We start from the raw sequence: 56,481 nt of genomic DNA, 5'->3' as shown, positions 1-56,481 counted from the left end.
TAGTTAAACTTCTCAAGAAAGGAATTGTAATGTCGCGTATCGCAAAAAGCCTCACCATCGTTGCTCTGGCTGCCAGCTTGGCTGCTTGTAGCTCTGTTGACCTGAACAAGGACGCAAACGGTGCAAACACCACTGATGCCAACGGCATCATGGATCCGTTCAACCCGAATAGCCCACTTGCTCAACGCAAGTCTGTCTACTTTGAGTTCAACGACTACAGCGTGAGCGAGCAGTATCGCGGCGTCGTTGAAATGCATGGCAAATATCTCGTGTCCAAGCCCACACAGCGCGTTGTGGTTGAAGGCAACACCGACGCCCGTGGCGGCGCCGAGTACAACCTGGCTCTCGGCCAGCGTCGTGCTGACGCGGTTCGTCGTATGCTGACCCTGATCGGTGTGCCAGACGCACAAGTCGAGACCATCAGCTTCGGTAAAGAGAAGCCTAAGGCAATGGGTAACACCGACGCTGACTTCGCTGAAAACCGTCGCGCTGACTTCGCATACAAGCGTTAATCAGTTCAGTTATTTGTGTGACAAAACCCCGGGCCGAAAGCCTGGGGTTTTTTGTTGGGTATAAGTAATTATGCCAAAATAGGGTCGCTCTAAGTTGCTCTATGTTTTCAATAAAGGATGTTTCATGCGATCCATTGCACAAGTTGCTCGATCTTTAGGTGCGACTGCAGTCGTGCTCACCGGTGTCTGTCTACCCGTCGTGGCAAATGCGTTTGCCGATGATGACGCACGCAAAGCCATTCTCGAACTGCGTCAGCAAGTATCGGCGATGTCTGACGCAAATCAACGCGCTCGCCTTCAGCTGTCGGACGAGGTCGAAACCCTGCAACAAGAAGTCACTAAATTGCGCGCGCAGATTGAGCAGATGGGACGTCCCACCGGGTCTACCGGGCCCGCCACAGAGACCACGCCCAATGTGCCAGGTGCAGCGGTCCAGGATCCTGCGGAACAGTCCGCCTACGACGGGGCAATTGAACAATTTCGTAAAGCCCAATACAAAGATTCAGCGGCATCTCTGTCGGCATTTTTGGCGCTATTCCCTGACAGCACGCTGGCACCATCCGCCAACTTTTACTTGGGCAGTAGCCGCTACGGTATGAAGGACTACAAAGGCGCTATTGAGCAACTGACGACGACCGTGCAGAAGTACCCCAACCTGCCGCGTGCACCTGATGCGCTATTGGTGATTGCAGGTTGTCAGATTGAACTCAACAATCGTGCGTCAGCTAAAACCACTTTGCAAAAAATTGTAAAAGACTATAAAGGCACACCTGCAGCTGAAACTGCCACGAAACGCTTACAGTTATTGCAGTAGCAGCACGACACCGATCACCATCAGCAGCATGCCGATGGTTTCGTGGCGGCTGCTTTTCGTCAAAAACACTCGCCACGTAAAGAGCTGTGCAAACAGCACCTCAACGAGGCCGAGTGTTCTAACGTTAGCCGCGGCCGTCAAGGCAAAACCGAGAAACCACCCTTGCGATGCCGAGGCACCAAGCAGACCACCCCAGATCGACACGCGCCACGCCGCGAGGCAACGTCGCCAGCCGTTTGGGTCAAACAGGCTCATCCACCCGGCGAGCAAGAGCGACTGAACGCCGAGGCCACAGGCCAGTGACCACGAGGCATGCGCTAAGAAGTGCCCGTCGCCCAGCGCTAAAATCGCCCCACGAAACGACACAGCCGCGACCGCAAACGCCCCACCTGCCAATAGCCCCATCGCCACGGGTTGCCAACCTCTTGGGGAGTCCTCATCCGTTTTCTTTGGTTGACGCGCCATCAGAATGACCCCAGCGGTTGCCACCCCAATTGCAACGAGCGCCTTCCACGTCAACTGATCACTCAACACCAGCAGGCCAAATAAGGCCACCTGAACGGGTTCAGTTTTCGTCCAGACGGTCACCACCACAAAGGCCCGTTTGCGCATTGCTGCCAGCATCAACGCCGTTGCCGCAATCTGAGATACAGCACCCGCGATGGTGAAGCCAACGAACGACCAACTTATAGTCGGGATGTGCGAGCTAGTCGCCCATAAAGCCATTGCCGCAAACAGCACCGCAAACGGGAATCCATATAAAAATCTAACTTGGGTGGCACCGATGGTGCCTAGTTGCTCGGTCAAGCTTCGCTGGATGGCATTGCGACCCACTTGAAAAGCCGCTGCAACGATCGTGGCGGGTATCCAAACCCACGCCCATTCTGTGCTCATTGTTGTCCTTACCTGATATTATTTAAACGCGATCAGACCGCCCAAGATCATAACGGCTAAGAACAGGATCAGGGAGACGAACTTCCAGAACGTCAAAGGATCGCGCTCTATCAAGGGTTGCGTGCGCTGTCTTTGAAAGGCAGGATTTGGTCGATGCAAATCTTGAACAAATTCTGAGATCTCTGCGTAACGCTGTAACGGATCCGGCTGCAAGGCTTTGCGGACCGCCTCATCGACCCATACCGGTATTTTGGCTGAATGCACTAATAGCGACTGGTATTGAAGTTTCTTCTGTGCTTTTTTTGTCACCGCCTTTGCGGCAGCTATGCCGTAGGGCAAGTTTCCCGAGAGCATTTGATAAACAATAACTGCCAAGGAAAACAAATCTGACTGAGACGACCCTGTCGCACCTAAAAAATACTCCGGTGCGGCATATTGTGCAGATCCCAGTAGCGTGAGTTGTTCAATGGGTGTGTCGACGTCCATCGCACCAGCGACTCGAGTTGCACCAAAATCGATGATTTTTACCGTGCCCGTGTTATCGATCATGATGTTGTCGGGCTTGAGATCTTGATGCACCATCTCAAGTCGGTGAAAGGCACGTAACCCTCGGGCGATCTGCTCAACAATCGTGCGAACACGGTTCAGATCAGGGTTAGGGTGGTCGATCATCCATTGTGTGAGGCTTTGTCCCTCAATATATTCGGTCGCCACATAGATGTAACTACGTTTACGCGTCAAGGTGCAGGGTTTGAGTACATGAGCGTTATTAATTCGGCGAGCGATCCACTCTTCCATCAGAAATCTTTCGAGATAGGCGGGATCGTCACGCATCCCCACTGAGGGCAGTTTAAGCACCACTTGCTCGCCTGACTGTTCATCTACCGCCAAGTAGATATGGCTGCGGCTGCTGATCTTGAGTTCACGTTTGATGGTGTAACCGTCAAAACTCGTTCGAGCATCAGGCGTTGGGGCGAAGGGCAAACTACCAATTTGCCGAAACATTTCGTTTGCTTCTGGCACTGGCAGCTCATCGATACGAACAATTTGCAAGGTCAGATTATCGTTGCTGCCGCGGTCATAGGCGAGCTCTACCAACGTTTGCGCGATAGCATCCCAATCAGGAACAGGATCGCTGGCGTTCGTGGCGATATGGGCGGCGATTGTTTTGGCGTCTACGTATTCATAGACCCCATCAGTAGCCAGAATGAAGATATCGCCACAACTGAGGGGCACTGAGCAGTAATCGATGCTCAAACGATGATCGATGCCGAGCGCGCGGGCGAGATAGCTTTGCTCAGACGAGAGCCAGACACGATGATCGTCAGTGAGTTGCTCGAGTTGATGACCGCTGACGCGATAGACGCGTGTGTCGCCAACGTGAAACACATGGGCCGTGGTTGATTTGAACACGACTGAACTGAACGTGCAGACGTAGCCACGATCCTTTTCATAGCGATAGGCGCCCTTTTGAGTTTGCGCAAACAACCACGAGTTGATCGCCCCCAGCACGCGCTCTGCGGATGTCTTGACTGACCAGGTTTCTGCGGTCGAATAATAATCTTCAAGAAACCCCGTTACCGCCGCTTCACTGGCGACATGACTCACATCGCTTGAGCTAATCCCATCGGCCAAGGCAATCGCTATCCCTTTCGCGCTGAGCTGAGGCTCTTGAGGCACGCATAGGCCATGGAAATCTTGATTGGTGTCCTTGCGGCCTCTGTCGGAGTACTGGCCCGCGGACACCTTTAGGGTACTGATCATGTTTGCGCTCGGCCCGCTCCAAGATGCTTCGCCTGATGCGGGGCGATTTCGCTTTGATTATTTAAAAGTACGTTTCGCACCTGTCATCACATGAGTCGTGTACAGCGTTAGCCCGGTGAACAAAAGGCCCCCCACTAGGTTTCCTAAGACAGTAGGGATCTCATTCCAGAGGAAGTAATCAGCGATAGAGAACTTACCGCCCATCATCAATCCGGCCGGGAACAAGAACATGTTAACGACAGAGTGCTCGAATGTCATGTAAAAGAACACCATGATGGGCATCCACATGGCCATCACTTTGCCACTAACCGTTGTTGAGATCATCGCACCAACTACCCCGGTTGATACCATCCAATTGCACAACATGCCACGAATGAAGATAGTAATCCAACCCATCAAACCGTACTTGGCATAACCAACGGTTCTTGCCGCACCGATACCACCCAAACGCGCACCGATATCGTTCGGTTCAGTGGTGAATCCGAAGGTGAAGATAAAGGAAATTAGAAAAGCAACCGTGAGTGCTCCCAGAAAGTTGCCGATAAAAACAACACCCCAATTTTTGAGCACAGCACCAACAGTCACACCGGGGCGCTTGTTGATTAAGGCCAATGGCGTCAAGACGAAGACCCCAGTCAGCAAATCAAACCCCAGCAAATACAGCATGCAAAACCCAACGGGGAACAACACCGCACCGGCAAGGGGCGAGCCCGTTTGCACGGTAATCGACACGGCGAAAACAGCCGCGAGTGCCAGGATGGCGCCCGCCATATAGGCACGAATCAAGGAGTCGCGCGTCGCCATGTAGATTTTGGATTCGCCTGCGTCGACCATTTTGACGACAAATTCTGAAGGTAAAAGATAAGACATCAGAAACTCCTGAGGGTTAAAAACATGAGTAAAAAGTTAAGCTGCTCGCGTTAGCTCAGTGACCTTGGCTTGGCCGACAGCGCCCAATCCTTTGGCGACGTCGCCGACGATCATGATGGCGGGACTCGCGAAGCCTTCTGTCAAAAAGGCCTGAGACAAATATTGAAGCTCACAGACCAGCGTTCTTTGGTTCAACAAACTCGCGTTCTGGACAACACTCACTGGGGTATGACCCGGTAGCCCTTGCAACAAGCCCTGCACAATCGCTGTCAAATTGGCAACGCCCATATAAATCACCAGTGTCAGTTTGCTCACGCAACAAGTCGCCGCAATCTGCGGCCAGTCGACCCCTTGATCACCGGGCTTGCTGTGCCCTGTCATGAGCACCACACCATGCGCGTGATCACGGTGCGTGAGCGACACATTGAGCGACGTCGCCGCAGCCAAACCGGCCGTCATACCGCCGACCACACTGACCGCGATGCCTGCAGCCTGCAAGTGAGCGACTTCTTCACCACCGCGCCCAAAGACGAAGGGATCCCCACCTTTGAGCCGCACCACCGCCTCGCCATGCGCTGCCTCTTGAACCATCATCTTTAAGATCAAGCGCTGAGGCGTTGACGCGCAGCCGCCTCGCTTGCCGACGTGAATTACCCTCGCCTGAACCGACGCATGTCGCAAGACCTCTGGGTTGACGAGGTCATCGACCAAGATGACCGTGGCTTGCGCAATGGCCTTCACGGCCTTCAACGTCAAGAGCTCCGGGTCGCCTGGCCCTGCCCCTACCAACGTGACGCAGCCAGCCCGCTGGGCTAAAGGATTGGCGATTGCGGGTGATATCAAGGGACTCATGGGAAAATACTCAACCACAGCGAATGGCACACGTTTTATGTTGAGCAATAACTATGCCAATTCTCACGTTGGTGCATGCACTTCTCTGGGCGTTCATGCCACAACAGAGTGCCTTGGTGCTCTGGAGGAGGTTTGATTGCGCTCACTTGGCGCAATATGGTTCGCATCTGCCTTGTTTTGGTGCGCCGTTTTTGGCGGGGTATGATCTCTGTCGCGAGGAAGATCCTCGTGTCTCATTAGGTTCTGTTCTATGGCGCTCTTCATCGACTTCAAACGCTTGCCAGAACGCTTTCGATCGTTCGCCATGCGGGTCATCCCCTTATTAATCCTGCTCCATGTGTACATTGGTTGGCAATTAGTACCGAGCATGGCCTCTTCACCTGCCAGCATAGCGATTGGCATACTTTTACTGACGTGCTCGTGTTTGTTGCTTCCTTTGGGTCTGTTTGCACGCTTTATCATCCCAAACGACGAGCTCGCGGATCGCTTGAGCTTCTCAGGCTACATCGCCATGGGGCTCTTCTCTACCCTTTTGATCCTCACGGTATTACGCCATCTGGTTTCGCTATTGTTGAATGATCCACCGAGTACAAACCTGTCTGCATGGTTGGTGGTTGTCGTGACCCTCTCGGTGAGTCTGATCGGCTTTGTCAACGCTACAAAGATTGCTCGGGTCAAGCGCGTGTCGGTCACCCTCGAGAACTTGCCCGCAGCCTTGCACGGTTTCAAAATCGTGCAACTCAGCGACGTTCATGTCGGATCTAGCATCAAGTCTGCCTACGTGAAAGGAATCGTCGATCGAGTGAATCAACTCGAGGCTGATGTCGTTGCCATCACCGGCGATATTGTCGATGGAACCGTTGAAAGACTAGGAAGTCATACCGCCCATCTTGGACACTTGACCTCTCGTCATGGCACTTTTCTGGTGACGGGCAATCATGAATACTATGCTGGCGCCGAAGCATGGATTACTGAGTTCACCCGAATTGGGATCAAGTGCCTAATCAACGAACATGTTTTGCTCGAGCACAATGGCAGCACGCTCATGATCGCAGGCGTGACGGACTATTCTGCCCATCAATTCATCGCAGAACATCGCAGTGATCCCGAAAAAGCACTCAGCAATAGCCAGACTGAGGCGCCTCGTGTGCTGCTTGCTCATCAACCCCGATCGGCCGAGGCGGCTGAAAAAGCTGGCTTTCATCTTCAACTCTCTGGCCATACCCACGGTGGTCAGTTCTGGCCCTGGAATTTATTCGTGCCACTGCAGCAACCGTTTGTTGCGGGGCTTCACCGAACCAACAGGATGTGGATCTACATTAGTCGTGGCACAGGTTACTGGGGGCCACCGAAACGGTTTGGCGCGCAATCCGAAATCACATTGATAACGCTGGTGTCGAACCAGATGCGTTCATCATGACTTGCGCCATCCAACGGGTTAATCCAAAGCACTTAAAGCGATCTATTTGCAAATAATTACGACCAATCGTATATTTATACGAATAGTCGTACATTTTTGATGCTTGATAGATTTCATTTGGATGACCGATGAACCTAGAACTTACCGGTAAAACTGCGCTCATCACAGGCTCTGGCCGAGGCATTGGTTTTGCATCAGCAATCGCCCTCGCGCGTGAGGGCGTCAGGATTGTCATCAATGACATTGACCCTAATGCCGTTAAAACCGCGGTGGGGCATCTGAGTGATTTGGGCTACCCTGCCGTCGGTGTCACAGCCGATGTCTGCTCGGCACCTGCGGTCGAATCCATGGTGGAACTCGCCAATCATGAATTTGAAGGCATCGATATTCTTGTCAACAATGCAGGTTTTACACGCGATAAATATCTGACCAAAATGCCAGAAGAAGACTGGGATTCGGTCGTTAACACCATTCTTAAAGGTGCCTACCTTTGTACAAAAGCAGTGCTTCCGACCATGATGACAAAGCGCTGGGGCCGAATTATCAACATCTCATCGCGCGCCCATTTCGGCAACCCTGGTCAAACCAATTACGCCTCAGCGAAGGCAGGCCTTTTGGGATTCACGCGATCAGTCGCACACGAGCAGGGTAAGTTCAACATCACTTGCAATGCCATTGCACCCGGACTGGTCGAAACCGAGCTCGTTAAAGCCTTATCCACTTACGAGATGCTGCGCCACAATGCCTTGACCAGACAGCCAGTACAACGCATGGGTACGGTAGAAGATATCGCTGATGCGGTCGCTTTTCTGGCCTCAGCGCGGGCCGGATTTATCACTGGTGAGACCGTGCACGTCACAGGCGGCCGCTATTCATCGTAAAGGATGTCAATCCACCAGAGCCCAGGCCACTCATCTTGTCAGGACTGATTGATGAATTTTCAGCTAGATACCACTCAACTTGAGCTGCAGTCCTCCATTAGGAAGTATCTCGTCAAAGAAGTCGCGCCGCTGGTCGATACCCACGAGGCTGAGCACAAAATCGTCCCCAGAGAAGTGATCAAAGCGATGTGCGACTTTGGTTTGATGGGCGGCTATTTACCTGAAGAACGTGGCGGCTATGGATTGTCGCTGACGACCTATTGCATGCTCATCAACGAGATTGCCCGGGTCTGGCCGTCGCTTCGCAGCATCGTCAGTACGAACAACCTCGCCGCCTCGGTGTTGAACGATGGGGGATCAACCTCAATCTGTCAGCAATTCTTACCAAGAATACTCAGCGGTGAAGCCATCGTCAGTTTCGCGCTTAGCGAACCGAACATCGGATCTGACGCGGCTCACGTCGAGACTAAAGCCGCCAAAGTAGCAGGGGGATGGCGTATCAACGGCCGCAAACTTTACATTAGCCTAGGATCAATTTGCGACTTCGGCGTGGTGTTTGTGCGAACCCAAAACGCAGACCAGACAAACGGCGTTTCCTGCTTTCTGTTCGAACGATCCATGTCTGGCTTCTCTTCCAAAGAGCTACCGAAGATGGGCATGCACAGCTGTCCCTTGGGCGAGTTGCTATTCGAAGATGTTTTCGTGCCCGATGAATACCTGATTGGTCGCGTAGGCGAGGCATTTTCTATTGCTAAAAAGTATCTAAACGTTGGCCGAAGTGTTGTTGCATTTGCTGGATTGGGGATCACCGAAGTCGCCTACGAAGCGGCCGTCAAATACGCCACTGAACGTGAGCAGTTCGGTCGCAAGATTGGTGGTTTTCAACTTATCCAGCAAATGATCGCAGATATGATGACCATGTACGAAACGTCAAGACTACTCTGCTATCGCGCGGCAGATGCCCTAGACCGCCAAGACCGTGACGCGCCACGTTTGTGCTCGATGGCGAAACGATATGCAACTGATGTTGTACTTCGCGTGGCCGAGATGTCGCTGCAAGTGCATGGTGGTGCTGGCTACACGTCGTTGCTGCCGATAGAGCGTTATTATCGAGATGCAAGGCACTTATCGATTGGTGAAGGTACCAATCAGTTGCAAAGTCTCCTTATGGCTCAAAGTGTGCTTGGCATTTCAGCCCTTTCACGTTAAACAAAATGCCACAAATTGTCCCAACCGCTCAGCGTGTGATGCAAGTTTTCGAGATATTCGCCAGAGAGCGGCGACCACTTACCAATGCCGAGCTCGCGAGATTTCTTCAATTAGCTGACAGTAGCTGTTCGGACCTATTACATACGCTGCGACAATCGGGCTATTTGCTGCGTACGCCAAAATCCAGATTTTTTCATCCCACGGGTAGACTTAACGAAATCGCAGGCTTGATCGCCGCGTCTGACCCGATGCAGCAATTTGCGGCAGAAGCACTTGAAATACTCAGCCGTCAAACGGGCGAGACCGCCATGTGTGGTCACATGGACGGCACAAACGTCAAAGTATTTGCCTGCCAAGAAAGTGCTCGCGCACTGCGTTACGTGTTAAAGCCGGGGGTGACCTTAAATCTGCACTCCACCGCACTTGGCAAGGCGTTGCTTGGGACACTACCGACAAAAGAGCGTGATGCTTTGATCGACTCGTTGAGTTTAGAGGCCGATACACCGCACACAATTACGGATCCTAAGCAACTGAAAGCGCAGATCACCGCTAGCCTCGAATATGGCTGCTTTGCCGCACGAGGCGAAGGCAGCGAAGGTGTGTACGCCATCGGCATCGCTGGTATCGTTGGTGGCAAACTTACCGCATTTTCTATTGTTGGCCCGATTCACCGCTTCGAACAAAACCTTGGGTCCTACCGAGCCATTCTGCTCGACATGAAGCGGGATTTTTTTGAAGCGTAAAGGCAACAACACGCCTTGGAAGAGACGCATCTTTAGCGAGTGCCGGCGACAAACTTAGCGCTGCGGCACAGCGCCCTTAATAAAATCAGATGCGAGGAGACAAATTGAAAGGGCCATTAGCAGGTTTTAAGGTCATCGAAATGGCTGGCATCGGACCTGGCCCGTTTTGCGCCATGATGTTGGCCGACATGGGGGCACAGGTCATTCGTATCGACCGCTTGCATCCGGGATTTCTTGGGGGTGGCGGCACAACCATTGACCGAGGCAGACGCAGCATCGCCCTGGATATTAAAAAGCCGGGCGCAGCAGAGGTTGTTTTGCGACTCATCCAAGACGCAGATGCTTTGATCGAAGGATTCAGGCCTGGTGTGATGGAGCGTCTGGGCTTAGGGCCAGACATCTGTCTGCAACAAAACCCACGGTTGATCTACGGCAGAATGACAGGGTGGGGACAAACAGGACCACTCGCCAGTGCCGCCGGGCACGATATCAACTACTTGTCGATTACGGGCGCACTCCACGCCATGGGTCACGCAGACCGCCCGCCTGCGCCTCCCTTACATCTGGTCGGGGACCTTGGCGGCGGCGGCATGATGCTTGCCTACGGCATTGTGTGCGGCCTGCTAGAGACCAGCCGCAGTGGTCAGGGACAAATCATTGACGCAGCAGTCTGTGATGGCGTCGCGACGCTGGCCTCTGCTTACTTTGGCATGCTTTCACAGGGCACATGGACGACACAGCGAGAAGCCAATACGCTGGACGGTGGGGCCCCCTTTTATGGCTGCTATCGCTGCAAAGACGACAGGTTTGTATCGATTGGCCCCATTGAACCTCAGTTTTACCAACAGTTACTCACGCTGTGCGCGATTGATGACCCAGCTTTCAATGCGCAGTGGGATCAAAAACAATGGCCGATCCTGAAACAAGCCTTAGCCAAAATGTTTGCAACGAAAACGCGAGACGAATGGTGTGCCTTGCTCGAAGGCACTGACGCGTGCTTTTCGCCAGTACTAGATTTTGATGAAGCCTTGACCTATCCACACAACGTTGAACGTCAGATGTTCGTCACCACCGAAGGGCAGACCCATCCTGCCCCATCCCCCAGAATGAGCAGAACACCGAGCGTCGCTGCCTCGATTGCCCAACCGGGCGCTGAAACGCTCGCGCTATTGCGTGAAGCAGGTTACACAGAAAACGAGATTGTTGGTCTGCGCGAGCGAGGTGCCATTGCATAAATTTTCGGCTTCGCATGACTCGATTGCAGTACACATTGATCACAATAGAAAGGAGACAAAATGACAGTCAATGGCAAGGCATATATTGTCGGGGCATTCGAGCATCCGACCCGCAACGCGCCAGACAAATCGGTGACTCAGCTGCACGCCGAATGCGCGCTTGGCGCCTTACGTGACGCTGGCCTGAGCATTGATCAGGTTGACGGTTACTTCTGTGCGGGCGACGCCCCGGGCGCAACTGCCCTATCCATGGTTGAATATCTCAACCTTCATTTGCGATGGGTTGACGGGTCGGATTTGGGAGGCTGCTCTTATATGGTTCACGTTCGCCATGCGGCGCACGCGATCGCTGCGGGCAAATGCTCGGTCGCTCTCATCACGCTAGCGGGTAAGCCCAAAAGTAGTGGCATGGCCACAGGGACAGTGCCTCGTGCATTAGGCCCGGAGCGCCCTGAAACCCCTTGGGATCTTCCCTACCGATCGACCATCGCCGGCGTGTACGGGATGCTTGCCCATCGCCATATGCATGAATATGGAACGACATCCTCTCAACTTGCCGCCATCAAAGTAGCGGCGTCAACACACGCACAGTACAACGAACATGCCGCCCTGCGCAAAGTCGTCACTATTGAAGATGTCTTAAATTCACCGATGATCTCTAGCCCCTTACATCGGCTCGATTGTTGTGTCATCACGGATGGGGGGGGTGCGATCATTGTGACCACGCCTGAGATTGCTAAGTCTTTAAACCAGCCGCGCGTCAAAATTATCGGCACGGGCGAGACCATCAATACCAGTCGAGGGGGATATCTCGACGCAACGTCGACCGGCGCGACGGTGAGCGGTCGGCAAGCATTTGCTGAAGCTGGAATTGGCATTGATGCGATTAAATACGCATCGATTTACGACAATTTCACCATCATGGCCTTGATGCAAATAGAGGATCTAGGGTTCTGTAAAAAGGGCCAGGGCGGTCCCTTTGTGGCTGAAGGGAATTTACTCTCTGGTCGCGGCAAGCTACCTTTCAACACGGATGGTGGGGGGCTTTGCAACAACCATCCCGCCAATCGCGGCGGCATGACTAAACTCATTGAAGCCGTGCGTCAGTTGCGCGGGCAAGCGCATCCTGCCGTACAAGTCAAGGATTGCGATATCGCCCTAGCTTCAGGGCCGGGCTATGTTTTAGGGGTCGGCCATGCACATTCGACCATCATCTTGGCGAGAGAATAATCATGAGCGAGACAACCATGCAAAAACGTTATCAAGACGATCCCTACGCGCTGACTTATCCTGAGACGACCCCCTTTTGGCAAGCTGCTGAAAGCAACCAACTTCTGCTTAAAACGTGCAAGCGCTGCAAAAAGCCGCATTGGTATCCCAGGGTTGTATGCCCGCTTTGCGGCAGTGACCAGACAGAATGGATACAAGCCAGCGGCACCGGCATCATCTATTCGTTTAGCCTAATGGAGCGAGCTGACCCACCTTGTTTGCTGGCGTGGGTGACCCTCGACGAAGGTCCCGTCATCACAACCAATATCGTGGATTGCGATTTAACGCGGGTCAACATTGGTGATCGAGTCAGGGTAACGTTCAGGGCAACCCCTGAGGGTCGGCGAATGCCGTTCTTCGTACCCGATTGATGCCATATTGAGCGATCGTCAGGCAGCGATTGTGGCAAATCGAAAATCTATACAATCACCATCATAAAAACTATTTAGGGGATGCACATGACTTCGTTCACTCGTCTGCTGGGATTGTTAGGGGCCACCGTATTAGCAGTTTTCTATCAATCTTTGTTTGCGCAACCCTATCCAAACAAGCCCATTGAATGGGTGATCCCCTACCCTGCGGGCGGCGGCACGGATACGGTTGCTAGAACATTGGCGAAAGTCATGAGCGAAGACCTGGGCCAACCGCTGATCATCTCCAATAGGCCTGGCGCAGCGACCAATATTGGGGCAGATTACGTTGCAAAAGCCAAGAATGACGGCTACGTGATCATGTCAGCCGATACCGGCACACTCGCCGCCAATCCCTTTCTCTATCACCATCTGTCCTTCAACGTTAGGAAGGACTTCACCTCAATTGGCTTAACCGTTCGTTTCCCCTTGATTCTGGTCACGAACCCACAAGTCCCAGCCCATGATCTCAAAGAGCTATTGGCGTGGATCAAGAGACAACCAGATGCCGTGCCCTACGCCACACCGGGGGCAGGGACACCGCACCATCTGGCAAGCGAGTTATTTCGAGAGATCACCCATGTCAAATTGAACCATATCCCCTATAAAGGGGCAGCACCTGCGGTGCAAGATGTGGTGGGCGGACAAGTCCCGCTCATGTTTGTAGATTCTGCTGCAGGTTATCAGTTCATCACAGCGGGGCAATTACGTCCAATCGGTGTGGCGAGCCTTGTAAGGGTCAAGGGCTTTGAACAAATTCCAACGCTCTCCGAACAAGGTCTCAGCGATTTTGAAGCGTTCGCTTGGCAAGGATTGATTGCACCGGCAGGGATACCCACCGACGCAGTCAGCAAACTGAATAAGGCTTTACGCATCGCGATTAAGTCGGATGTCGTTCAGACTCAGATAAAGCTCTTGGGCATTGAGGCGACACCCAGTTCACCTGAAGAAATGAACGTGTTTGCCGCGAAAGAGCGAGCTAAATGGGGCAGCGTTATTCAGAAAGCAGGGATCACGGCGGATTGACCACTGCCGACGCATCTCAAGGGTTAACGTGATCCCGCCACACTGGGGAATTATTTAAGCGAACACCACACCCGCTTTGGTGAGCGACTGAATGGCTTCATCCACCAGCTTTTTCTGCCCATCGTTTTCATAGAACACGGCTGAGCGGTACTGTGTGCCGGTATCGGGTCCTTGCCGATTCAGCTCTGTGGGGTTGTGGGCAACTTTGAAGAAAACCTCAAGCAATGTTTGATAAGAAACCACTGCGGGATCAAATTTGATCAAAACGCTCTCGGCGTGACCTGTCGTCCCACGACTCACAGCGGAATAAGTCGGATTAGCTCAAACATGACGTATTTGTATGAGTGTTTCATCGCAGCTCCTTTGCCTAGTTAACTTGATATTCGGCAGGTGGAATCGTTTAGTTACAGCTTGAACTGTTATTTTTGCAAACGTAGATCAATCACTTGAAAAATCTCACGACTGTCTTGACGCTGAAGAAAGGCAATAACGCCCAGCTTCTTCCTATCAGCGTCTTGAGGGATGTCAAACTGCACGTCTGCCTGATTGGGCAAGGCCTGAATCGTGCGTTCATCCCATTTTTTGACGACATGGTCATGCCTTAGCGTCACGCCACTGAGTTCACCCGCATTGGGTTGGTCAATGACCTCATCTTCGTAAAGATAGACCACCTGTTTCGATTGACTAAGACTTGCAGGCGCAACCTCTGTGGCACCGCTGGTGGGATAAATCTGTATTTGAATCTTGACTATTTTTGTATCAACAGTGGCTTTAAGCTCAATCACTACTGGGGCAGCTTGTTGAGCAATGGCCTTTACCTTTTGCATATCGTGATTGCGCCACCCTGACCATTCAGATCCGCTTAAAAAGACGGCTGGGGTGTATGAGAATTTGGCCAAACCAAGTCGTGTGTAGTGATCTTGTTTTTGATCAAAATACCGGTTACCCGCAGGGTCGACCCAACCAAGACTATCCCAGTACGTCACATGCATCGAGACGGGGATGATGCGTGGATCAGCCCTGCTCAACACCTCGGAAATCCACTTGTTCGCGGGTGGGCATGCGTCGCAACCATCTGAGGTAAACAGTTCGACCAGTGCATTTCTGTTCGTTGGGCTTGTTTTACTGAACGTCGTTGACACGCCTGCTGCGATCGCTGCGTTGACCCCAGTGAGTGCTAGTCCACTTAACACCACACCGCAGAACACAGCGGCCAAGGTTGAGTTGCCTGCAGTCATCCGCCCCACTCGTTGACAATGTTCAACCTGTTTTGCGTGTTTTTGCACAAAAATCCCCTATGATGCTAGTCCGGTTAAACTGAAGTTCGTAAAAACCTAGGGTTTGGTTACAAAATAAAAATATGTGTAACCAGAGCCTCTGTTCTGGCGAACTATCAACAGATAGCAGTTCAATGGGGTAAATGGACAGCTCAAGTCACGAAAAATTTAGTGCATTTGAAATGCAATTACGAGATTGGTTTATCAGCGCCCTAGGCGGTGATGCCCAGTCATACTCTAAATTTCTGTTGAGTTTGACCCCTTATTTACGAGGCTTTTTTAGAAAGCGTATGCAGGTGTTCCCGGATCTGGTTGAAGACTTAACACAGGAGGTGCTGCTGGCGATTCATGCCAAACGGCACACTTATGACGTGAGCTTGCCGATTTCAGCCTGGATACACGCTATTGCAAAATACAAATATGTCGACTTGGTCAGGTCGCACAAGCATCTGAGTCAGCATGACAGCATCGACGAAGACTCAGATGTTTTTGCAACCAGCGATGAAGTAGCGCAGGATTGCCGACGAGATCTAGATAAGCTGTTGCACACGCTACCAGAGTCGTCTCGGGTTTCAATTCAGTTAACCAAACTCGACGGTCATTCAGTCAAAGAGGCCGCAGAGATAACCGGCATGAGCGAATCAGCCATCAAAATAGGGGTGCATCGAGGGCTAAAGAAGCTTGCATCAGCATTAGGGTACAACTATGAACACTGACACACTTATCCAGATTCTATCGCGCGAACCGATCGACGATCGTGCTATGTCCTTCAAGTTGCGGGTGCTCTTGTCAGTCGTCGCCGGTTCGATGCTGTCGCTTTTATATGTCATCTTCCAGTTGGGGATACAAGCTGATCTTCTCGAAAAAATGACCACCATCGCCTTCTGGATCAAACTTGGCTTTGCAATTTCGTTGTTCGTCTTAGGTTTGCTGATTACCACCAAGGCGGCAAAGCCAGGTCAGTCAAAACCCACCGAGTTACTGGTGATTGGCGCACCTATCGCTGTCCTCTGGGGGATCGCACTCTTTAAAATGATGCAACCGTCGAACGCTTCTGTCACAGAAATGGTTGAGGGAAGCTCATGGCAAGTGTGCTCGATGCGGATCGCTGCGCTGTCAATCCCTATGTTTATTGCAATGTTCTGGTCGCTTAGGTCGATGGCGCCCACACGCCCGCGACTCGCAGGATTCACGGCGGGGTTGTTTGCGGGCGGATTGTCGGCCTGTATCTATGCCCTGTACTGTGGCGAGTACTCGCCTGTTTTTATTGGGATATGGTACCTGCTGGGGATCATGACACCTGCTGTGGCCGGTGCATTGTTGGGTAAAACGCTCTTGAAGTGGTAATTGACCTCGCCCGGGCCTTCAAGTTCAGACTTGCTCAGTTCGCTGCCGCACCGACAACTTGAAACTCGATACCGCATGATGCTGCTATGACCCACCCCGTGGGCTGTATCCGCCAGGGTACTGACAATCCCCTTCAGGGACAGCAACTCATGACATCGAAACACGAGAAAGACACTTCGGGCAAGGACGAACTCAGTGGCAAGGTCACCAAATTTCTCTACAACCCCCACGGCGATACCGACGGCCTATTGCTAGACGGCTTGCATCAGGTTCACTACCCCCCGCATTTATCGGCCGACGTGCTTACAGGCGTGAAAATCGGTGATAAGGTCACTGCACACGGGACGAAAACACCGAAAACGGATTTATTCGTTGCCACGTCATTAACGGGCGCGCATGGCAATGAGATTGCGGATCACGGGTCTGCGCATAAACATAAACGCTAACACGCACGCCAACGGCTATCGCTCGTCTAAGGATATTGAATTCAGGATTCTCAGCAGTGCAGTCGAGAAAACTTAACCTCGACGGCGCGCACCGGTGTGTTTTTCTATCCCGGCGATGAGCTCTTGAAGGGTTAGCAAACCAGCGATGTAGCGATTGCTCAGCTTTTCGGCTTCAGGACTGACGGCGAAGCCTTTTTGCTCGACGGATTTTCTCGCGAAATCCACGTGCGCTTGGCGCAGGGTACGGCCTTTCGAAGCATCGGGGTGAAAGTAATCATCGTTCATGGCGATTTTTTTGAGCGCTAATGATCAGCCATACTGACACCTTTCGAGCCAATCAAATGTTAACAATTGTTAGCCCAAGCGCACGAAAGAAATCATGCTGACGCAAGCATGAAGGCAATCACTTTATATCGCGCTCAACGAAACGCCAACCTCAAAGGGGTTTGAGGCCTTCACCGCGCAAACCAACGAGGACGGCACCACCCTCTTTATCAACACGAAACTCGCCATACTTCGCTGTAGCCCACCGCGCTGCCTCGCCCTCTTTGAAATAAAACGCATCAGTTACTAACATCCAGCGACCATCTTTCGGTACCAATTTAATCACCAACTCATCCGCTGAGAGTGCTTCACCACCGTCGACACGTACGGACGACACAATGTGTTGCTCATCTCGTTTGAAGACCATCCGAGGGTGATCGAAAATCAGCGTCTCGATATTCTGTTTAGACTCGGCAAGCTTCAAATCTGATCGTGAAACAAAATTCAAGGCCATATAGTCACCCTGCATGAGCGAGCGCGGATCCATGGGCACAAGTTGCAAAAACACAATTTCACCGTGACGAATTAGTTGTTCTTTTTGCCAAATACCGATGTTCGCCGTGAGAATAATCAAGACGGCACTGACGACAATCCCCCACCCATGCCAGCGCTTATCTGCTAGCGTTTTTTTGAATACCGACAGCGATGGCGTCGATATCGTTCGGGTCATACTCGTTTCACTACCACCCTTTGTATTAACGCGTAAACCCCAGGCTGCTAGGCACGCTACGACGAAAGACACCGCAGCAAATAGACCCGCCTTGTGTATGAGTGGCCATGCAAGCGAATAATAAAATGCCCCAATCACCCACGCGACACAAAGCGCTGCGACAGCAGCGAGATACCATCGCTGAGTGCTAACGCACAACGCCAGGATCAGCACCGCGCCCCCCAGCGTTGGCATAAACCAAGCGAGTGTTGACGCGGCCAAGACAGCCAGCGCACACCACCCCTGACGTACCGATGGCCAGCGCCAAGCCACGATGGCACCGCCCAGAAACCAGAAAACCACGGACACTATCTTAAACAGCGTCTGTTCATACTGAAGCCCGATGTCTGCGTTTCTCGCGAGCTCGTTTTGCCACGATAGGGGACCGGCACCAAAGAAGGAAACCCCGGTATACACAGCAAGCCAGCAGAGTGTTATCACGATCCAACCAGCGCCGAGAGATTCAAGCAAGGCACCGTTTCGCAGACAAAGACGACGTGTAGTCACATGAAAAGATGACCCCATTAAGATAGTCCACAGTAACAACAGGCTTTGTAAAACAATAAAGCCAGCGTTAACCGAACCCGGGTCCCTGAATGGTGATCCGGTTGCACCTCGCATGCTAAAGAGCGCAAAGCCAGCTAAACAAGCTGCAGCCGCACCAAACAAAGCTCGCAACCAGTGTTGCGGCAACCAGGCCGCCAAGAGCAATACACCTATGCACATGATGGTGGCGTTGCGCTGCTCATCTAATCGAAAATATCCACCGAGACAGAAGCAGATCAAGAGCAACCCTGCGACTAGACAAGGGAAAGCAGCTTGCTCAAGAAAATCAGTCGTTGCAGAGGCTTTCAACAAAACGCACGCACCAGTAACAAGCGCAAGCCCCAGCACCCCACCTGCCGACGTCCTGAATGGATCCAAATCAAAGACGAGCAAAATAAACGCAAGCAAGGGAATAATCGCCAACCAAGCGCCAAGGGCTGTCAATAAAACGACCGGCCAAGGCCGCTGTTGCGTGGTATCAACTTGCGCATCCGAGGGCAACACCCCTTCGCGTGTCGCTTGTGCAAGCAATGATTGAAGTCGATCGGCTCTCATGCTTGGCTCACTGATTGATTGGACTGACGAAACAGTCGCAAAATAAAAGTAACAGTTGTTGCCAACAAGCCGGTCGCAAGTATCCCCAATATAAAACTCGCCGCGATAAAGTCGCTGTGAGATCCGGTAAACAATACACGACCAACGCCAAAGACGATCAGCACATTTGCGGCCAACGCGACCTCACTCAGACAAAATATATCGAATAATTGTTGCTTAAACAGCGCAAATAGCAGCCCACCGACCACCAATAGACTCAACCAATACATCATGAGCGTCGAGCTACTGAGCAACCCACCCGCCCCTGTGGCTGCGACACCACTCACCAAGACGGTGAAAGCCAAACGCGATGACCAGGTGCCCGTACCCGTCCACCTATGCAGCACGGGATGCACAAGTACCCAAACGCAGACCATCGCGAACCATGCCACCAGATTCACACTGGGCTCAGGCATATCCCAGATAAATTGGCGCACGCTATGCGCCCTTAGCCAGAGCGAAATGGCGGTTGCCGCCACGAAGACCCAAGGGGTCCAGACGATATCGCTGCGGGCGGCAAAACACAAGGGCAGCGTCAGCGCAGACCATAGCGCAAACAACTGCCACGGGTCAGCACCCGTTTGATACGTTTGCCCAAAAAAGGCGAATAAACCACCTGTGGTGAGCAAGCTGACAAGACAGAGCGGGACTCGCCCTATCGGTAAGAACCACGCGCCGACACTTGCCACTATCACAGCAGTTTCAATTAATCCAAATTGTTGGAATTTTCCGAGTGCATCCCAGTTCGCAGCGATCCAGAGGATGACACTGAACCCAGCTAACGCAGCGGCAAACAGCATCGCCCCACGGGCAAGCGTCTGAGCAAGGTGAACGGGTTCTTGATCTAGGCCAGCCATGGTTTCAAGCTGGGTTTGTTGGTCAACCGTTAGCAAATATTTGCGATTGATTTCGTATAACGCGATTCTTGTACTCATGTGCCTCACATGGCCAACGTTGCAATATTTGTCAGCAAATTTTTGCACAGATAGGTGAGGCTATTGCACACAGGTTACTATTCTTAACAATGTTACTTGGGTTTGGTGAAGCACTCAGATTGGCTGTGACAACGTTCACGAGGTGCACAAAGACTTTTCAAATTCGCATAGCCGCTGGTGGATTGACCTCAGTTCAGTCATATCCGTCCATCGATCAATCAAGTAAGAGAAAGACTCGTTGACCTTGGCAAAAGCGTTGCCTACCTGTTGAATCACGCCTAGCGTGATCACACCCGCGAACAGCGACGGCGCCATCAGCATATAAGGGAAGATCACCATCGCCTGCTGGTACAAATTTGCCCAAAGATTGAAGTAGGCGTAATGATTGAATAGCCTAAAGTTGTTTGTTCGGACGGCATGAAACAAGGTCAAGACTTCGTCCAGCACCAGCCCATCGCGTTGGTCTTCGGCAAAGACTAATTTCTTTCTGAATGCTGCCTCAACTTTCTGGTTATTGTATTCAAGGCCTGGTAGCCATTTACCCACAAACCATGAGAGCAATGTCCCACCGACAGCGCCCACAAGATCGGCACAAAAGACAACAACGTAATGATGGCCCTGACCAAGCCCAAACCAAGGCTTTCGGTCTGCCTAGCGAATCGCATGCAATCTTCTTGGATCCGTTGTGATGAGCCCTCGACCACCCCTTCGGTATTTTTCCAACGAGGCAAATATTCTGTCGTTAAGGCTTGTCGCCAACGAAACACATAATGCGACGCAAAATAGCTCTCGATACTACGCAACAAAATATATGGGAAGGCGATCCATACAAACGCATTCGCATAGACCCAAAATTGCTGCAAACCACCCAACTGCTCTGGCTTTTGCAGCAGATCGAAAAAACCACGAAACCAGGCGTTTAGCCGTACGGTCTGCCAAACGGTCAGTGACACCAGTGCAACCAGTACGGTCAGGCCACCCCACGCCCAGAGTGTCCATTCGCGTTTCAAAAAAAAACAACTGAACATGCGACTTTCCTCTTTAGACGAAGCAACCGCCTCTTCCGTTCACCTCTGAACCAACGTTAACGCAAATTGGTGCTTGTGTCTGTCGCTCTCTGTCGATGCAGTGACCGGATTGGTTACGTGCGGTGCCGTACTGATGCGCGCAAAAAAATTGATTACCGTAAGAAGATAACCCGAGTCAGCATTGTTTTCGACAGCGCTTGTCGTTGCACCAGGAGAGAAAGATGAGTGAAATTGCGGTCGTATTCCATAGCGGTTACGGGCACACCACCAGACAAGCTGAAGCGCTTTGCAAAGGGGCCAACGGGACTTTGCTCGTGATCGATCCTGTCGGTGAGTTACTGCAGTCGCAATGGGATACGCTTCATGCGGCAGATGCCATTGTGTTCGGATCACCTACCTACATGGGTTCGGTGAGCTGGCAATTTAAAAAGTTCGCAGATGCCACGTCGAAGGCTTGGTATTCACAACAATGGAAAGACAAAATATTCGGGGGATTCACCAACTCTGCCAGCATGAACGGAGACAAACTTTCCACCCTGCACTATTTCTTTACTCTGGCCATGCAGCATGGTGGCGTGTGGGTCGGACCTGCCCTGATGCCGTCCAACACCAAAGCGGCCAGCCGTGATGACCTTAACTACCTGGGTTCGTACGCCGGTGCGATGATGCAAACCCCCTCAGACGCGACCGTCGACGAGCTAAGTCAGGGTGACCTAGAGACCGCAAGACGCTATGGCGAGCGGATTGCAAAGCTGACTAAACAGTTACGAGGTTAGCGTCACCTTCAAATAACGCCCAACACTTGACTCAGGGAAGTGCCCTCGTAATTGGGTGGTTCGCCGATCTCTTCGAAAGGATGGCCTAAGCGATTGACCCAGAACACATCAAAACCGAACCAACGAGCGCCGACCGCGTCCCACGCATTGCTTGAAACAAATAGTATTTCGCCTTTCGGTATATCGAAGGTATCAACCAACAATTGGTATGCCTGAGGTGCTGTTTTGAATAAACGCACATCCTCAATGGTGACGACTTTGTCTAAGTGAGGCCTGAGGTCATTGCTCTGGACGACAGTTTCAAGCATTTGCCGACTGCCGTTAGACAAGATGGCGGTCAAGAGCCCTCGTTCTTTTAACGCTTGCAGCACGCTCAGACTATCCGGGAACCCAGTCAACTTGGCGTATTGATCCATGAGTTGTTGCTCATGTACTGCGGTCAGGGTGAGTTTCATTCTTTTACAGACATAACGCAATGACAATACCGTTAAGTCCCAAAACGGTAGATAGTGCTTGCTGCCGCTGGGATTCGGATCACTCATGGTGACCAAGCGGGTGTATTCGATTTGTCGGTCACGCCACATCAAGGCCAATGCTTGCCCACTGCCAGGATATAGCCTTTCTGCCAATTGGCTCATTGAATACACGTCGAAAAGCGTTCCGTAAGCGTCGAATGCAACTAGCTTGTACATGATGGTCTCGATTTTTCTGTTGGCACTATGTTATCCGCTAAGAGCAGCAAAGGGTGAACTCACCCCTCACTTGTCAACCGCAAGGATTGAGCATAAAATAGTACGCATACGTACTAAATGAGCACAACATCAATGGATTACTTGTCTGTCATCAGGCAACTCGTCAAAACTTATCAAGCCTTTGAGCAATACTCCTCAAAGCATGTGAAGACATTGGGGTTGACGACGACTCAGTTCGATATTTTGGCGACCCTGGGCAATCAGCCGCCCATGACTTGTAAAGAACTGGGTGAAAAAACCCTTATTTTGAAAGGCACGATGACTGGGGTGCTTGAGAGGATGGCATTAAAAGGTTTGATAGAAAAAATCCCCAACCAAGAAGATGGTCGTAGCTACAAGATCGGCCTGACTAGCTCTGGTGAAAAACTATTTAAGCAGGTGTTTCCAGCTCATCTCAAGTATCTCGAACAGGCATTTAGTCAGTTAAGCGAGCAAGAGTTACAACAAGCAGTCAAGGTATTACAGACTATCAAGACAGTCCTTCATTAACCACATCAACCACATCAACGAAAGGAAAACGCCATGTTAAACACGATCGAAACCATTAAACAAAGAACATCCGCCAACAACTTCGACCCAACGCATATCCTGAGCAAAGCCGAGATAGAAGAATTGGTCAGCCTTGCGATTGAATCACCTACTTCTTTCAATATGCAAAACTGGCGAGTCATTGCCATCACCAGCCCAGAAGCAAAAGACCAATTCAAGGCATTGGCTTACGGTCAACCAAAAGTTAAGAACGCGGCCGTAACGTTTGTCTTCATTGGCAAGATGAAAGGCCATGAAGCGCTACCCGCCTTGGTCAAGCCATTACTCGATGCCAAAGTCATTGATCAAGCAGCTTACGATGGCTGGCTCAATATGGCCAATGGGATGTATGCAGGCAAAGACCAGATCCAGCGAGATGAAGCCATCCGGTCAGCGTCATTCGCTGCAATGACGCTCATGTATGCCGCACAAGCAAAAGGCTTAGTATCCGGTGCGATGATCGGCTTTGACCCAGTGGGTGTTGCAGCCGCATGTGGCCTGACTGCGGATGAGTTTCCAGTACTGATGTTGGCCGTGGGTAAAGCCGCTGAAGGTAACTGGCCGCGTAAGCCCCGCCTGACGGTTGATCAAGTGCTGTCGATCAAGTAAGGCACGTCTGAACCACAACCATTCAGTAACGCGCTGAAGGGGCGTCGATACACAAGATCGACGCCCTTTTTATGGCTACTCGTTGCTTGGTTCGCTTTGGTTCGTCGACCAACCGCCCCCTAGGCTTCGGTACACCGCAACGAGCGACGTGGCCGTGAGGACCTGGGCTTGTATCAGTTGGTCACGTTGCGTCAGTAAATCACGCTCTGCATCCAATACTGACAGAAAATCGGTCACGCCTGTGTCGTAACGAACATGGGCAAGTCGCGCAGTTTCAAAAGCGCTACGAGCGGCCAGCTCAAGTTGCGCTTGCCGTTGGGCGCCGCGAGTGAAACCGCTAAAGGCCCCTTCAGTCTCTTCCAGCGCTGCGGCAATCGTGTTTTCGAAAATCGCTAGATTTTGCAGTGCCCGCGCTTCGCTGATGCGAATCCGCGCCTGCACCGCGCCCAGATCGAACGGCGACCAGGCTAGGGTGACGCCCAAGGAAAAAAGCTTAGATTCCGTGTTGGTTAACGTGCTGACATTAGATGAGTTCAAACCTAACAAACCAAATGCAGAAAGCCTTGGGTAGAGTTCAGTTTTTGCAATGCCGATGCCAGCCGTTGCAGCGGCCAGTTGCCGTTCAGCAGCAATCACATCAGGTCGGCGTTGTAGCCATTGGTCAATCGTCCCGGCAGGCAAGTTCGCCAAGTTGGTGACTGGCAATGCTGGCAGCGGTGCCGGCGCAGACAGCTCATCAAGCATCACTCGTGGTGCCTGCGCGGTTAGCGTTGCCAGGCGAAAAATGGTCCGTTCAATGGCAACCTGCAACGCGGGGACGGTAGCCTCGGTCGTAGCAACCAATCCGCGAGCTCGTGAGACATCCAACTGACTACCTCGACCATTGTCAAAGCGCGTCTGCGTCAATTTAAACGTATCGCGCTGATTCTCTAGACTCATCTGAGTGAACAATAGCCGCTGTTGCAAGCCGCGCAACTCAAGATAATTGCGGGCTACCTCGGCAGCAACCGATGTTCTTGCCCCACTCAGTGTGGCATCACTGGATTCAGCCCGCGCTTGCGCAGCCTCGCTATTGCGTCGCAAGCGGCCAAAAAGATCGAGCTCCCAGGCAGCGACAAAGTTGGCATCGACGACATTGCCCGTTCGATCGGATACTGACTCACCAGGCAATTGGGTGATGGGGGTTACCCCACGCGTCGCATCAGACTGCGCCCCTATCCTTGGCCTGAACGCGGCGTTCGCTTCGGCTTCGCCTGCCCGTGCCTCTTGCAGGCGCGCGCTCGCGAGTTTCACATCCCCATTCGCCTCCAGCGCCCGCTCAATCAACGCATCAAGCTTTGCATCGCCGAATCGACGCCAAAAGGCGCTGATATCCTGTACCGGCGTCGTATTGGGGGCACCAATAAAGTTAGCGTCCAACGCTACAGCCGGCTTTTGATAGTCAGGCCCCACAGCACAACCAGCCAACAATAAAGCCACACAGACCGCGGTCATTCGGTGAAGTTTGATCGTCATTGCTCTTCTCCTTCGCCGACCTGAGGGGTGGATGGATGCACCCCTACTTTATTGACGGGGCCACGATCCTTGCGAACCAAAACATAAAACACAGGTGTCAGGAAGATGCCGAATAACGTCACCCCGACCATGCCAGAGAACACCGCGATCCCCATCGCCCGACGCATTTCGCTGCCCGCTCCGCCACCAAGAATGAGCGGAATCACGCCAGCGCAGAAGGCAATGGAGGTCATTAAGATCGGGCGCAGCCTCATTTTGCAAGCATGTGCAATCGCGTCCAACATGCGCTCACCTTGTACTTCGAGATCTTTCGCGAATTCGACAATCAGGATAGCGTTTTTACAGGCAAGACCCACGAGTACAACCAATGCGACTTGAGTGAAGATATTCAAGTCTGCGGGCTGACTGAAAGGGGGCAAGCTGGATATCCACACACCGAACAGTGCTGACAATATCCCCATCGGCACGATCATGACAATGACCAGTGGCAGTGACCAACTCTCATATTGCGCCGCCAGCACCAAGACCACCAAGAGCACAGAAATCGCGAGCACCGCAGCAAGGGTGGGCAAACTGACATCAGTCCCGGGGATTTTCAGATCGCGCGTTAAGCGATCTTGGTAGCTGAGCTCGGTCCATTCATAGCTCAGGCCTCGTGGCAACGTCCGTTGCAATAGCGTTTCGATTTCTCGCTCTGCCTGACTGCTCGAAAAGCCGGCATTCGGCGCGCCATTGATATCGGCAGACGGGTAGCCGTTATAACGAGTCACTCGCGTTGGGCCAAACGTCGGCTCAACCTTCATTAACGCCCCCAAAGGCACCATCTCACCGGCAACGTTGCGTGTTTTGAGTGCGGTAATCGAGTTCGCATCTGCCCGAAACGGGGCATCTGCCTGAACGACGACTTGGTAGGTTTTGCCGAACTTCGTGAAGTCGTTGACGTATAAAGAACCCAGATTCACCTGCATGGTGTCGTAAATGTCAGACAGGCGCACGCCCATCTGCTTGGCCCTTGTGCGATCAATGTCTGCAAAGAGCTGAGGCACATTGATATCGTACGTTGAGAAGGGTGTACCGATGCTCGATTTTGGGTTGCCATACACTTGCCCTAACGTACCCCAGACGCCACCATAAAGGGCCTGCTCGCCAAGACCTCCTCTATCCTGCACTTGAATCTTAAAGCCACCCGCGTTACCCAAGCCATCGACTGCCGGAGGTGGCACAACGAACATCCGTGCGCCTTGAATTTGTTGGATGGCACCATTGACGCGGCCCAAAATCGCCCCCTTGCTGAGAGCCGGCGAGTTACGGTTCTCAAATTCATCCAAACCAAAGAATACGATCCCTTCATTGGGTGCTGCCGAGAAACCTGCAATCGAGAGACCAGGGAAAGCGACCGAATTGACGATGCCAGGGACCTTCAGCGCAATGTCGCTCATCTCACGAATCACCGCTTCCGTGCGGTCGATCGTCGCGCCCGCTGGCAATTGCGCAATACCAATCAGATATTGCTTATCAGGCGCAGGCACAAATCCGCCGGGGATACGAGTGAACAACAACCCTGCAAAGCCCAGCAGCACTGCATAAACGACCAGCGACATCGTTTTGCGTTGAATGACCCCTGATACCTTGCGACTATAAGAGGCACTGGCACGCCCGAAAAATCGGTTAAAGACAGCAAAAAATCGACCGAATACCGCATCGATCACACGTGTCAATCGATCTTTAGAGGCACCGTGCGGTTTGAGCAGCAGTGCACTCATGGCGGGACTGAGTGTCAGTGAATTAAAAGCTGAGATGACCGTACTGATCGCGATGGTGACTGCAAACTGTTTATAGAATTGACCCGTCAGACCCGGGACAAACGCAAGGGGAACAAACACCGCACACAAGACCAGGGCAATCGCGACGATAGGGCCTGACACCTCTCGCATGGCTTTAACCGTTGCGTCATGCGCGTTAAGACCCGCCTCGATGTTTCGCTCGACGTTTTCAACCACGACAATGGCATCATCAACCACGATACCGATCGCCAGCACGAGGCCAAATAGTGTCAGGGTGTTGATTGAATACCCCAGCAATTGCAAAAAGGCAAAGGTGCCGACAATTGAAATCGGGACAGCCAGTAAAGGGATAATTGAAGCGCGCCAAGTCTGCAAAAAGATAATCACGACCAGCACCACCAGAAACACAGCTTCTAACAGCGTCCCGACGACCTTCTCAATAGAGGTTTGCACAAACCGGGTGGGGTCATAAACGATGCTGTAATCCATGCCTGGCGGAAAACTGCGTTTGAGCGTCTCCATTTTGGCACGGACGTTATCGGACAAGGCCAGTGCATTCGCCTCTGGTGACTGGAAAATCGCAATCGCTGCCGCCTCCTTGTTGTTGAGCAAGCTGCGCAATGAATAAGAGCCAGACGACAGCTCAACCCGACCGACATCACGGATGCGGATTACCCCGCCCGTCGCAGGATCTGCCCGGACGATGATGTTGGCGAATTCTTCGTCGGTATTCAAACGCCCTTTCGTGTTGACCGCCAACTGAAATTCGGTGCCCTTGGGGGCAGGTGGTGCCCCGACTGTACCTGCTGCTACTTGCGCATTTTGCTCGCGAATGGCTGCAACGATTTCTGCACTCGTCAGATCTCTTGCCGCTACTTTTTCAGGGTCAAGCCAGACACGCATGGCGTAGTCACCAGCCCCAAACAAAATCACGGAACCAGCACCGGGGATACGAAGCACTTCATCGCGAACATTAAGTTGTGCATAGTTGCGCAGGTACAGCGCATCTCGACTGTTGTCGGGGCTGACAAGATGCACCACCATCGTCAAATTGGGGCTCGACTTCTCAGTCGTTACACCAATCTGCCGCACAATATCAGGCAATCTGGGTAGAGCGCGATTGATGCGATTTTGAACAGCAGTCTCTGCAATCTCAGGGTTGGTGCCAATTCTGAAGGTCACGGTTACCGTGAGGCTACCGTCTGCAGTGGCTTGAGAGCTGTAATACAGCATGTTCTCAATCCCGTTGATCTGCTCTTCAAGCGGGGTAGACACCGTCTCACTGATGACCCGAGGATTCGCCCCTGGAAACTGCGCTCGAACAACGACCTGCGGTGGTGCAACTTCTGGGTATTCGGATACCGGCAGGCGAAAGATCGCCAAGACGCCGATCAAAAAAATGAAAATAGACAAGACAGCCGCAAAGCGAGGGCGATCAATAAAAAAACGTGAGATATCCATTGTGGTCGCCTTAATCTTTTTTGGCTTCAGCAGCGACTGGTGCTTTGGGCAACGGCATCCCTTTGTCATCCACCTTCAATACCTGAGGCGTCACCGGCACACCGGGGATGATGCGCTGCAAGCCATCGACGACCACGTGATCGCCTGGCTTGACTGCACCACCAGTGACGACACGCATATCGCCGTCAAGTTGCCCCAACTGCACAGGCTTAAAAGCTGGTTGCCCATCGGCGCCCACTACCACTACAAACTTGCGCGTCTGATCCGTCCCGATGGCGCGGTCAGGCACCATCACGACCTCTCTTGCATCGCTAATATCCATCGCAAGGTGAATCGCTAAGCCTGGCACGAACTCGCCCTTCGCGTTATCGAACGTTGCTCGCATCCGAATCGCACCTGTTTGGGCATTCAGCCGGTTATCAACGAAATCCAATTTACCTGTGTGGGGGTAACCTTCTTCATTAGCTAAGCCCATTCGTACCGCAGGCGTCTTGTCATTGGCGGCGCGCATACGCAGATAAACTTGCTCACTTGCATCGAAATAGGCGTACACACGGGCAACACCGGCAATGGTGGTCAGCACCACTTGTTCGTTCACTAAATTGCCAACGGTGACAGGCGCCCTCGACACACGCCCTGCGATAGGTGCACGGACACTGGCGAACTCTAGATTTAATTTGGCGTTACGCAGCGAGGCATCGGCTGACTGTTTGTCGTTGGCGCTGGTCTGAGCAGTCGCATTGATCTGGTCGAACTCTTGCTTTGAGATGCCGCCCGCTTCTTTCAGCTTTTGAGCGCGAACCAGTTCGATATTAGCGAGTTCGGCTCTGGTTTTGGCGGCTGCAAATTGCGCTTCAAGTCGCGCAACCTCTGCCGCGAAGGGTCGCTGATCAATCGTAAACAATAATTGTCCCTTGGCGACCATTGCCCCATCGGTGAAGTGAATCTGCTCGATCGTGCCGCTCACTCGTGGGCGAAGCTCGACAAAGTCGGTCGCTTCGAGTCGCCCGCTAAATTTTTCACTGTCAGTGAAGCTGTGTTGCACTGCCGGCACAACACTCACCGGCGCCGGACCGTGCCCGCCACCTTGTGGGCCAGCACCCTCTTTGCAGCCAGAGAGAGCCGTGAGTGTGACAATGAGCGTGAGCGCAGCGAAGGTTGTTTTCATGTTGATATGAGCGGGACTGACGTTGATTAACAGAGACGGGAAATCCACTTGATTTTGTGGTTTTCTGGATTTATTGATCGACTGACCAAAAATTGCATGATACGCTGTCAATATGACATGTCAAGTGAACCATTAATTAGAGATGATGAAATTCGGCCCCCTCTCAATGGCCAAATGCCGGGGCCGACCGCGCGCCTTTGATCGCGACTTGGCACTGGATACTGCCGTCCGGTTATTCTGGGATCGAGGTTACGAAGCGACATCGATCAGTGAGCTTGCGGCAGCGATGGGGATTCGGTCTGCCAGTCTTTACGCGGCGTTTGGTGACAAAGCCGGCCTATTCCAAGAAGCACTATCGCGTTACCAAACGCAAGTCGCGTTCGTCACGCCTTGCCTTGCACTGAGCCCCACTCGAGCTGCCATCGAGGCGTTGTTCAAAGAGTCTATCAAGCACTTCACGAATAAATCCGCCCCCAGCGGTTGCATGATGGTGCTATCCGGTTTGTCTTGTGATCGACAAGGGTCACCTGAGATTGACAGAATATTGACCGAGAAGCGCAAGGGCTTTGAACAGCTGCTGCTGGCACGCCTCAAGCGCGGTCAGCAGGAAGGCGATGTTGGCGCTGTGACAAACATCCATTCACTTGCCCGCTACCTGGTCATGACCTTTCAAGGTTTAGCCATTGCGGCAAGAGACGGACAAAGCGCGTCGCAGTTGACAGCCAGTGCTGAGCTGGCACTGCATGGCTGGCCAGTCAGTCAATGAGTCTACTGTCTGCTTCGATATATTCCTTTGGCGAATCATTGATATGACTACCGCAGCACTGCTTGATGCAGTTGACGCTGGTTACACTGACCAGTAAGCTCGGTAAGTTCAGATTACCATCCCACCTATACACTCGTTGAAGAGAGATCACATGACTGACCCCGTTGCCTACGTCCCCCCTAAGGTTTGGACTTGGTCCCAACCCAGTGGCGGTACTTTCGCCAATATCAATCGGCCCATTGCCGGCCCAACCCACGAGAAAATACTGCCAGTGGGTCGTCACCCACTGCAACTGTATTCATTGGGTACGCCTAACGGGGTTAAAGTGACGATCATGCTCGAAGAGTTGCTCGCTTTAGGGCATACGGGGGCAGAGTATGACGCTTGGCTGGTCAATATCCGTGAGGGTGATCAGTTTGGTTCAGGGTTCGTTGACGTGAATCCCAATTCAAAGATACCAGCGCTCATGGATCACAGTGGTGCGCAACCGCAACGTGTTTTTGAATCAGGCTCTATTCTGCTCTACTTGGCAGAGAAATTTGATGCGTTCTTACCCAAAGAACGCTCAGCCCGGACTGAAGCCTTGAACTGGTTGTTCTGGCAAATGGGCAGCGCACCCTATTTAGGCGGTGGCTTTGGTCACTTCTATGCGTACGCACCTACCAAGATCGAATATGCAATCGATCGTTTCGCAATGGAAGTCAAACGAGAGCTTGATGTCCTTGATCGCCGCTTGGCTGACAACGAATATTTGGCGGGTAACGAATACACCATTGCCGATATCGCTGTCTTTCCCTGGTACGGTGGACTCGTCAGAGGTTGGTCTTATGGTGCTGCTGAATTTTTGAGTGTTCAGGATTACAAGCACGTTCAGCGTTGGGCCGAAATGATCTTCGCTCGTCCCGCGGTCAAGCGTGGGCGAATGGTCAACCGAATGACGGGCGAACCTTCAGAGCAATTGCTTGAGCGTCACGACGCGAGTGACTTCGAAACGAAGACGCAAGACAAAATTCAGGCAGCAAAATAACTCACGGACAGGCTAAGCGGCCTCTGGTCTACGCAGCTTGACGAGTTGTTCTATGCCAACGGTAAAGTAATCAGCTGGCCCCCCCGCTCTCAGTACGTGCCCCGCCTCGGCCGTTTCGTAAATACCGTCTTTCAGCAATGATCGATCGATATGCACCTTAACGACTTCCCCGAGCACCAACCAAGTCGGCACTTTCTCGCCTGACATCCCTTTTAATTGAATGATATCGCTGCACTTGCATTCAAAGGCCACTTTGGCCTGAGCGACCCGCGGCGGCATCACCAGCACAGAAGATGCTTGCGTGAGCCCAGCGGCATCAAACTCACTGACATCCGGTGGGTACGGAAAACACGATTGATTCATGGCCTGCATCAAATCAAACGTCACTAAGTTCCAAACGAATTCGCCCGTTTCTTCAACGTTTTTAACCGTGTCTTTGTAGCCTACACTTGAAAACCCAATGATCGGTGGGACATAGTTAAACGCATTAAAAAAACTGTAGGGCGCAAGATTGACCACCCCTGCTTTGCTCTGCGTTGAAATCCAACCAATGGGTCTTGGGCCAACGATGGCGTTAAAGGGATCATGCGGTAAACCGTGCCCATTTTTGGGTTCGTACGAATGAAAATCGATCATGAGAAGATCCTTAAACATAACTGCTTCTATTCGAGTGCCCTAAGCCTTAGCTCAGTGCAGGTGCTGCGGGAAAGTCGACAGGAATTTTCGTTGTGCCGTGAAGGTAGTTACTGATTATCTTGTCTCCAATGACAACAATAACATCCACAAGGTTCGCATCGCTCCATCCCGCATCGAAGAATTGCTCAACGAGCTCCTGGTCAGGGTGGCCACGCTCGATTGCGATGCTCTTCACCAACTTAGCTAACGCATCCAACCTCGCATCGAACGCAGCTGATCCTTGGCGAATTTCAATCAATTGCGCTGGCGTGAAGCCCACCATCTTTCCAAGCGCAGTATGCGCAGCCAGGCAATATTCACATTCATTCACTTGACTCACAACAAGATTCACCACCTCGCGAGCTTTCGGCGATAGCGATCCTTTCGCATTTTGCAACGCGAGATAAGTCGCTAAGGCGGTTTCAGACAGTGCAAACGTTGCGTACAAGTTAGGAACGAAAGACAAACTCTTTTTGAGTTGATCGAAAATCGCCTGGTTGTTTGTACTGACTTGTTCGTAGGTTGGAACGTTGATCGCTTTCATCTTGAATCCATTTTGTGTTTAAGGTGGCTTTATTTTGATTCAATCCGAGACAGCCGACTAGACGCCCACTTTGCCTATAATATATTCTCCAAAAGAATATATTTATCATGAATAAACTCTTAGCGTTACAGACTTTTGTGCGTGTTGTCGAAGCGGGCGGTTTCTCTGCCGTGGCAAAAGAATTTGGGTCAACTCAAAGCGCTGTCAGCAAGCGTGTTGCCGCCCTCGAGGATGAGCTGGGGGTAAAGCTTCTGTCTCGCACGACACGTTCGATATCCCTGACCGAAGCGGGCGAGCGATACTTCGAAGAGGTCAGACGCCTCGTCGCCGAATTTCAAGCGGCTGAATCAGCGCTTCAAACGGGTGAACAACAGCTGACAGGCATCTTGAGAGTCGCAGCATCGGTGGGCTATGGCAGGCGCGTTCTGATGCCCCTCGTTGATCAATTTCTATCTGAACACCCGGCGGTCAACATTCACTTGAATCTCAATGATGGTTTCATTGACATCGTGGAACAAGGGATTGACGTCGCGATAAGAATTGGTGATTTGCCAGATAGTTCTTTGTTAGCGAGAAGAGTGGGGACGACGCACCGAGCTTTGATGGCAAGTCGTGAGTATTTAAAAAAAACCCAAAAGTCAATTGGCATCCCGAAAATCCCAGCCGACTTGCAAGCTCACCAGTGCATCATTTACACAGGACTGCAGAGCCGAAATGTTTGGGAGTTCACGTCGAAAGATGGCTCAAGTGTGAAAGTGCGCGTATCGGGTAATTTTCAATCAAACAGTTCAGAGGCAGTCAGAGCCGCTGGTCTGAGTGGCATGGGTCTTTGTTATTCACCAACGTGGCTGTTTGTCGATGAGTTAGCGTCGGGCGATATACAAATTCTTTTGAAAGACTGGCCGATGCGATCGTTACCGATTCATGCGGTCTATTCACCGCAAAGAAAGAGCTCTGCGAAAGTCAAAGCATTCGTGGAACACTTGTCAAAACACATCGGCAACCCAATCGCCTGAATCAGCGGGTACGCCATCGGATTTCAGGCCAGCTGCATAACGGGTATTCATAATAAGGTATGTTATGGCAGTTGTTTGATTTTGTCCTACAACCCTCGAAAGGATCAATGATGCTTAAGCTCTATTTCCACCCTTCACCCAATCCCATCAAAGTCGCTCTGTACCTCGAAGAAACAAATACACCGTACGAGATCGTGGTCACTGACACACGCAAAGGTGATCAGCATAAGCCTGAGTTTCGCCAAATCAATCCCAACGGCAAAACACCTGCCTTGGTGGATGGCGACATCCAAGTCTTCGATAGCACCGCAATCATGCTTTATCTGGGTGAAAAACTTGGTAAGTTCATGCCAGCAAAGACGCCTGCAGCTCACGCAGAGTTTTATTCGTGGCTGATGTTTCTGGCAACAGGCATCGGCCCATATTGCGGCCAGCTCGTTCATTTCAAACACTTTGCCCCCGAGAAGCTCGAATACGCTATCAATCGCTATGATTTTGAAGCGTGGCGTCACTGGGATATTCTGGAGGCTCGTCTTTCAAAGCAACCCTATATGCTCGATGAATATGGGATTCTAGATATGTCTGTTTGGGCTTGGGCAAGGATGATCCCCTTCTTTTTGGGGCCAGACGCTTGGGGAAAGTTGCCTAGCGTTAAACGCTTGTTGGACGAAATTAATGCCAAACCAACCGCCCAAGCGGTTGAGGCGATCAAGACGCAACATACGTTCAAAACAGAAGTGGATGAAGAATCGAGAAAGAATCTCTTCCCAAGTAACGAGCGTCTGAAGCAATAACACCCGAAGCACATGCGTTCGGTGTCCTAATACGTGTGTGCTTTAACAGACAGAGCAAACCAGCCAACCAACCTACTCTCATCTTACTGAATCTCATTTTGCAGAGTCAGGATTGGAGTTGTGATGAAAAATTTGCGGATATTGAGTTTTGGTGTCGTGATGCTCGTCGCGCCTGGGGGATGCTCAGGTATGTCTCGGCAGGGGCAGGATACAGCGATCGGGGCTGGTGTCGGGGCGATCGGCGGTGCAGTGCTGACGGGCGGTAGTGGATTAGGGACCGTTGGAGGTGCCGTCGTTGGTGGCGTGGTTGGGCACGAAGCGGGTCGCTAGACAGACATCACCTGAGGCGCCAGCCCGTTCAAGGTTGCCGCCTCAGGTTTAGCTTAATCGACCACTAAGGTTTCGTCGAATTCATAAGGCGTTGTGCCGTAATAATGATGCACGCCCTTTGCCCATGTTTGGTCTGACATATCAGGCCAGTTATCTTTGTCGAAACCAGGCGCACTCTCTAACCTGCTTTTAGAGACATCTAGCGTAAAGCGCTTGTTCAAGGTATCCAAAATAAGCGCACGCCATGGGACGGCAAACAACTTCTCCCCCATACCCAGCACACCACCGAAAGACAACACGGCATAACTGACTCGACCTGCCGCAACATCAAGCATGATTTCTTTGATATCGCCTAAATGGTCATCTTGACGGTTATAGACGTCATTGCCCCTCAGCGTGTTTGCGCCCATTAAGCGCGGGCCCGGACCAGTATGCTCGGCCATGGCATACATACCGTAAGTGTCTTGATCTAAATAGTTCATGAGATTTCCTTTTGGGTGAAGTGGACGACCACCATCACGAACCCGGTTTGGGTTCAAATCCAGACTAGTCTCGACAAGTCGGGCTGTCCGTGCGGTTGCGGACAGACGTTGGCCCTAGTATTAATGCGTTCCGGGCGGAAGAAAGTCAATATCGACTGAAAACTCGTGGGTCTCTTGGCCTGCCCATAATTCAGCCGAAAAGCCGGGGTAACTCGCTCGACGCACGCCCGCCAGAGCTGCATCATCGAGCATGTTTGAGTTAGACGAGTCTTGCACTTTGGCTGACTGCAATACCCCAGCGCGGTTTAGAACAAACACGATCCGCACTTTACCTTGAGGACGCTCCTGACTTGCTTGCCGGCCTGTCGGATACCGCTTGGTCGCATTGAGCATCCCTTGCACCTTACGCACGTACTCCCCCTCTAAGGAGGCAACGCCAGGCGCAGCGACTTGGGCTTGACTCGATGCAGAGGTTGTAGCAGCCGCCGATGCTGGTGTGGTTGGCGCTTGAGCCGCTGTGTCTGGCAACTGCACCATATCCGCTTTGGGCTGCGCAACCTTTGGCAAAGGTGTCTTGGGCTGCACTGGTGTGGGCGTTGGTGGTGGCACGGGCGCTGGCTTTGGCGGCGGAGGAACAGGTGGTGGTGGGACTGGTGGCGGAGGGGCTGGAATTGACACTTCCTGAATCAACACAGACGCCGCTGGTTTTGCTGGCTGCTTATGGTTCGTTGAAAACTCTGAGAGTAAGATCCATAACAGCACCACATGAAACACCACCACGGCAACAAGGCCCCCATGGCGTGCCAACCAACCCTTGCTGTGAACGGCATCAAAATCGTTGACGGAAAAATCAGTCGCCATGCTTGCATTAGCGGCCATATTGCTCGTTCCCATCGATGACAATTTTGTTCAAGCCCTTGCGCCGAGACATCGACAAGACAGAAATCAATGCAGAATACTTGCTGTGTCGATCAGCCGTTATGTGCACCGTCGGCGGGTCGGACTGCGCTGCGGCAGACTGCATCAGCTGTTCGAGTGCCTGTGCATCAACAGCAGAACCTTGCCAACTTGTTTCCCCACTGGAAGCAATCGTCAAATCAATTTTCTCTGGCACAGGAAGATTGTCGACCGCTGCAACCGGCATACTCATATTGACAGAATGCAATTGAATTGGGATCGTGATGATCAACATGACCAAGAGCACTAACATCACGTCAATCAATGGTGTGGTGTTCATGTCAATCATGGGCTCAGCATCGTCTGCATCACCATCCGAAGGGATTTGCATTGCCATGGGCTTATGTCATCCTGTGTTTATTTGATTGCCTGCCTAGCCACCCAACGGTGGCGGCTCGGTAATGAAAGCGATTTTGATAATGCCTGCGCGCTGACATGCCAACAGGACTCGGCCCACGCCTTCATAATCCGAATCAAGATCACCCCGAATTTGTACATCGGGCTCATCCTTCTGCGCACTCACAATTTTCTTCAATTGTTCGGTTAGCTCGTCAACGTTGGCAAGTTGCTTGTCGAAGATAAAAAGGCCACCAAGCTTACTGACAGAAATAATCACTGTCTCTGGCTTTGACTCACGTGCTTCGAGACGCTCTCTGGGCAGCGAAACAGGAATGGACGTCGTGACAACAGGAATCGTAATCAGAAAAATAATGAGTAAGACCAGCATCACGTCTACCAGCGGCGTCGTGTTGATCTGACCCATGACCTCTTCGTCGTTATCGTCTGAACCGATCTGCATTGCCATAACAAAAAATCCGCTTTCTCTATTGACTGTCTGGTGAAAGTACCGATAAGGCCATCTCTAACGGCTTAGCGCTTGCTTGTTGCCACCAGCAAATTGGCATGAATGTTGCCACTAAATTTTTGAATGCCTTGCATGATCATTTTGTTACGACGCACCACGACGTTGTAGCCAAGCACTGCCGGGACAGCAACCGCCAAACCAATGGCAGTCATGATGAGTGATTCACCGACGGGCCCAGCAACTTTATCAATGCTTGCTTGGCCCGAGAGGCCGATACTGACCAAGGCGTTGTAGATACCCCACACCGTGCCGAACAACCCCACGAAAGGTGCCGTTGAACCAACTGTCGCCAAAAACGACAGCCCCTTTTGCATGCTTTGTTGAACAGAGGTGTTTGCTCGCTGCAAGGTCAACATCACCCAGTCGTTGAAGTCAATCGAATCGCCCATTGCCTGATGTTTTGCGGCATTGCTGATCGCTTCTTGTGCAACAAAACGGAAAGGGCTATTGGCCGCTAAATCCTGCGTTGCTTGTGCAAGATCATTTTGCTTTGCCAAGCGCAACATGGCGTCTCTTTGTTGACCCAGCATTCTCTGCTGCTCAAGTAGCTTAGAGACAATCAGATACCAGCTCATGACGCTCATCAATACCAGAATACAGAGGGTTCCCTTGGCGACTAAGTCACCTTGCGACCACACTGCTTTCAAACCGTAAGGATTTTCTGTTGATGCGACCGCTGTGGGTGCTGGGTTGTTGGTGGGTTGTGCGATTGCCGGTTGTGGTGCCATCGACATTGAGAGTTGCAACAGCAGCGCACAGCAGGACGCCTTTAAAAACACAAAAAAACGTGGCATGACAAGAACTCCGGACAAACTTATTGAGGATCGCTTCACTAATTTCAAGCACGCACAGCAAAAGATTTAGGTGCGCAGTGTATCGATCGAATGTGACAAAAATGCTTCTAATTTATGACAACAAATGTCAATAGCTAATTAGCGTACTTGCAAAGAATTTGTAATATTGACTGGTTACTGTTTTCGGGTTTTGTTCTCACCTGAGTTTTTCATTGGAGCCATCCTTCGCCATGCGTCACTTCAAATTAAACACACTGGCAGTCTGCATTGCCAGCCTCTCATTTGCATCCCTGTCTTGGGCACAAACCGCAGCTAGTAACAGTTCGGGTACCACAGATGTGGGCCGTATTTCGGTCGAAGGGTTACCGGGTGGCACAAGCACTGGCTTGATCTCTCAAGAAGAATCACCCAAGGCACGCAGCTCAGTGAACAAAGAGGCCATTGAAAAACTGAATCCCGCCTCGAACCCTTACCAGATGATGGATTTGTTACCTGGCGTCAACACTTTTAGTCAGGACGGCACTGGTTTGTTCGGTGGCGGCTTAAGAGTGCGCGGCGCCAATAGCGATCAAATGGGCTTCACGGTTAATGGCGTGCCTGTCAATGACTCAGGCAACTTCGCCGTCTATCCCATGGAGTACGTTGACTCTGAAAACATTTGTGAGGTCTTCCTGACGCAAGGATCGACCGACACCGATGCCCCACACACCGGCGCCTCGGGCGGCAACGTCGGTATCACCTATTGCGCACCCGAAGATAAATATCGCTTTCGTGTCGCACAAACCATCGGTCAATTGGGGATGCGCCGCACGTATTTGAGAGTTGACACGGGCAAGTTTGCCGACGACAAAGCGAAAATGTTTATTTCGTACTCAAACACCTATGCTAATCAGTTTCAAGGGCCTGGTAGCGCGCAGCGCGAACACATCGATTTTGGTGCAGAAGTCCGCCCAGATAATCAATGGTTGCTGACCAGCAATTTGTCGGTGAACAAAATGTTCAACAACAATTTCCCGACCTTAACGCAGGCGCAGATCGATAGCGGCGGCAGAGATCAGACCTACAGCTCGACGGCGGCGGTCAATCCAATCGGTATCAAGGGCGTCGCACAAACAGTTTCCCCAGTCACGTTGGCGAATACGTATTACCAAAACTCGGTGAACCCTTTTATCGATGTGATTTGGTCGGGTAAGGTCGAATACAAAGCCAGCAAAGATGTGTCATTTTCAGCTGAGCCCTATTTCTGGTACGGCCACGGTACGGGCGGCACTTTGCAGAAAGTGCTTGGCGAATCTGCAAATGTTGGCTCGAACTTGAATTACGGTATTGCCGATATCAACAAAGATGGCGATACACTCGATAAGCTCTACGTCTATAACGGTAGCGTCACCGAAACCTATCGCCCGGGCATCACCTTGAAATCAAATATCCGGGTTGATAACCACGACCTGTTGATCGGCACCTGGTTTGAACAGGCGCGTCATTATCAAACTGGGCCTGCACAAGCGTTTGACAGCACCGGGGGCGTCGCAGATGCGTGGCTCTTTAGCAATAACAACTACCTCAAATACAACAATGGTCAGTATTACATGTCGCGCAACACGCTCACCGTTAGCACCGCAGGATCGATTTTCGCGCAGGACAATATCCATTTGATGGACGATAAGTTGTTGGTGCAACTCGGATTACGTGAGACGGGTATTCAGCGGACGCTGAACAACTATGCAAGCTCACAATCTGGTGGTGGTGCCGACTACGACATCAACGCAACGTACTCGAAACTATTGCCCAGCCTAGGCTTACGCTACCGCTTAGACGAACAGCAACATGTCTTTTTCAACGTTGCACAAAACATGCGTGCGCCCAATAACAGCGTGCTGACAGGTCTTTTGCAAGGGGGCAGCGTTGTTAATGGCGTATTGACCGGCGCAACGTTGAGAGACCCAACCGTGACGATGGAAACATCGACGAATTTCGATTTGGGTTACCGCTGGGCCTCAGACAAATGGACCTTCTCAAGTTCGATTTACTACATCGACTTTAAGAATCGTATCGCTTCTGCTTACGATCCCAACAGCAACATCACGACCGATATGAACGTCGGTGGGGTAACCACCAAGGGTATCGAACTAGAACTTGGCTATAAGCTCACCAATGCTTGGTCTTTGTATGGTTCAGCAAGTTACAACACCAGCACATTGAAGGATGATATCCCCTACAGTGCCACGGTCAGCTTACCTACCTCTGGTGCACAAATGCCAGACACCCCGCATTGGCTCGCGGGTATGCGCCTCGCTTACAACACGGGCACTTGGTACGGCAATCTTGATATGAAGTACACCGGCACGGCATACTCAACACTGGTCAACGACGAGTCAATGCCAGGCTATACACTGTTTAACGGCACCATCGGGTATCACTTCGAAGACTTCGGTTACTTCAAGAACCCATCGGTTCAGTTAAATGTGTACAACATCTTCAATCAAAACTACCAGCGTATCAGTTCGCCCAGCGGTAGCTCGTTTACCTCGAATGCGGTTGCGTTGCCCGGTATTGCAGCATCGGCACCCGCGTATTACATCGGTGCACCGACGTTCGTGTCAGTCACCATGCGCACGGACTTCTAAGCTAAGTCTAGCCTCGCCGAAAAATGGCGTATCGAAACCCGGTACACCGTTGATAGATGGCATAGACGCGTTAACGCTCACCAGCGTTGACGCGTTTTTTTTGAGTAAACTGTCAGCAATCAATAAGAAGGACAGAGACAATGACAAACCTCAATAAAGTCGGCGGTCATATTGCGTCACCAGAGGCACGAATCGACGCGGTTCAAGCCTTGATGCACGAACGCGGCATGGATCCGGCGGCGGCGATTGCCAAAGCTCGACACTCGACTGAAGAAGAGTGGATCCCAAGAAACGGTGCACGCATGGTCGCTAAGGCATGGACAGACCCCGCTTACCGCCAGCGCTTGTTAACTGACGGCAAGGCGGCAGCAGCAGAATTAGGGTTTAGCATGCCACCGCACCACGGCTATCTCGTGGCACTTGAAAACACGCCTGATGTGCATAACGTGATTGTTTGTACTTTATGTTCATGCACCGCGTTTACGATTATCGGCCTGCCACCTGACTGGTACAAAAATTTAGAATATCGAGCGCGCGCCGTGCGTGAGTCTCGCACGGTATTGCGTGAGATGGGGCTGGATCTGCCCGCCACGACTGAAATTCGGGTGTGGGACACGACCACCGATACACGCTACATGGTGTTGCCTCTGCAGCCCCCCGAAACCGTTGGGTGGCCGGAAGCAAAGTTGATTGAGCTCGTGACCAAAGAATCGATGATAGGCGTCACCCGCCTCATGGGGAGTTAACCCATGGATGGCATACATGACTTGGGCGGTCGCCAAGGGTTTGGATCAATTGGTTACGCGCCTGACGCTGAAGTCTTTCACGAAGACTGGGAAAAGCGTGCCAATACGCTTTATGGCCTGGCCGTGCGGCTTGGCATTTTTAATATGGACGAGTACAGGCACGCCATTGAACGCATGGCGCCCAGACACTATATGTCCGCCAGTTATTACGAACGCACTTTAACAAGCCTCGCCACCCTCCTTGTTGAAAAAGGGGTCGTCACACACGCTGAGCTTGAAAAAATGGCAGGGGGAAAGTTTCCGTTGGCTGGGCAGAGCGCCCAAGGTCGCGGCAACGCCTCAGACAGACAGCCATTCAAGCCGGGGGACAGGGTACAGGTTCGCGATGAGTCTTTTGCAGGGCACATCCGCATGCCTGCCTATATTCGAGGCAAATCAGGGGTGGTCATACGAGAAACGCCTGCTTACCACTTCCCTGATGCCCATGCACATGGCGTTAAAGCCATGCCCGAGCCCACTTACGACGTTGCTTTTAAGACCGAAGACCTCTGGCCAGGGACTTCTGATTCGGCAACCGTTAACGTGGGGGTGTTTCAGAGTTATTTGCTGCCAACGGGCTGAGCCGAAAAAAATAGCCGATAGTGGCCACGCTTCAATATAATCGGTGGCTTACCAATCGGTAGAGGGCGCGCTAGTATCGCCTTCTTCGCAAATCAAGAAACGGCTAAAACTGATCAATGTCTACAGCAAACAGATACTCTGATATCCGATTCCTCATCGTGGATGATATTGCCGCAATGCGGCGTATCATCAAAAATTCGCTGAAAGAAATTGGCTACATGAATTTTTCGGAAGCGGAAGACGGCATGGTAGCTTCAAAACTTCTTGCTCAACAAACTTTCGATATCGTGATCGCTGATTTGGACATGCCGGCAATGGACGGTCTGACTCTGGTGAGTGTCATGAAAGCAGACCCAAAAATGGCCAAGATCCCCGTCTTGATCATTTCAGCCGAAGCTGACAGAAAAAAGATTGTCTCCGTCATTTCGGCCGGTGCCTACGGCTACATTATCAAACCCTTCACCATTGCAAAACTAGATAGCAAAATCACAGAAATATTAGATAAAGTTGAGCAACAAGGCTAAGTGTCTTGACCAATCACAGCAAGTTAATGGCCCACAGCGAGCGGCCTCAAGCCTTCGAAGCACTAAAAATCCCTAGTTTTGGGATGTTTGTCGGGACATTTGTGCTGACCATGGCGCTGTTGGTCCTTCACGGTCTTGCGGGCGTGTTTTGGATGACGTCCAGCCAAGTGCTGCTTTATGACATCGTTGGGGTAGAGCACCTTGCCAGCGCTGTCCGTCTGAACGCCACGGCACGTTATTTTGGCGTTAATGTATTCACAGCGCCATCGAGCTGCAATGCCGGTGTAACGATTCACGGTTAACGATGCATGACTCACGACCCACTCCCCTGACTGGATAACAACATGACTGACAAACTAGTGCGCATCGAACACGATTTACTTGGCGATCGAGAAGTGCCAGCGCACGCCTATTATGGGGTGCACACCTTACGTGCCGTCGAAAATTTTCCGATTTCTGGTACTGCCATTTCCATTTATCCCGATCTCATTCACGCCTTGGCATCGATTAAGCAGGCGGCTGCCCAAACGAATCAAGCACTTGGGCTGTTATCGCCTGAGCACGCCAATGCAATTATTGCCGCGTGCCTTGAACTGAAAGCAGGCAAGCTACACGATCAATTTGTGGTCGATGTGATTCAGGGCGGTGCTGGCACTTCAACGAACATGAACGCCAACGAAGTCATTGCCAATCGTGGACTAGAACTGCTGGGGCATCAAAAGGGCGAATACCAATATCTGCACCCCAACGAGCATGTGAACATCAGTCAAAGTACCAACGATGTGTATCCAAGTGCGTTGAAAATTGCGGGTCACGCGGGCGTGATGCAACTCGCGGCTGCCATGGAGGTTCTACGTCAGGCCTTTGCAGAAAAAGCAATCGAGTTCAGTGACGTTCTGAAAATGGGTCGTACGCAATTGCAAGACGCCGTGCCCATGACCTTAGGGCAAGAATTTTCGACCTATGCAGTGATGCTAGAAGAGGATATTGAACGTCTGAACGAAGCCGTACAACTGATTCATGAAATCAATTTGGGCGCGACCGCCATTGGCACGGGCATCAACGCCCACCCAGATTACGCCCGCTTGGTTTGCCAACAGCTCGTGGCCATCACCGGCATCCCGCTGAAAACCGCGCCCAACTTAATCGAAGCCACGCAAGATTGCGGCAGCTTTGTGCAGTTGTCGGGTGTGCTCAAACGGATCGCTGTCAAGCTTTCAAAGATTTGCAATGACTTGCGCCTATTGTCCTCAGGCCCTCGGGCCGGCTTCGCGGAAATCAACCTACCCCCGATGCAAGCAGGGTCATCGATCATGCCTGGCAAAGTCAATCCAGTGATCCCGGAAGTGGTCAATCAAATCGCCTTCGAAGTGATCGGCAACGACATGACCATTAGTTTTGCCGCAGAGGCAGGACAATTGCAACTGAACGCCTTCGAACCCATCATTGCTCACAGCATTTTTAAAAGCGTGACGCACCTGCGTGCAGGTTGTTTGACGCTCGCAGAAAAATGTATCAAAGGCATCACCGCCAATCGCGAAAGCCTGCGTCGCAACGTGGAAAACTCGATTGGGTTGGTCACGGCGTTGAATCCCTACATCGGCTACGCCAACGCCACTGCAATCGCACAAGAAGCCTTGTTATCGGGCGGTAGCGTCTACGAGTTAGTGTTGAGCAAAGGTCTACTGACTAAAACACAACTCGATGAAATCTTGAAACCAGAAGTGCTGACGCAACCACGCACAATGGTTCAACTATAAAGTGCCTTTAAAGGGCCGTGTGTTGATTGGTGGCTAGTGGATAGACGCATACATGATTTTTTCTTGCGTCGCCTCAAGCCCATTGAACTCTTCAACAATGCGCCCTTGACGTGACACGAGGATACGGTCGGATAACAGCATAATCTCGGGCAGGTAAGACGAGATCACCACCACGGCGAGCCCTTCGTCAGCGAGACGACGAATGATATCGTGGATCTCAGCCACCGCGCCCACGTCTACCCCGCGTGTTGGTTCATCGAAAATCACGAGCTTGGGATTTTGAATCAGCGATTTAGCAATGACCACCTTTTGCTGATTGCCGCCCGACAGCTCGATGACGTTTGCTTGCGCAGTGACTGAACGAATGTTGAGCTTCTCACGCCAAGTTTTGCCCACGCTTTTTTCTTCTTTACTCGACGTAAGCACCCGTTCGAGCCGTTCTTTGGCGAGCACGCCTGCATAGATATTGCGAGAGATAGACATCGTTTCAAAGAAACCGTCAACCTTACGATCTTCGGTGATGTACGCAATGCCTTGAGCGACCGCGCTCGCGGGCACGCGATAGCGCACGGGGCGGTCGTTGAAAATGATTTTCCCACCGTGCGTGTAATCGCGTTTGTTCACGCCTGCCACGACTTTAAAGGTTTCGGTGCGCCCTGAACCAATCAGACCGAAAACCCCTGTGATTTGCCCTGCGAAGATTGAAAACGAGGTGTTTCTCACCATCGTGCCCATTCGCAGGTTTTGCACACTCAACACTCGTTTACCCGCGGGTCGTGCAGTCTCTTTTTTACCGTATAAGGTATTGGACAGATCACGACCCACCATCGCGCGGATGATTCGTTCGCGATCAAAATTGACCGTGTCGTCCGAGACGATTAACTTGCTGTCACGCATGATCGTGATGCGATCGGATATCTCCAGCGCTTCCTCAAGTGCATGCGAGATAAAGATAATAGAAACACCATCGCCTTTTAACTTTCGGATCAAATCGAAAAAGTAGCGCTTTTCTTCAGGTGTCAATGTCGCCGTTGGTTCATCAAAAATGATGACCCGCGCCTTGTGCAGGACGGCACGGGCGATTTCAACCATCTGCTTTTGCGCGGCGCCCAGCTCACTAACGGTTTTGGTCGGATCGACCTTGAAGTTAAGCGATTGCAGCAATTGTTGAGAGGCAATGTAGAGCGCCCGCAGTCGATTAAAAGCCTTCTCATTACCTAAGTAGAGGTTCTGCCCCACCGTCATGGTTGGCACTAGACTGGTTTCTTGAAAAACCATCGCAATCCCTTCGCGCTGTGCCTCTACGGGATTACGAAACTGCACCCGCCTGCCTTCGAGCAACATCTCTCCCGCACTGGGTTCGACGACCCCCGCCATGATTTTCGTGAGCGTTGATTTGCCAGCCCCGTTTTCGCCGCACAGGGCGTGCACTTCACCTTTGTGCAAAGTGAAATCAACACCATCGACAGCAGGCACGCCGCCGTAGGCTTTTGTGACACCCTTGAGTTCCAGAATTGGAGCCATCATCCTTACCTCTTATTTGATGTCAGACAGTGAGAGCCGCAGCACTTTATTCGCCCCTTTGGATAGCACCAACAACGCCCCATCGAACTCGGCCACCGCCGTCACCCCGTGATGACGGCCGCCTACGCGGCTATGCAGCGAGTACAGAGGTTGAAAGTCAGCGCCCAGGCGTACGACTAAACCATACGAACGCGCGGGCGCCCATGGCTTGAGCACCCCCATCTGCCGGACGCCGCCTTGTTGCAGAGGTTCGATGAAGTCCTGTCCCGAACAGAGCGCAGGGGCTATCCAATATTTGGGATCAACAGTCGCCATCATTTCACGCTTGAAGCCCGTTTCGCGCAACACAAATTCGACCAGCTGATTGCGTGGTGCAAATACCGTCAACCAATAGCCCCCATCGCCCGCCTGAATGAGTCGGGACGGGTATCCCGGCAAGTCCTGGCACATGCTGCTCGACACCCCATTTGCTACACGAACAATACGATGCCCCCAAGATTCAGCGGTATAGATGTGACCTTGCTCATCGACCACGGCGCCGAATGCATATTTCAACCCATGGGCAAGCACGCTTAACTGGTCGTTGTCGGGCCAGTACTGAAACACTCGCCCAGTCGCGCCAGCACTGAGCAAATCCCGCGTCCATTCAGTCTGTGGATAATGCTCAGAACCCTCGCTGATAATGACAGCCCCCTCTGGATGCTCGCAGACTGCATTGATGCATCCGCCAGACGCCGACGTTGTCACTTGGTATTGCTTGCCGTCGAGTTGCCCACCGATGAAGTACAAACACCCACGGGTCGCAGCGATAAGGCCATCACGGTAAGCAGTCAGCGCCTGAACAGGTTCAGCCAAAGTAGCTATCGTTTGTTGACAGCCGGTTGGATCGACACACAGCACCGTCATTCCACTGGCAACCACCAACCGCCCATCAGCCATCACGCAAAGATCTTCGAGATCTGGGGCTTGAAAAAAAACCTCGGCATTTTCAAGCAGATGATTGGGCTTGAGCGGCCCATCTAGCACCGGCACCGAGGTATCTGCCTCACCAGTGCCAAAGAACCGATCCCGCGCCCGTTTGAGTTGTTTGAGCATGATTTACCTCGGGCTAAGCGGATGTTGGACGAAATGGGGATCTGCGCCCTCAAGACGTAAACGGCCAATACGATTGTTGGATATGCCACCCAGATAGAGATAGCCTTTATGCTCTCTCATCGAGGTAATCATCGGATGATTTTCGCCGCCTTTGTCCCAATAAGATTCCAGCACCACGCCGCTCAAGTCGCACTTGATGACACACCCGACGTTGATGTTGGGCGACATCCATTCGTCTTGCCCCAGCCGCTTAACCATACGGCCTCGAAAACCAGGCCACCGCATCGCCAGGTCAAAAGACGGGCTACGCATACCCATCAACGCAATCCAGAAATTGCCGTCTGAGGCGCGATTGATATTATCAGGATAGCCAGGCAAATCCGGTATCACGACAGTCACTTGCCCTTTTTTCGGCCCATCAAACCAGTAACGGCTGATACGACAAGCCCAACTTTCGGCAAACAGCAGTGACTCACCGTCGCCCACCATGCAAACGCCGTTGGGGAACACCAAGTTCTTTAACACGGTCTGCGTTTTGTCTGTTTTGGGGTCGTAACAGATGATTCGCCCGTTGCCGCGCGCTTCCAAACTGTCGATGGGCCACTCACTCATTTCATAGCGAATTGTCGCTTCAGAGAAATAAATTCGGCCGTCAGGGGCGATATCCAGGTCATCTGCCAGTCTTAGACGACTATCGTCATTGACCGTGTTCCAAGAGCGGTTAGTGGTGTCGGTTATTTTCTCGACCACGCGATCAACGTGCCTGACTTTGTACAACCCCATGCCGCCGACACATACGCACAAGTCGCCCGCCGCATCAAACGCCATGCCCAGCGGTTGACCACCGATATGGGCATAGACTTCCATCTGTTGATAATCAGGCGCATAAAACTTCACGATGTCTCCGTGACGAGTGCCGCAATACAAATGGTCGTCGGCGTCAAGAATGACATCTTCCGGCGACTCAACTCGCGCGAGCCCAATCAGTTCAGTTGAACCAAGCTTGTTATTGACAGCAAATGGCGTACCTTCTGCGATCGACGCGGCGGTGGGCATTGGCAAATACCCGGGGCTGACATACATCTGTCTGATGGCTTTGCCTCGATTCTTGAACCACCGGATATCCAAGGTCACAGCAAGAATCATGATGGCACCCAACAGGATGCGGATAAAACCCGCTTGCACAGCGAGACCTCGCAAGCTGTTCGTGACGATCAAGATAATTAAGGTGCCCAGCACCACCTTCATGGCCGAACCCTTGCCCCCGCCCAGGCGTATGCCACCGAGCAAAGCTGCTGCAAGGACAACGATTTCCAAGCCTAGACCGGTATCGGCGCTACTGCTATCGACTCGAGCCGCAAACAGGACAGCAGCCACGCCAGCCAGCATCCCTGAGGCGACATAGGCAAGCGCAGCGATGCGATTAACAGGTAGCCCCGAGTTATAGGCAGAGCGTCGCGAGCCCCCCACCGCTAGCAAACGCCACCCGCCGCGCATCCGTGTCAAAAACATGTGGAAACCAATCGCAACGAGGGCAAAAATCCAGGTAGAAATGGGAAGGCTGATGAGCTTGCCGCTGCCCAAAAAATCCCAAATGTCGGACTCGGGAATTGTCGACGCGATGCCGACGGCCCACTTGAATTGAATCAAGTTATAAATGGCACGCAGCACGATCAGTGTCACCATCGTGGTGAGAAAGGCACGAAGTTTCAGGTAACCAATGAGCACGCCGTTGATGCCACCCAGTGCCGCCCCAACCAGAAGCGTCGCCAGAATCGCTGACGGGGCCGACCATGCTTGAACGTGGATGAGATAAAGCACCAACACATTACAGATCGCGTAGATCGAGCCCACACTGAGATCAATGCCGCCGACAATCAAAACGATCGCCTCGCCGAGCACGATAAACCCGATCTCACCCCCCTCTCGAAGAAAACCAGAAATCGTGGTGAAGGACAGAAAGTTATCAACCAACGAAGCAAACACACTGACGACCAACACCAGCACTAGCAAAGGGACAGCCGTTTCCATCCAGTTTTTGGAGAGCAACTCGCCAACCGCACGACCGGGCCAATACTTGTAGAAAAATCTGTTGAATGTGCCAGATGAGTCGGTTGACATAGATCGACGATTTACCGTTTTGATTGTTGATACATAAACCATCGCGCTTGATCATAAAAAGCGCGATCCCAACGAGACCTGAGTGTCAAACAAAGAGAGGGCTAAAGGCGCCGAACGATGGCGCCTTTAGCTGTTCATCACTTCAGTGAGTCAAGCGTCCAACACTGATGGGTCGCGAGATCGGCCTGAGTGAGGACTGCCAATGGGGTGTAATGCGCCACCTTGAGCTTGCCGGGTTGGTCTTTCGTTTGCAGGGCCATCTGGATCAGGTCATTAACATCACGGCTTTGACCTGGCACGTCATAACTGACGTAGTGATCAAAAGCCTTGGTCTGCAAACCTTTGCAGGCCACCTCACCACCCCCGCCACTGGTTGACACCAGCACTTTGCCGGATAACCCTGCATCCTTGACGGCAGCCCCAGTCGCTAAGTCAGGGATATCCCACACGCCCATCACCGCACACAGGTCAGGATGTTGCTTCAGTGTCACCTCGGTAATCGACTTCGCTTTGGACGAGTCGTAGTTGCCGATGGATTGCCGTGAAACCACTTTGATATCTGGATTTTTGTTCAACACGTTGTTGTAGCCTTCCTGCATGTAGACTGTCCAAGGTGCCGTCGTGGGGCCATTCAGAATCAACACCTTGCGTGAGGTGCCTGGTCCGCACTGTTTAACGACCCATTCAGCCTGAACTTCACCGATCACCGTCGCGTCAGCGCCGGCAAAGCCTGTCGTTGACTGCAGGCTCTTCATATTCATTTGAATCACGTAGATGCCTGCCTCTTCCATTTGCTTTTCAAGCTTGGCGTAAGAGGTCACGTCGGGGTTTTGAATCACGACGACATCTGGCTTTGGCTTTTCGCTCAGCAGCTGTGTCAGAATTTGCACGCCTGCTGAGGTGTCGAAGTTGGCGTTTCTCACTTCATAGTTGTAGCCTAACCGTTTGGCCTGAATGCCCATCATTTTGGACCATCCCTCGGTCAGATCCAAACCCATGAACACGGGCACAAAGACGACTCGCTTGCCCTTAAAGCCTTCGTAATACTGAGCACGCGCTGGGTCTTTAATAGCACCGTCCTGAGCGTGCGCCAGGCCTGCAAGCACGCTGGTAGAAGCGATGAAAAGGGCCATCAGGGATTTCAATCCCCAACGAAAGGTTTTTGTATCAGCAATCATTGTTGTCTCCGACGTTTATTTAATTTGATGAATACTCATTTACTGCGACTAAAAAACTTTTCGAGGTATCCCCGACCAGACGTTCAAATATCGCCTTGTTGAGCGGTTTCTTCATTTCTTGGATTTAAGAAACTATCAACCATGATCGCGATCAAGAGGATGATACCTTTGAACAAATCCTGAATATCTAACGGGAAATTCATGATGGTCATGCCGTTGAACACGATGCCCACGAGCAAAGTCCCGACCAACACGCTCCAGACGCCACCACGCCCGCCAGACAGACCAATGCCCCCGAGCACGACCACCAAAATGATGTCGTAGATGAGAGAAAGGTTGTAGGTTCTGGTGTCCATCAAATTATTGGATGACGCCATGACAAACCCCGCCAAAACGGCAATTAAGGCCGCTAACACATATTGCAGCACCATGATGGGCCGCACCATCACGCCTGTTGTCCTCGCAGCAAGTGGGTTGTCACCAATCGAATAGATGAACCGCCCGACCTTGGTTTGCCGTAAAAACCAGTTAACGATCACGAACATCGCGGCTGCCACCAAGACACTACTGGGGATACCGAAAACTGACGATCCACCAAGCCAACGGATCGGATCCATGCCATCGGACCAAGAAACGACGTCAGCCTTCAAAATGCCAATCTGACCCAAACCCGCGAGCGCCAAACCCATGGCCAACGTCACGAATAATGCGGGTATTTCTGCATAGGCAACGAGCACGCCATTAATAACGCCCACAGTCACTGCCAGTGCCACACCCACCAGCAGGGCTGGCGCCAACCCCATCCCGCGTTCAACCAAGGTCATGGTCAAGGCAGAGGGCACCGCCATCAACGCCACCATCGACAAATCAATCCCTCGACCGATCACCACGATGGCCATGCCAAGCCCCAGAATCGCGAGGACAGCAATTGATCGCATCATGGCCACTAGATTGCCGACGCTAGAAAAATCTGACAGAAATAGCGAGAAAACGAGGAAGATGGCCGCTGAAATCAAAAGCACAATCATTTGTTGATCGGTCTTGAAGGCAGACTTTTTATGGTTTGTTCGCATCGATGGGCAGTTATCAGGGGAAACACGTACTACGCTCGAATGTATCGGTCGGCCTTCTAAGCAACAATTAGCGTAATCCCTTAGGCACTTAGCTTAGGCACTTAGCCAAACTCGTCATTGCCTCAGTACAAGATGATCGCGTCGGTGCAGGGTAGTTCATTCAATTACTTCCCAATTTGACTTCTAAACAATACTTTGCTAACTTCGTTCGGCTTCTGCGCGTCTACCGATCATTTCAATCGCGGCGGCGTCTACCACCACAGTCAAAAAAATAGCAAAACATGCAAACATCAAAATTCATCTCCCTTGCCACCTGTCTTTGCGTCTCAATGTTGGTGAGCGCTTGTGATAAGAAGAAGGACGACGCACCCGCCCCCACTGCAACGTCTGCGCCAGCGGCCGCGCCGGCTACAGCCGCAAAAAATGCTTCAGCTCAGACAGCCGAGCCAGCAAGCCAGGATAAGGTAGGTGCAACGCAGCAAGATGATGATGTCAATGCACGCTTGGGTGAGTACATCGACTGCTACAACGCGCTCGATAACCAAGCCTATAAAAGCATCGCCCGCTATCGCAGCTGGGTGAAAGATATGGCTCAAGGCCCCAGTGGCAAAGAAATGGTTGTTTATGGTTTATACACAATCGATGTCAACAAGGTTGCGAAATGCAAAGCAAGTTTTGGCAAACTCGGGGCAAAACCAAACAAGTTAGATTCAGCAGCCGTTGCTTTTATTGACAGTTTGAGCGAACTGGGTGCACTGGTCGAAGAGGCGAATCTCTATTACGACCGTGAAAACTACAAGGATGATGGCTTTGCCAAAGGCAAGGCGATGCATGCACCGCTCGCTAATGCCATGAAGAAGTTTCAAACACAGAGTTCGATCTTCTCTGAAGAGATTGAAATAGAAAACGACAGAGTGCTCGATGCAGAGATGCACGCACTTGAAAAAAAGGAGGGTCGTCAATTACCCTACCTGCGGATGGCCTTAATGAATAAGGCAAAACATCTGATCCGTCTGATCGCAGAAGATGAGTTTGACGCTACGCCTGCCGCCGCCCTGCTGGCAGATTACGAAAGCCTGACCGATGAGGCTATTGCCTACGTCAAGAAAAACACAGCAGACGTCGGCAGTCGATGGTCCAGCCTCGGTCGGGCAACAGAGGATTATCGAAAAGCTGCCAAAGAAAGGGTTCGTCGGATTCGTGACAAAGTGCCTTATAACGATGGCGAAAAAATGATGCTCAAACCTGGCTCTGCTTGGATGGTCGAGGGCAGCCAAGAAAAAGTGATCAAAGCCTACAACGGATTGGTCGAAGCGAGTAACCGCGCTGACTTTTAACCGCGAAGATATTCGCCTTCTTTGACATATCTCTTCAACACCTAAGTCACCCGTCGCATCTCATCGCAAACCACGACCGCCATCCCTGAAAAGAGGCGGTCGCCTTCACATCGAGAATCGTTTTGAAAGCAAAATTATTTTTGTGGATCTTTTGCTTGCCAATCGTCCTGATGCTATACGGGGGCTTTCAACAATATCGGATCACGCCTCATGTCGTAACGGGTGCAAAAACAGTCGACTATCGGGCAGCGCATACGCGAGCCAGCAGCTTGGCCAGCGACTTTGGGTTAGGCACGGGCTCAATCCACCACGCGATGGAGTGGCTACCGAGCAAAACCATGACGGCATCGGCGTTAGCACTGGCACTGGGTTGTTTCGCGGTGTTACTTTGCATTCAAAGTGGTCACGCTGCCAGAAAGTCACGCGATAGTTTATTGCGAGCCTTCAATCGATGCAGAAAGCTTTTACCGTTCATCATGGTCATCGAACTGTCGCTCATCGGGTTGGCGGTTACCTTGGTATTGAGCTATGAAACGCTTTGGTTGAGCACACAACCGGGCGTAAACAGTGGAAAGCTCACCATCATCTTAGGTCTGTTGAGCGCCGAGACTTTGGGCGTGGATATCAGCGCTGGCGGCGAAACTTGGCACAACACCACCAGATAATATTGTTGTCGGACTGACCGACTGCTTCTACGTCACGAGCCACCCTAAACTGGTTGACGATGAGAAAATTCAGGGCAAGACACTTTATCTGCCGCTTCTCTACAGCGCTCTACTAAGCGAGAACGAGGTCGCCGCCGTGATAGGTCATGAGCTCGGTCACTTCATTGGCGAGGACACGGCCTACAGTCAACACTTCGCGCCGATTTATGCAGTCATGGAGCACAGCATCAATCACGTCTCAGCGACGCATGGCGATGGGTTAGGATTTCTCACTTATCCATCGCTCTACCTGGGTGTGTTCTTCCTCAGCCAATTCGATATCGCTGTTAACCACTGGAGTCGTGTCCGTGAATATGCCGCCGACCAAATCGGGGCAAAAGCGAGCAATGCTAAAGACGTTTCAAGCTCGTTGTTGAGAATTTCGGCATCCAATGTCGCCGTTGAGTCAGTTTTAAAGGATTTTTATAAGCAAGAACTTATCACCGACGACCTCGTTGCAAGTTTGTTCGATCGAGTGAAGCAATCAGGTATCCCAGACGCCAGTGAGTTCCTAGATAAAGAGTTTGCGCACCCGACTGACACCCATCCGACGACCAAAGCGAGAATTGAAGCACTGAACGAGCCCGTCTCAGAAGCGCTGTTAGCTCGAGCAAGTCGCGGGGTCGACGCACTCGTTCACGAGCACCTGAGCTATCTGTTCGAAGCCAGCCAATTGCTATCGATGCAACTAACGCAACGATTTGCTCGTGTCATTGGAAACCAAAAGGCTGAACGAAAGCAGCAACTGCAACAAATGGTAGATGGTGTTGGTGAGCGGTTAGAGATCCGAGATACAAGATTTCTGTTTTGGTTACTCGCGCTGATTTCTGCAGGCTCGATCGCGGCGACAGGCTATCTGACCTACGTGACACTCTACCTAGAAGGCTTGAACGCCTCAATCAAGCATTCGACGTTCTTCGCCCCACTGTACGGCTTGTTAATCGTTGTTTTTGTCCTATGGCGCTTATCCCGTGTCGGCGACAAGGGCAAAGTGCCCCTTCTTGTCTTCACCAAAGAAACCGTTGATGGCTTTGGCATGAAAAGCCCGTTTCTGCTTCACCATGTTGATGACTACCAGATCACGACGCACAGTACGAACGGGGTGACCACACACACGACCATCAGATTCTTGATCTCGAACTCGGCACCCGCACCAGCGCTGCACAAGGGGCAGTTTGGCCTGAAGTTCAAGAAGAAGTCTCGCGGTCTTGAGTTCTATTATTATGGCTCGATCAAAGTGGACGGAAAAAGAATCAATCGCAAAAAACTGTCTGAACATATTCATCAATATTTGGCAGCAGCCCATGCTGCACAAGCCTTGAAAGAATGACCCCATCTCCACGACAGAGCGAAACGATCAAAGCCTTGGTACAGGGTCTCGAACCCCACCCAAGGCGTTGATCCTTCAGGCAAGTTATTGCTTAAGCTGTTGCACCGCCGCAGCCCAATCTTCGAGATGATGGATTCGCGCGATGTGGCCATTTTCAATGTCGTGAATGTCGATGGTATCGATCTTGAACGATTTGCTGCCATCCAAATCAAGGCCAAAGAAGTTGCCTTTCGGTGAACCAGTGGCCATTGAACGCACGACGACCTTTGCACCGTCTGCACTGACAACGACATCTTGGGGCGCCCAAGCTAAGTTGGGGATCAATTTTCTAAAGTACGCGATCGAACCAATCATGGTGGCCTTATCTTTTACTTCGGCGCCGTTAATCGACTGAAAATTGTCTGTCAACATCTGACCGAGAAGTTGCTCAACGTTAGCGCCAGTGCCCGTGGTCAATACTTGTGTGTAGAAAGGCATTACCAACGCTTTTGCCCTCTCTTGGCGAGCGGTCAGGCTCGACTTGCTCGTCGCCGATGTCGTCGTCGATTTATCAGCAGCTTGAGCAGTCGATAACATCGAGACGGACAAGACGGCGGCAACGATGGCGGCACTCGCGTACGCGAGACACCTTTTCGGCAAGCGATCATTCGTTGTCACCGTTTCGTTGACACCGATATTTTTAATCGCTGTTTGATTAAGGTCGAGATATTGCATTTTCATGATCCTATTTTGATGAACAAATCCGATTTTTTATTTTAGAGAGCATCGTGAATTGATGACAGGACGAATCTTGCAGTATCGTTGACATATTTGGACATTTTTTGATCCAAGTGTATTGTAGCTGTCACCACCATGGCCCATTTAATCAAACGTAGACTCGCGGCTGACGAGCCGGTCAACGCGGTGCATTACGCACGCACGGTGGGGCCATCTCTTGGCATTGAGACGATCGGACTCGATGAGCTAAAGCTGCGCGCGTCTGCTGAGCAACTTCAGGGAATGCAGCGTTTACATTTTTGGCAGTTTTTGCTCTATAGCGCGGGCAGGGGCGAGCATCTGATCGATTTCACGCCCTACCCAGTCAAGGCCCATACTTTGATCATTGTGCGACCAGGCATGCTGCAGCAATTCAGATTGAATGACACTCTCGCTGGTCAGTTGCTCATTGTCGAACCGCAGTTCATGTTGCCGGATCGGTTAGCACAGCTCAGTCAAGTGCCTTTCGCCGGTCTTTGGCCTGCCTGCTTGCAGCTGGATCGAACCCAAGCTGGTGATCTGCTTGAGATTTGCACTCAATTGCGACGTGACGAACTGCGCACCACGTCGTTTAACACGCTCTCGGCACTTGCGCATCAAAGGCTGAACACCTGGCTGCTGTTACTAGGCATCGCAACGGAGAAGATAGGACAGTCGCCCCTACCGGATCCGAACACGCTAACCATCGTCAGAAATTTTCAAACCTTGGTTGATCAATACTTTGCCCAGCACTGGACGGTTCAGGATTACGCCCGCAAACTGGGCTACGCAGAACGAACGATCACCAGAGCCTGCCATACTTACATTGGCAAAAGCGCAAAAACGTGCATTGATGAACGGCTAGTACTCGAAGTAAAGCGACTGCTCGCGCACACCACCTATTCGCTGGAGTCAATCGGCTCAATGTTGGGATTCAGCGAAAGCAGTCAGTTATGTCGGATTTTCAAACGCATCGTAAATAACACCCCCCAGGGTTTCCGAAAGTCACTGACGCTCTGACCGGCATTGTCAATGTGCTGGCGTCTGAATAGCGCGGCTTTTGCACGACCTGCCCACTGAGTTTGTCTCAGAAAACAGCGGCAGGCAATGGCCGCATAGCTCTACCTCTGGCCTCAGTTAAAAAGGGGAGGATTACCC

General features: G+C 51.8%; 58 protein-coding genes and 1 pseudogene. 31 read left to right on the top strand and 28 right to left on the bottom strand.

The features are described 5' to 3' along the window. The first annotated feature begins 29 nt into the window (after positions 1–29). Both pal and ybgF read left to right on the top strand, forming a co-directional pair. Positions 30–512, top strand: a complete 483-nt coding sequence (gene pal, locus AC1W8Y_RS13035; RefSeq protein WP_482014922.1) for a peptidoglycan-associated lipoprotein Pal — start codon at positions 30–32, stop codon at positions 510–512. 124 nt (positions 513–636) lie between these two features. Next, positions 637–1,326, top strand: a complete 690-nt coding sequence (gene ybgF / locus AC1W8Y_RS13030; protein ID WP_482014921.1) for a tol-pal system protein YbgF — start codon at positions 637–639, stop codon at positions 1,324–1,326. Here ybgF and AC1W8Y_RS13025 read toward each other — a convergent pair. The 4 genes from AC1W8Y_RS13025 to cobA are packed head-to-tail and all read right to left on the bottom strand — an operon-like array spanning position 1,315 to position 5,706. Continuing rightward, positions 1,315–2,220: an EamA family transporter gene (locus tag AC1W8Y_RS13025; protein WP_482014920.1), complete on the bottom strand. Its 906-nt coding sequence runs from the start codon at positions 2,218–2,220 to the stop codon at positions 1,315–1,317. The two genes, ybgF and AC1W8Y_RS13025, sit on opposite strands and share 12 nt — an antisense overlap. An 18-nt stretch (positions 2,221–2,238) precedes the next feature. After that, positions 2,239–3,984, bottom strand: a complete 1,746-nt coding sequence (locus tag AC1W8Y_RS13020) for a bifunctional protein-serine/threonine kinase/phosphatase (RefSeq protein WP_482014919.1) — start codon at positions 3,982–3,984, stop codon at positions 2,239–2,241. A 57-nt stretch (positions 3,985–4,041) separates the two neighbouring features. After that, positions 4,042–4,854: a formate/nitrite transporter family protein gene (locus tag AC1W8Y_RS13015; RefSeq protein ID WP_482014918.1), complete on the bottom strand. Its 813-nt coding sequence runs from the start codon at positions 4,852–4,854 to the stop codon at positions 4,042–4,044. A 36-nt stretch (positions 4,855–4,890) separates the two neighbouring features. Then, complete coding sequence (gene cobA / locus AC1W8Y_RS13010; RefSeq protein WP_482014917.1) at positions 4,891–5,706, bottom strand: uroporphyrinogen-III C-methyltransferase; 816 nt, start codon at positions 5,704–5,706, stop codon at positions 4,891–4,893. 250 nt (positions 5,707–5,956) lie between these two features. Here cobA and AC1W8Y_RS13005 point away from each other — a divergent pair, with 250 nt between their 5' ends. The 8 genes from AC1W8Y_RS13005 to AC1W8Y_RS12970 all read left to right on the top strand — a co-directional run bounded on the left by AC1W8Y_RS13005 (position 5,957) and on the right by AC1W8Y_RS12970 (position 13,899). Continuing rightward, a complete protein-coding gene (locus AC1W8Y_RS13005; protein ID WP_482014916.1) occupies positions 5,957–7,126 on the top strand; it encodes a metallophosphoesterase in 1,170 nt (389 codons plus the stop codon). A 128-nt stretch (positions 7,127–7,254) separates the two neighbouring features. Then, positions 7,255–8,007, top strand: a complete 753-nt coding sequence (gene fabG / locus AC1W8Y_RS13000; protein ID WP_482014915.1) for a 3-oxoacyl-ACP reductase FabG — start codon at positions 7,255–7,257, stop codon at positions 8,005–8,007. Between the two features lie 51 nt (positions 8,008–8,058). After that, entirely contained in the window at positions 8,059–9,216 is a 1,158-nt protein-coding gene (locus AC1W8Y_RS12995) for an acyl-CoA dehydrogenase family protein (RefSeq protein WP_482014914.1), read from the top strand. A gap of 5 nt (positions 9,217–9,221) precedes the next feature. Further along, a complete protein-coding gene (locus AC1W8Y_RS12990; RefSeq protein WP_482014913.1) occupies positions 9,222–9,959 on the top strand; it encodes an IclR family transcriptional regulator in 738 nt (245 codons plus the stop codon). 104 nt (positions 9,960–10,063) lie between these two features. Beyond that, complete coding sequence (locus AC1W8Y_RS12985) at positions 10,064–11,194, top strand: CaiB/BaiF CoA transferase family protein (RefSeq protein WP_482014912.1); 1,131 nt, start codon at positions 10,064–10,066, stop codon at positions 11,192–11,194. A gap of 60 nt (positions 11,195–11,254) precedes the next feature. Beyond that, positions 11,255–12,424 carry a thiolase domain-containing protein gene (locus AC1W8Y_RS12980; RefSeq protein ID WP_482014911.1) on the top strand — a complete coding sequence of 390 codons (1,170 nt, stop codon included), beginning with the start codon at positions 11,255–11,257 and terminating at the stop codon, positions 12,422–12,424. Positions 12,425–12,426: 2 nt separating this feature from the next. Further along, on the top strand, positions 12,427–12,834 hold the full coding sequence (locus AC1W8Y_RS12975) for a Zn-ribbon domain-containing OB-fold protein (RefSeq protein ID WP_482014910.1): 408 nt from the start codon (positions 12,427–12,429) through the stop codon (positions 12,832–12,834). A gap of 87 nt (positions 12,835–12,921) precedes the next feature. Beyond that, positions 12,922–13,899, top strand: coding sequence for a Bug family tripartite tricarboxylate transporter substrate binding protein (locus AC1W8Y_RS12970; protein ID WP_482014909.1), 978 nt, complete (start codon positions 12,922–12,924; stop codon positions 13,897–13,899). 54 nt (positions 13,900–13,953) lie between these two features. Here the strand turns inward: AC1W8Y_RS12970 and AC1W8Y_RS12965 are convergent. Both AC1W8Y_RS12965 and AC1W8Y_RS12960 read right to left on the bottom strand, forming a co-directional pair. Beyond that, a pseudogene (locus tag AC1W8Y_RS12965) lies at positions 13,954–14,205 on the bottom strand (peptide-methionine (S)-S-oxide reductase); the annotation flags it as partial. Between the two features lie 113 nt (positions 14,206–14,318). After that, a complete protein-coding gene (locus AC1W8Y_RS12960; RefSeq protein WP_482014908.1) occupies positions 14,319–15,185 on the bottom strand; it encodes a DUF1223 domain-containing protein in 867 nt (288 codons plus the stop codon). A 173-nt stretch (positions 15,186–15,358) separates the two neighbouring features. On the opposite strand from AC1W8Y_RS12960, the gene AC1W8Y_RS12955 reads away from it, so the two are divergent. The 3 genes from AC1W8Y_RS12955 (at position 15,359) to AC1W8Y_RS12945 (ending at position 16,969) form a co-directional block, all read left to right on the top strand. Next, entirely contained in the window at positions 15,359–15,892 is a 534-nt protein-coding gene (locus AC1W8Y_RS12955; protein ID WP_482014907.1) for a sigma-70 family RNA polymerase sigma factor, read from the top strand. Continuing rightward, positions 15,882–16,523 (top strand): DUF1109 domain-containing protein, encoded by a 642-nt coding sequence (locus tag AC1W8Y_RS12950; RefSeq protein ID WP_482014906.1) that lies wholly within the window; start codon positions 15,882–15,884, stop codon positions 16,521–16,523. The genes AC1W8Y_RS12955 and AC1W8Y_RS12950 overlap by 11 nt, the downstream gene beginning before the upstream one ends. A 149-nt stretch (positions 16,524–16,672) precedes the next feature. Continuing rightward, entirely contained in the window at positions 16,673–16,969 is a 297-nt protein-coding gene (locus AC1W8Y_RS12945; RefSeq protein ID WP_482014905.1) for a hypothetical protein, read from the top strand. Between the two features lie 72 nt (positions 16,970–17,041). Here the strand turns inward: AC1W8Y_RS12945 and AC1W8Y_RS12940 are convergent, their stop codons facing one another. The 5 genes from AC1W8Y_RS12940 to AC1W8Y_RS12920 all read right to left on the bottom strand — a co-directional run bounded on the left by AC1W8Y_RS12940 (position 17,042) and on the right by AC1W8Y_RS12920 (position 21,105). Beyond that, positions 17,042–17,254 (bottom strand): antitoxin VbhA family protein, encoded by a 213-nt coding sequence (locus AC1W8Y_RS12940; protein ID WP_482014904.1) that lies wholly within the window; start codon positions 17,252–17,254, stop codon positions 17,042–17,044. Positions 17,255–17,405: 151 nt separating this feature from the next. Further along, positions 17,406–19,103, bottom strand: coding sequence for a GDYXXLXY domain-containing protein (locus AC1W8Y_RS12935; protein ID WP_482014903.1), 1,698 nt, complete (start codon positions 19,101–19,103; stop codon positions 17,406–17,408). Further along, the gene (locus tag AC1W8Y_RS12930) at positions 19,100–20,077 is read right to left on the bottom strand and encodes a DUF2157 domain-containing protein (RefSeq protein WP_482014902.1); all 978 of its coding nucleotides are present in this window, start codon (positions 20,075–20,077) and stop codon (positions 19,100–19,102) included. The genes AC1W8Y_RS12935 and AC1W8Y_RS12930 overlap by 4 nt, the downstream gene beginning before the upstream one ends. A 135-nt stretch (positions 20,078–20,212) precedes the next feature. Continuing rightward, on the bottom strand, positions 20,213–20,524 hold the full coding sequence (locus AC1W8Y_RS12925; RefSeq protein WP_482014901.1) for an SbmA/BacA-like family transporter: 312 nt from the start codon (positions 20,522–20,524) through the stop codon (positions 20,213–20,215). A gap of 29 nt (positions 20,525–20,553) precedes the next feature. Then, positions 20,554–21,105 (bottom strand): SbmA/BacA-like family transporter, encoded by a 552-nt coding sequence (locus tag AC1W8Y_RS12920; RefSeq protein ID WP_482014900.1) that lies wholly within the window; start codon positions 21,103–21,105, stop codon positions 20,554–20,556. A gap of 221 nt (positions 21,106–21,326) precedes the next feature. Between AC1W8Y_RS12920 and AC1W8Y_RS12915 the strand changes: the two genes are divergently transcribed. Beyond that, positions 21,327–21,881 (top strand): flavodoxin family protein, encoded by a 555-nt coding sequence (locus AC1W8Y_RS12915; protein ID WP_482014899.1) that lies wholly within the window; start codon positions 21,327–21,329, stop codon positions 21,879–21,881. 8 nt (positions 21,882–21,889) lie between these two features. Here the strand turns inward: AC1W8Y_RS12915 and AC1W8Y_RS12910 are convergent, their stop codons facing one another. Next, positions 21,890–22,573 carry a haloacid dehalogenase type II gene (locus tag AC1W8Y_RS12910; protein WP_482014898.1) on the bottom strand — a complete coding sequence of 228 codons (684 nt, stop codon included), beginning with the start codon at positions 22,571–22,573 and terminating at the stop codon, positions 21,890–21,892. 117 nt (positions 22,574–22,690) lie between these two features. On the opposite strand from AC1W8Y_RS12910, the gene AC1W8Y_RS12905 reads away from it, so the two are divergent. Together AC1W8Y_RS12905 and AC1W8Y_RS12900 are read left to right on the top strand one after the other, a co-directional pair. Continuing rightward, complete coding sequence (locus AC1W8Y_RS12905; RefSeq protein WP_482014897.1) at positions 22,691–23,122, top strand: MarR family winged helix-turn-helix transcriptional regulator; 432 nt, start codon at positions 22,691–22,693, stop codon at positions 23,120–23,122. Between the two features lie 33 nt (positions 23,123–23,155). Next, a complete protein-coding gene (locus AC1W8Y_RS12900; protein WP_482014896.1) occupies positions 23,156–23,770 on the top strand; it encodes a nitroreductase family protein in 615 nt (204 codons plus the stop codon). Positions 23,771–23,845: 75 nt separating this feature from the next. Here the strand turns inward: AC1W8Y_RS12900 and AC1W8Y_RS12895 are convergent, their stop codons facing one another. From AC1W8Y_RS12895 to AC1W8Y_RS12885, 3 genes are read right to left on the bottom strand one after another with little or no spacing between them, the layout of a single operon-like run. Further along, on the bottom strand, positions 23,846–25,285 hold the full coding sequence (locus AC1W8Y_RS12895) for an efflux transporter outer membrane subunit (protein WP_482014895.1): 1,440 nt from the start codon (positions 25,283–25,285) through the stop codon (positions 23,846–23,848). Continuing rightward, positions 25,282–28,530, bottom strand: a complete 3,249-nt coding sequence (locus AC1W8Y_RS12890) for an efflux RND transporter permease subunit (protein ID WP_482014894.1) — start codon at positions 28,528–28,530, stop codon at positions 25,282–25,284. Before AC1W8Y_RS12890 ends, AC1W8Y_RS12895 begins: the two co-directional genes overlap by 4 nt. 10 nt (positions 28,531–28,540) lie before the next feature. Continuing rightward, on the bottom strand, positions 28,541–29,698 hold the full coding sequence (locus AC1W8Y_RS12885) for an efflux RND transporter periplasmic adaptor subunit (protein WP_482014893.1): 1,158 nt from the start codon (positions 29,696–29,698) through the stop codon (positions 28,541–28,543). Positions 29,699–29,864: 166 nt separating this feature from the next. On the opposite strand from AC1W8Y_RS12885, the gene AC1W8Y_RS12880 reads away from it, so the two are divergent. After that, positions 29,865–30,464 carry a TetR/AcrR family transcriptional regulator gene (locus AC1W8Y_RS12880; RefSeq protein ID WP_482014892.1) on the top strand — a complete coding sequence of 200 codons (600 nt, stop codon included), beginning with the start codon at positions 29,865–29,867 and terminating at the stop codon, positions 30,462–30,464. 151 nt (positions 30,465–30,615) lie between these two features. Continuing rightward, positions 30,616–31,491, top strand: a complete 876-nt coding sequence (yghU, locus tag AC1W8Y_RS12875) for a glutathione-dependent disulfide-bond oxidoreductase (RefSeq protein ID WP_482014891.1) — start codon at positions 30,616–30,618, stop codon at positions 31,489–31,491. A 12-nt stretch (positions 31,492–31,503) separates the two neighbouring features. Here yghU and AC1W8Y_RS12870 read toward each other — a convergent pair whose 3' ends face one another. Both AC1W8Y_RS12870 and AC1W8Y_RS12865 read right to left on the bottom strand, forming a co-directional pair. Further along, positions 31,504–32,127 carry a flavin reductase family protein gene (locus AC1W8Y_RS12870; protein ID WP_482014890.1) on the bottom strand — a complete coding sequence of 208 codons (624 nt, stop codon included), beginning with the start codon at positions 32,125–32,127 and terminating at the stop codon, positions 31,504–31,506. A gap of 46 nt (positions 32,128–32,173) precedes the next feature. Beyond that, a complete protein-coding gene (locus tag AC1W8Y_RS12865; RefSeq protein ID WP_482014889.1) occupies positions 32,174–32,710 on the bottom strand; it encodes a carboxymuconolactone decarboxylase family protein in 537 nt (178 codons plus the stop codon). Positions 32,711–32,817: 107 nt separating this feature from the next. Between AC1W8Y_RS12865 and AC1W8Y_RS12860 the strand changes: the two genes are divergently transcribed. The 3 genes from AC1W8Y_RS12860 to AC1W8Y_RS12850 all read left to right on the top strand — a co-directional run bounded on the left by AC1W8Y_RS12860 (position 32,818) and on the right by AC1W8Y_RS12850 (position 34,850). Beyond that, a complete protein-coding gene (locus AC1W8Y_RS12860; RefSeq protein WP_482014888.1) occupies positions 32,818–33,726 on the top strand; it encodes a LysR family transcriptional regulator in 909 nt (302 codons plus the stop codon). A 110-nt stretch (positions 33,727–33,836) separates the two neighbouring features. Continuing rightward, entirely contained in the window at positions 33,837–34,520 is a 684-nt protein-coding gene (locus AC1W8Y_RS12855) for a glutathione S-transferase family protein (RefSeq protein ID WP_482014941.1), read from the top strand. 123 nt (positions 34,521–34,643) lie between these two features. Further along, entirely contained in the window at positions 34,644–34,850 is a 207-nt protein-coding gene (locus tag AC1W8Y_RS12850; protein ID WP_482014887.1) for a glycine zipper 2TM domain-containing protein, read from the top strand. Positions 34,851–34,903: 53 nt separating this feature from the next. Here the strand turns inward: AC1W8Y_RS12850 and AC1W8Y_RS12845 are convergent, their stop codons facing one another. The 5 genes from AC1W8Y_RS12845 to AC1W8Y_RS12825 form a co-directional block, all read right to left on the bottom strand. Next, entirely contained in the window at positions 34,904–35,332 is a 429-nt protein-coding gene (locus tag AC1W8Y_RS12845) for a PRC-barrel domain-containing protein (protein ID WP_482014886.1), read from the bottom strand. Positions 35,333–35,452: 120 nt separating this feature from the next. Further along, positions 35,453–36,211 carry an energy transducer TonB gene (locus AC1W8Y_RS12840; protein WP_482014885.1) on the bottom strand — a complete coding sequence of 253 codons (759 nt, stop codon included), beginning with the start codon at positions 36,209–36,211 and terminating at the stop codon, positions 35,453–35,455. After that, the gene (locus AC1W8Y_RS12835) at positions 36,201–36,626 is read right to left on the bottom strand and encodes an ExbD/TolR family protein (protein WP_482014884.1); all 426 of its coding nucleotides are present in this window, start codon (positions 36,624–36,626) and stop codon (positions 36,201–36,203) included. The genes AC1W8Y_RS12840 and AC1W8Y_RS12835 overlap by 11 nt, the downstream gene beginning before the upstream one ends. Before the next feature lie 36 nt (positions 36,627–36,662). Beyond that, positions 36,663–37,094 carry an ExbD/TolR family protein gene (locus AC1W8Y_RS12830; protein WP_482014883.1) on the bottom strand — a complete coding sequence of 144 codons (432 nt, stop codon included), beginning with the start codon at positions 37,092–37,094 and terminating at the stop codon, positions 36,663–36,665. Between the two features lie 65 nt (positions 37,095–37,159). After that, positions 37,160–37,948, bottom strand: coding sequence for a MotA/TolQ/ExbB proton channel family protein (locus AC1W8Y_RS12825; protein ID WP_482014882.1), 789 nt, complete (start codon positions 37,946–37,948; stop codon positions 37,160–37,162). Positions 37,949–38,178: 230 nt separating this feature from the next. On the opposite strand from AC1W8Y_RS12825, the gene AC1W8Y_RS12820 reads away from it, so the two are divergent. The 6 genes from AC1W8Y_RS12820 to aspA all read left to right on the top strand — a co-directional run bounded on the left by AC1W8Y_RS12820 (position 38,179) and on the right by aspA (position 44,226). After that, positions 38,179–40,575, top strand: a complete 2,397-nt coding sequence (locus tag AC1W8Y_RS12820; protein WP_482014881.1) for a TonB-dependent receptor — start codon at positions 38,179–38,181, stop codon at positions 40,573–40,575. Between the two features lie 140 nt (positions 40,576–40,715). Next, entirely contained in the window at positions 40,716–41,321 is a 606-nt protein-coding gene (locus AC1W8Y_RS12815) for a nitrile hydratase subunit alpha (protein ID WP_482014880.1), read from the top strand. A 3-nt stretch (positions 41,322–41,324) separates the two neighbouring features. Continuing rightward, entirely contained in the window at positions 41,325–41,942 is a 618-nt protein-coding gene (gene nthB / locus AC1W8Y_RS12810; protein WP_482014879.1) for a nitrile hydratase subunit beta, read from the top strand. Positions 41,943–42,058: 116 nt separating this feature from the next. Then, positions 42,059–42,466, top strand: coding sequence for a response regulator (locus AC1W8Y_RS12805; protein WP_482014878.1), 408 nt, complete (start codon positions 42,059–42,061; stop codon positions 42,464–42,466). A gap of 5 nt (positions 42,467–42,471) precedes the next feature. Further along, complete coding sequence (locus AC1W8Y_RS12800) at positions 42,472–42,768, top strand: hypothetical protein (RefSeq protein WP_482014877.1); 297 nt, start codon at positions 42,472–42,474, stop codon at positions 42,766–42,768. 42 nt (positions 42,769–42,810) lie between these two features. Further along, on the top strand, positions 42,811–44,226 hold the full coding sequence (gene aspA, locus AC1W8Y_RS12795; protein WP_482014876.1) for an aspartate ammonia-lyase: 1,416 nt from the start codon (positions 42,811–42,813) through the stop codon (positions 44,224–44,226). Between the two features lie 33 nt (positions 44,227–44,259). On the opposite strand, the gene AC1W8Y_RS12790 is transcribed toward aspA, so the two are convergent. The 5 genes from AC1W8Y_RS12790 to AC1W8Y_RS12770 all read right to left on the bottom strand — a co-directional run bounded on the left by AC1W8Y_RS12790 (position 44,260) and on the right by AC1W8Y_RS12770 (position 51,172). Then, positions 44,260–45,750 (bottom strand): sugar ABC transporter ATP-binding protein, encoded by a 1,491-nt coding sequence (locus AC1W8Y_RS12790; protein ID WP_482014875.1) that lies wholly within the window; start codon positions 45,748–45,750, stop codon positions 44,260–44,262. A gap of 12 nt (positions 45,751–45,762) precedes the next feature. Further along, positions 45,763–46,845, bottom strand: a complete 1,083-nt coding sequence (locus AC1W8Y_RS12785; RefSeq protein WP_482014874.1) for an SMP-30/gluconolactonase/LRE family protein — start codon at positions 46,843–46,845, stop codon at positions 45,763–45,765. A 3-nt stretch (positions 46,846–46,848) separates the two neighbouring features. Then, a complete protein-coding gene (locus AC1W8Y_RS12780; protein ID WP_482014873.1) occupies positions 46,849–48,966 on the bottom strand; it encodes an ABC transporter permease in 2,118 nt (705 codons plus the stop codon). 137 nt (positions 48,967–49,103) lie between these two features. Continuing rightward, the gene (locus AC1W8Y_RS12775; protein WP_482014872.1) at positions 49,104–50,144 is read right to left on the bottom strand and encodes a sugar ABC transporter substrate-binding protein; all 1,041 of its coding nucleotides are present in this window, start codon (positions 50,142–50,144) and stop codon (positions 49,104–49,106) included. Between the two features lie 83 nt (positions 50,145–50,227). Beyond that, positions 50,228–51,172, bottom strand: coding sequence for an ABC transporter permease (locus AC1W8Y_RS12770; RefSeq protein WP_482014871.1), 945 nt, complete (start codon positions 51,170–51,172; stop codon positions 50,228–50,230). A gap of 326 nt (positions 51,173–51,498) precedes the next feature. Here AC1W8Y_RS12770 and AC1W8Y_RS12765 point away from each other — a divergent pair, with 326 nt between their 5' ends. The 3 genes from AC1W8Y_RS12765 to AC1W8Y_RS12755 all read left to right on the top strand — a co-directional run bounded on the left by AC1W8Y_RS12765 (position 51,499) and on the right by AC1W8Y_RS12755 (position 54,588). Beyond that, positions 51,499–52,554: a YiiG family protein gene (locus AC1W8Y_RS12765; RefSeq protein ID WP_482014870.1), complete on the top strand. Its 1,056-nt coding sequence runs from the start codon at positions 51,499–51,501 to the stop codon at positions 52,552–52,554. Positions 52,555–52,709: 155 nt separating this feature from the next. Next, positions 52,710–53,219, top strand: a complete 510-nt coding sequence (locus AC1W8Y_RS12760) for a hypothetical protein (RefSeq protein ID WP_482014869.1) — start codon at positions 52,710–52,712, stop codon at positions 53,217–53,219. Beyond that, positions 53,176–54,588 carry a M48 family metalloprotease gene (locus AC1W8Y_RS12755; protein WP_482014940.1) on the top strand — a complete coding sequence of 471 codons (1,413 nt, stop codon included), beginning with the start codon at positions 53,176–53,178 and terminating at the stop codon, positions 54,586–54,588. Before AC1W8Y_RS12760 ends, AC1W8Y_RS12755 begins: the two co-directional genes overlap by 44 nt. Positions 54,589–54,672: 84 nt before the next feature. Here the strand turns inward: AC1W8Y_RS12755 and AC1W8Y_RS12750 are convergent, their stop codons facing one another. Further along, positions 54,673–55,302: an ester cyclase gene (locus AC1W8Y_RS12750; protein WP_482014868.1), complete on the bottom strand. Its 630-nt coding sequence runs from the start codon at positions 55,300–55,302 to the stop codon at positions 54,673–54,675. 138 nt (positions 55,303–55,440) lie between these two features. Between AC1W8Y_RS12750 and AC1W8Y_RS12745 the strand changes: the two genes are divergently transcribed. Further along, positions 55,441–56,343, top strand: coding sequence for a helix-turn-helix domain-containing protein (locus tag AC1W8Y_RS12745; protein WP_482014867.1), 903 nt, complete (start codon positions 55,441–55,443; stop codon positions 56,341–56,343). The last annotated feature ends 138 nt before the right edge of the window (positions 56,344–56,481 follow it).

This window comes from Jezberella sp. (genome assembly GCF_964834465.1).
Note: the sequence above shows the minus strand (reverse complement) of the source record. Positions and strands in the feature narration are given on the sequence as shown.

Coding starts and splice junctions, on each gene's coding strand:
- AC1W8Y_RS12825 (WP_482014882.1), bottom strand. CDS start 37,948: ATGCCACGTTTTTTTGTGTTTTTAAAGGCGTCCTGCTGTGCGCTGCTG.
- AC1W8Y_RS12860 (WP_482014888.1), top strand. CDS start 32,818: ATGAATAAACTCTTAGCGTTACAGACTTTTGTGCGTGTTGTCGAAGCG.
- ybgF (WP_482014921.1), top strand. CDS start 637: ATGCGATCCATTGCACAAGTTGCTCGATCTTTAGGTGCGACTGCAGTC.
- AC1W8Y_RS12850 (WP_482014887.1), top strand. CDS start 34,644: ATGAAAAATTTGCGGATATTGAGTTTTGGTGTCGTGATGCTCGTCGCG.
- aspA (WP_482014876.1), top strand. CDS start 42,811: ATGACTGACAAACTAGTGCGCATCGAACACGATTTACTTGGCGATCGA.
- AC1W8Y_RS12935 (WP_482014903.1), bottom strand. CDS start 19,103: ATGAGAGCCGATCGACTTCAATCATTGCTTGCACAAGCGACACGCGAA.
- AC1W8Y_RS12780 (WP_482014873.1), bottom strand. CDS start 48,966: ATGTCAACCGACTCATCTGGCACATTCAACAGATTTTTCTACAAGTAT.
- AC1W8Y_RS12750 (WP_482014868.1), bottom strand. CDS start 55,302: ATGCAATATCTCGACCTTAATCAAACAGCGATTAAAAATATCGGTGTC.
- AC1W8Y_RS12830 (WP_482014883.1), bottom strand. CDS start 37,094: ATGGCAATGCAGATCGGTTCAGACGATAACGACGAAGAGGTCATGGGT.
- AC1W8Y_RS12905 (WP_482014897.1), top strand. CDS start 22,691: ATGAGCACAACATCAATGGATTACTTGTCTGTCATCAGGCAACTCGTC.
- pal (WP_482014922.1), top strand. CDS start 30: ATGTCGCGTATCGCAAAAAGCCTCACCATCGTTGCTCTGGCTGCCAGC.
- AC1W8Y_RS13015 (WP_482014918.1), bottom strand. CDS start 4,854: ATGTCTTATCTTTTACCTTCAGAATTTGTCGTCAAAATGGTCGACGCA.
- AC1W8Y_RS12765 (WP_482014870.1), top strand. CDS start 51,499: ATGCAAACATCAAAATTCATCTCCCTTGCCACCTGTCTTTGCGTCTCA.
- AC1W8Y_RS12885 (WP_482014893.1), bottom strand. CDS start 29,698: ATGAAAACAACCTTCGCTGCGCTCACGCTCATTGTCACACTCACGGCT.
- AC1W8Y_RS12865 (WP_482014889.1), bottom strand. CDS start 32,710: ATGAAAGCGATCAACGTTCCAACCTACGAACAAGTCAGTACAAACAAC.
- fabG (WP_482014915.1), top strand. CDS start 7,255: ATGAACCTAGAACTTACCGGTAAAACTGCGCTCATCACAGGCTCTGGC.
- AC1W8Y_RS12840 (WP_482014885.1), bottom strand. CDS start 36,211: ATGGCCGCTAATGCAAGCATGGCGACTGATTTTTCCGTCAACGATTTT.
- AC1W8Y_RS12950 (WP_482014906.1), top strand. CDS start 15,882: ATGAACACTGACACACTTATCCAGATTCTATCGCGCGAACCGATCGAC.
- AC1W8Y_RS12835 (WP_482014884.1), bottom strand. CDS start 36,626: ATGGCAATGCAAATCCCTTCGGATGGTGATGCAGACGATGCTGAGCCC.
- AC1W8Y_RS12815 (WP_482014880.1), top strand. CDS start 40,716: ATGACAAACCTCAATAAAGTCGGCGGTCATATTGCGTCACCAGAGGCA.
- AC1W8Y_RS12845 (WP_482014886.1), bottom strand. CDS start 35,332: ATGAACTATTTAGATCAAGACACTTACGGTATGTATGCCATGGCCGAG.
- AC1W8Y_RS12785 (WP_482014874.1), bottom strand. CDS start 46,845: ATGCTCAAACAACTCAAACGGGCGCGGGATCGGTTCTTTGGCACTGGT.
- AC1W8Y_RS13020 (WP_482014919.1), bottom strand. CDS start 3,984: ATGATCAGTACCCTAAAGGTGTCCGCGGGCCAGTACTCCGACAGAGGC.
- AC1W8Y_RS12890 (WP_482014894.1), bottom strand. CDS start 28,530: ATGGATATCTCACGTTTTTTTATTGATCGCCCTCGCTTTGCGGCTGTC.
- cobA (WP_482014917.1), bottom strand. CDS start 5,706: ATGAGTCCCTTGATATCACCCGCAATCGCCAATCCTTTAGCCCAGCGG.
- AC1W8Y_RS12880 (WP_482014892.1), top strand. CDS start 29,865: ATGGCCAAATGCCGGGGCCGACCGCGCGCCTTTGATCGCGACTTGGCA.
- AC1W8Y_RS12980 (WP_482014911.1), top strand. CDS start 11,255: ATGACAGTCAATGGCAAGGCATATATTGTCGGGGCATTCGAGCATCCG.
- AC1W8Y_RS12775 (WP_482014872.1), bottom strand. CDS start 50,144: ATGATTGCTGATACAAAAACCTTTCGTTGGGGATTGAAATCCCTGATG.
- AC1W8Y_RS12895 (WP_482014895.1), bottom strand. CDS start 25,285: ATGACGATCAAACTTCACCGAATGACCGCGGTCTGTGTGGCTTTATTG.
- AC1W8Y_RS13025 (WP_482014920.1), bottom strand. CDS start 2,220: ATGAGCACAGAATGGGCGTGGGTTTGGATACCCGCCACGATCGTTGCA.
- AC1W8Y_RS13005 (WP_482014916.1), top strand. CDS start 5,957: ATGGCGCTCTTCATCGACTTCAAACGCTTGCCAGAACGCTTTCGATCG.
- AC1W8Y_RS12995 (WP_482014914.1), top strand. CDS start 8,059: ATGAATTTTCAGCTAGATACCACTCAACTTGAGCTGCAGTCCTCCATT.
- AC1W8Y_RS12805 (WP_482014878.1), top strand. CDS start 42,059: ATGTCTACAGCAAACAGATACTCTGATATCCGATTCCTCATCGTGGAT.
- yghU (WP_482014891.1), top strand. CDS start 30,616: ATGACTGACCCCGTTGCCTACGTCCCCCCTAAGGTTTGGACTTGGTCC.
- AC1W8Y_RS12970 (WP_482014909.1), top strand. CDS start 12,922: ATGACTTCGTTCACTCGTCTGCTGGGATTGTTAGGGGCCACCGTATTA.
- AC1W8Y_RS12920 (WP_482014900.1), bottom strand. CDS start 21,105: ATGTTCAGTTGTTTTTTTTTGAAACGCGAATGGACACTCTGGGCGTGG.
- AC1W8Y_RS12770 (WP_482014871.1), bottom strand. CDS start 51,172: ATGATTGTGCTTTTGATTTCAGCGGCCATCTTCCTCGTTTTCTCGCTA.
- AC1W8Y_RS12955 (WP_482014907.1), top strand. CDS start 15,359: ATGCAATTACGAGATTGGTTTATCAGCGCCCTAGGCGGTGATGCCCAG.
- AC1W8Y_RS12870 (WP_482014890.1), bottom strand. CDS start 32,127: ATGATCGATTTTCATTCGTACGAACCCAAAAATGGGCACGGTTTACCG.
- AC1W8Y_RS12915 (WP_482014899.1), top strand. CDS start 21,327: ATGAGTGAAATTGCGGTCGTATTCCATAGCGGTTACGGGCACACCACC.
- AC1W8Y_RS12910 (WP_482014898.1), bottom strand. CDS start 22,573: ATGTACAAGCTAGTTGCATTCGACGCTTACGGAACGCTTTTCGACGTG.
- AC1W8Y_RS12790 (WP_482014875.1), bottom strand. CDS start 45,750: ATGGCTCCAATTCTGGAACTCAAGGGTGTCACAAAAGCCTACGGCGGC.
- nthB (WP_482014879.1), top strand. CDS start 41,325: ATGGATGGCATACATGACTTGGGCGGTCGCCAAGGGTTTGGATCAATT.
- AC1W8Y_RS12930 (WP_482014902.1), bottom strand. CDS start 20,077: ATGAGTACAAGAATCGCGTTATACGAAATCAATCGCAAATATTTGCTA.
- AC1W8Y_RS12900 (WP_482014896.1), top strand. CDS start 23,156: ATGTTAAACACGATCGAAACCATTAAACAAAGAACATCCGCCAACAAC.
- AC1W8Y_RS12990 (WP_482014913.1), top strand. CDS start 9,222: ATGCCACAAATTGTCCCAACCGCTCAGCGTGTGATGCAAGTTTTCGAG.
- AC1W8Y_RS12945 (WP_482014905.1), top strand. CDS start 16,673: ATGACATCGAAACACGAGAAAGACACTTCGGGCAAGGACGAACTCAGT.
- AC1W8Y_RS12940 (WP_482014904.1), bottom strand. CDS start 17,254: ATGAACGATGATTACTTTCACCCCGATGCTTCGAAAGGCCGTACCCTG.
- AC1W8Y_RS12745 (WP_482014867.1), top strand. CDS start 55,441: ATGGCCCATTTAATCAAACGTAGACTCGCGGCTGACGAGCCGGTCAAC.
- AC1W8Y_RS12975 (WP_482014910.1), top strand. CDS start 12,427: ATGAGCGAGACAACCATGCAAAAACGTTATCAAGACGATCCCTACGCG.
- AC1W8Y_RS12820 (WP_482014881.1), top strand. CDS start 38,179: ATGCGTCACTTCAAATTAAACACACTGGCAGTCTGCATTGCCAGCCTC.
- AC1W8Y_RS12855 (WP_482014941.1), top strand. CDS start 33,837: ATGCTTAAGCTCTATTTCCACCCTTCACCCAATCCCATCAAAGTCGCT.